This window comes from Eubacterium callanderi (genome assembly GCF_900142645.1).
GTDB lineage: Bacteria > Bacillota > Clostridia > Eubacteriales > Eubacteriaceae > Eubacterium > Eubacterium callanderi.
On sequence record NZ_FRBP01000016.1, the window covers coordinates 57,093 to 114,763 of the forward strand.

The following is a 57,671-nucleotide window of genomic DNA, read 5'->3' on the forward strand; positions in this document are numbered from 1 at the left end:
CAGAATCAACTAAAAAAATAATCCAGTAAAACAGGAAATGTGGTGAAGCTATGAATGGATTAGTAAACTGGGCGGCAATTTCAGAATTAAGCCATCCGGCAGGCAAGGCGAGCCCAATGAACAGCGACCCTGCAAAAATGTGGGGCGCGGTTGCGCGTATGTACAATAAAATGGCACAGCTGGAAAGAGAGTACACACAGAATCAGCTGGACGCTTTGATTATTACAAAGGAAGATACAGTATTGGACGTGGGCTGTGGGCCTGGCAGGCTTTCTGTGCCGATTGCCGGTATGGCGAAAAGTGTCACCAGCCTGGATGTGTCCCAGCAAATGCTGGAAAAGTGTCAGGAAAACGCTGCCGCTGCCGGTGTGTCAAATCTGACCACCCGGCTTTTGAATTGGGATGATGTGAAGCCCGGGGAAAATATCGAAAAGCACGATATTGTCATCGCGTCACGGACAACAGCCCTCGCTGATCTCATCAAGCTGAATGCACTGGCAAATAAATATGTCTTTATTCTCTGCTGGGCCAAAAACCCCAGCTTGAAGCATGTGCACGACGCTTTGTTTTACGGTGTGGATGATGCGCTGAGGCCAATACCTCCAATGAACCGTTTGCTTGGATATAATGTGAATTTTAATCTGCTCTACGATATGGGCGTAAACCCTAACGTTAAAATTGTGGCAGATGGCTTTCACTGCGATTACGAAAGCCGGGAAGCAGCCTACAATGATTTGAGAACCCTGCATCCAGTACCGGAAGATCGGGAAAAAGTTTTCAGGAAAAACGTGGATGAGTGGCTTACGGATTTACCGGGAGGCGGCGTCTCTTTCAGGCGTGAGACTGAAACCTACGTCATGTGGTGGAAACCGGGAAAACTGGAGCTTTAAAATTAAATATGCATTCGAGTCTACAGGCCTAAAGGAAGTCCCATGGCTGCGGACCGATGAGTGTAGGGGGAAACGCCTGCGCTTTCCGTATTTGAGAAGAATGCAATTGAGCTGTTTGATACCAAACGGGCATATTCTTAAACGGAGTATGCCCTTTTTTATATATAAAATATAGGGAAAGAAGGAGATGTGAGAAATGAAAAAATTTAAAAAAACCCTATCTGTTTTGCTGGTGCTGGTGCTTCTCAGCTTTGCTGCAGCTGGCTGTTCACAAAACAACGGTGATACAGCGAAGTCAGACAATGCGGACGGAGACCGCACCATTACCGATATGTCAGGCGTTGAGGTGACGGTTCCGGCAGAAGTGAAGTCGGTTATTAACCTCTGGCCGTCCAGCAACCAGATTATGATCACACTGGGAGGGCAGGATAAACAGACTGCCTACATGGCCACCCTGCAGAAGCCAAGCTTTACCTGGATGCAGATCGTTAATCCAGCCATTATGGAAAAACAGACAGTCGGCGGAAATGGCGACGTGACCGCTGAAGAGCTGTTGAACCTGAAACCGGATCTGGTCATTACCTCCAGTGATGAGGACGCCGAAGCTTACCGTGCTGCAGGGCTTAACGCAGCGTGTATGATGTTCAATAATTATGAAGGTTTAAAGGAATCTGTCTTAAAAACCGGTGAAGCGCTGGGAACCAGCGAAAAGGAACGGGCTGACAAGTACGTTGAGTATCTGGAAAAGAACATTAAGCTGGTTCAGGACCGTTTAAAGGACGTAAAAGATGAGGACAAGCCTGTTGTACACTATGTCGATGGACAGAGCGGCACCAGTCCTTACAAAACAACCGGAAACGGTACAATGCAGGAAGAATGGCTGACCATGGCTGGTGGAAAATTATCCACTGATGGGATTCTTCAAGGAATGAGCAAGGAAATTACACCGGAGCAGTTTTTGAGCATTAATCCGGATGTGATCATTGTTGGCGGAACTGGACAGGCAGACGCCTATGATGCCTTGATGAGCGACGCTTCACTGGCAAACCTGAAGGCGGTTCAGGACGGTAAGGTTTACCGCAACCCGCAGGGAACCTTCCAGTGGGACCGCTTTGGTTCAGAGTCTGCGCTGCAGGTGCTTTGGGTGGCTAAAACCCTATATCCGGATAAATTCGAGGACATTGACATGAAAAAGGAAACCATTTCCTTCTACAAAGATTATTTAGGCTATGATCTTTCAGATGAATATGCGGATGCGATTTTAGCTGGCAAAAATGCCCCGGACGGACGCTAAGCCGGATTAAAGGGCATAAAGAAATAATATGAAAGAATAAACAGTCAAAGCCGCCGATTGCCCGGCGGCTTTTTTGAAAATAAAAGGACAAAACTGTATGGCGAGAGATATAAAAGAAAACAGGGTGAAAAATCCGGAAGACAGGCCGCTTGGACTGGTTTTGACACTGGCGGCGGTTATTGTTATTGTACTTATTTTAACAGCGCTGTGTGTGGGGCGTTATCATGTGCCGGTAATACAGGCTGTCAAAATACTGCTGTCCCAGATATTCCCCATCACCCCAACCTGGGATAAGACAATGTATGATGTTATTATCAACCTGCGGCTGCCGCGTGTACTGGCTGCTGTCCTGGTCGGTGGTTCCCTGGCATTGGCCGGGGCCACCTATCAGGGGATGTTTAAAAACCCTCTGGTATCGCCAGATCTTCTGGGGGTTTCCGCCGGAGCCTGTGTGGGCGCGGCTGTTGCAATCCTGATGAGTCTGGGGAGTGGAATGACACAGGTGCTGGCCTTTGCGGGCGGTCTTTTAACCGTGTTTGTCACCACCTCTATTCCAAAGCTGATGCACCGTAATTCAACCATGATGCTGGTATTGGCCGGTGTGATCGTAGGCGGATTTATGAATTCGATCATTGGCCTCACAAAATACATTGCAGATACGGATACCCAACTGCCTGACATGACCTACTGGCAGCTGGGGAGCATCGCGAAGGTCACCTATCCCACGCTTATGGCCATTGCGCCGATTATGATCATCAGCGGCGCAGTGCTTATTATCATGCGGTGGCGGATTAATATTTTATCTCTCGGGGATAATGAGGCGCGGTCTCTGGGCGTTAACCTGCGCTTTGAGAGAGGGATTGCCATCATCTGCTCTACCGTGCTGACGGCTTCGGCAGTATGTATGAGCGGAACCATTGGATGGATCGGGCTTGTTATGCCTCACCTTGGAAGAATGGTGGTGGGCAGTAACAATGTGCGGCTGCTGCCGGTCACCACACTGCTCAGCGCCGCATTTCTGATCATCATTGATACCCTGGCCCGGACGCTTACCGGTGGGGAGCTTCCCCTTGGTATTTTAACCGGCTTTATCGGAGCGCCCTTCTTTACCTGGGTATTGATCAAGCAAAGGATGAGTGCGTGATATGGCCTTACTGGAAGTGAAAAAAGCTGGCTTCTCCTATCCAACTAGGGAAAATGTTTTTACCGATATTTCATTCACACTGGAAAAGGGAGAGATTTTTACCATCCTTGGCCCAAATGGAGCGGGTAAGTCAACGCTCCTTAATTCCCTTGCAAACTTGACGCCTCTGACAACCGGGGAGATATTGGTGGACGGTGCTCGTCTGGATAAAATGAGCTCCAGAGAAACGGCCTTTAAAATTGCCTATGTGCCTCAGACCACGGAGATAACCTACGGCTACTCTGTGCGGGACTACATCGCCATGGGAAGGGCCGCGCATGTGGGAATGCTGGTGACACCAAAGAAAAAAGATTACGAAATTGTAGATGAAACCATTTCGCTGCTCGGCATTGAACACCTCGCGCACCGTCTCTGCACTCAGATCAGCGGTGGTGAAAAGCAGCAGGCATGTATTGCCAGAGCCATCGTTCAGCAGCCGGAAATTATTCTTTTTGATGAACCGACCTCCGCGCTGGATTACGGCAATCAATTAAACATTATGCGGCTCATCAAAAAACTGTGTGGCCGGGATTACGCAGTTATCATGACTACCCATAACCCGGACCAGCCGATTTTGCTTGAGGGGAAGGCAGGCATCCTGGACCGGGACGGGCACATGTTAACAGGCACAGTAAGCGATATATTAAGTGAAAAAACGCTGAGTGCCGTATACCGCACGGCCCTGCACCTGGTCTATGTGGAGGAGGCAGAGCGGATGGCATGCATTGCGGCCAAGATTTAAGGGTTTTGACAAGAAACGGCCCGGATGTTATAATTTAGAAAAATGATTGAAAGAGGTGTGTTGATGTCGGCTTTGTCTGTTTACAGGGTTCTCAACTAAATACAGTTGAAAGGGTACAGTGATGATGGGGGCAAACCCCTTTGTTTCGTTGACCTTTTTAGAAACATACCAGACAGACGGCTTCAACTTATCGAATCATGGCGGTGCAGCGGCTTTTGCGGTTGTACGGTTTTATATTTGATTTATACTGCCCGCAGGAGCGTTCTGCATCTTTAGAGGTGTGGTGTGTTGGCCGCGGGCTTTTTGTGTTCAAATTTACGACGAAAGGGAAAGTTTATGAAGTACGCTTCGGATCGTTGTGCTTAGCAGGGGTTATCGCATGACATCAGAATAATGAGTTGTGTATAGCCCTTGCTTAATCCTAAAAAATAAATTAGGAGGAGCATAATGAGCTATATCAAGGCAGGCGACGTGCTGCCAAAAGAACTTGTTGACAAAATTCAGGATTATATTGACGGAGAATACATATATGTGCCCCGTAAAGAGACAAACAGAAAAGGCTGGGGGCAGAATACCAATCGAAAACAGGAAACGCTTTTGAGAAACCGGGAAAATTACCAGCAGTATACGGAGGGGGTGTCCGCCGCCCGTCTTTCGGAGATTTATTTCCTGTCTCCCAAAAGTATACATAAAATTATTGCAAAATGTAAGCTGGAAAACCAGTGATAAGAGTGCCGCAGCTAAAAGTCCTGCGGCGCTTTTTTATTTCAGAAAAATAAAGGCGGTTGTTGTGCCAATTTAAGAGCATGTATAATGTTTTTGCAGAAAAGGGGCAATTCCTGAAAAAAGATTGGAGAAAAACAAATGAAAAAGAAAAAAATAAAAGAAAACATTTCGATACAGGATGCAGAGAGAGAAATGATAAAGGCAACCGTTGTAAAAATAATGAATAAGCAGGCGCAGGTCCGGGCTGGGGACAAGCTGTTGACCTGTCTGCTGCCACAGACGATGGTTTCAAAGAAAAATGCGCTGGTGGTTGGAGACCGTGTGGCAATAAGCTCTGTGGATAACGATACGTATAGATTATCTGAAGTGCTGCCAAGAGAAACAGAGGTTTTCAGGGGAAGCGGGCGTTTGCCGGGAGAAAGGATAATAATAGCTGCCAATGTGCACTATCTTTTGGCCGTTGCGACAGCCGAGTATTTCAGGCATCAGGCAGGTTATCTGGAATCTGCTGTTATTGCAGCCAGACGGGCAGGGGTTAAAATCATTATTTTGATCAGCAAATTGGATCTGGTCGGTAAAAGAGAAAAGGAACTGCTCGAGAAAAAAATAAACCTTTACCGGAAAACCGCAGACCTGGTCTTTGCCGGGTCAGGACAGGCTGAGATAGAAGCCATGATAGAGGAAGTGTCAAATAAAACAGGGGTGGTCGTGGGCGACCGGTCTTGCGGTAAATCGACCCTGATCCATAAAATTCTGAGCAGGCTCTCGGAGGAAGTGAAAACCCCGATAAAATTTCCAAGCACGCACAGCAGCCAGATGATGTATGGCCCTCAAAATACCTGCCTTATTGATACCCCGGGCTTTCGTGATTTTGCGCTGCAGGCCGTTGCAGAGAATGAAAAAAATACCACCTTTCCAGAAATTGCCCGGCTGGTCCATCATTGCGCGTTCAGCAGCTGTACGCATACACATGAGGAAGGCTGTGCGGTGCTGCAGGCTCTTCGGGAGGAGTCTGTTGAAAGAGAACGGTACGATGCCTATCAAAGTATGGGAGAGAAACCGTCTAAGCTGCAGCAGAAGCCAGACTACAGGCGAACAGCCTGCACAGAAAGCTTTGTGTGTAAGGTGTGCGGTGCTCACGTTGCACCCGAAGGAGCTGGCAGTGAGCACAGGAACCATTGCCCCAAATGCCTGTCAAGCCTCCATGTCGATAAAAAGCCCGGGGACCGCGCCTCCTTATGTCATGGTGTTATGGAGCCAGTGAGCGTCTGGGTCCGGAAAAACGGAGAGTGGGCGGTTATTCACAGGTGCCGTCTGTGTGGTGCGCTCAGTTCAAATCGCATCGCGGCAGATGACAATCCGGCGCTGCTCATGTCCATTGCGGTTAAGCCGCTGGCGAGTACACCCTTTCCCCTCAATAAGCTGGAAGAAGTGTTTGGCGGAAAGTGTGAGCCTTAAGAACACTCAGAAAGCGTTTCGTCCTGTTGCTTTGGGGTATCTAGAAAGAAAAAACGAAAGCAGGTGTCATAATGATGCATCATATAGAAATTTTTGATCCGGATATCCAGTGTTATGCCGGCGAGTGTGAGCCCATGGGCAATAAAGAATACATGCGGATCACCACCATGGTAGAGAATCTGAAAATAGCGGGAAAAGACATTATCCGTTACAACCCTATGCAGGAGCCCTCACTCTATAAGGAGATGCCTGAGATCCGGCAGCTTATGGATGAGAAGGGAATAGAAGCTCTGCCGGCAGTAATGCTGGACGGAAAAATTGTCAAGAGCGGCGAGTATCCATCCAACAAAGAGCTGCTGGACTGGTCGGGATTAAGCCAGGAAGAACTGGTAAAAACCATCATGCAAAAGAAAATGTCAAATTGTAAATGCGGCAATGATCTGGATTGCTGCTGTTAAATAAAGGTTTCTGAGAGGATCGGCAAAGCTTGCCGGTCCTCTTTTCTTAATAAAAAGCTTAAAAATTTAATGTCGGTTTCCAAAAAATTTTACACCATGACGGGTTAAAAGAAAAAGCACCAGATTACGTCTTGGAAGAGCATGACCAGTTAAAATCGTTAAAATATAGACAATTTAAGAGGGTCGAAAAGGCTTGACAATCGGTTACACTGCAACTATACTAGTCTTAACTGGTCATGACCACTAATGATGACCGAGGGGGAATTACTTGTGGATAAAATCGAATTAATTGAGAGAAAGGCGTTTAATATCCGAAATGATATTGTAAAAACCATTATTGAGAATGGTGATGGTCATGCCGGACCGTCCCTGTCCTGTACGGACATTCTGGCGACACTGTACTTTGGAGTGATGAAAGTCGATGTTAACAAACCCAAATGGGAAAAAAGAGACCGACTTATCCTGAGCGCGGGACATAAATGCCTGGCGCTGTACGGGACGCTGATTGAAAAGGGATTTGAGAGTGAACGGGTACTGCATAGCTATAACCATTTGGGGACAATCGTGCCGGGGCATCCGGATATGAAAAAGTTCCGGGGTGTGGACTTCAGCTCCGGCGCTCTGGGGCATGGGCTGCCAATTGGCTGCGGTATGGCTCTGGACGCAAAGCTTAAAGACCACGACAGCCGTGTGTTTGTCCTCATGGGCGACGGCGAGCAGGGAGAAGGCTCTAACTGGGAAGCCGCAATGTTTGCAGCCCACCATAAACTTGACAATCTGGTTGCCATTATCGACCGGAACGGTCTTCAGATTAACGGTACAACAAAAGAGGTGCTCAACAGCGCAGATCTTGCGGAAAAATATAAAAGCTTTGGATGGGCGGTAGAGATTGTGGACGGCCATGATGTGGCGGCAATGCTGAAGGTTTTTGAACAGACGCCTGCTCAGGCAGGAAAGCCAACGATGGTTATTGCCAATACTGTCAAGAGCAAGGGAATGTCCTTTGCAGAAAATAACGTGAAGTATCACCACTGGAATCCTGGAAAGGATTCTGAGGAGGCCAGACAGGCATTGGAAGATTTACGCAGCTATCAGGAAGCAAAGGGGTGGTCATAATGGCAGGAATAAAGTTAAACCCAAGAGATGTCTTTGGCGAAGTGCTTCTGGAAATTGGAAAAACAGATGAACGCGTTATGGCGGTATCCTGTGATTCCGGCGCGGGCTCCGGCATGAATTCTTTTAAAGAGGCGCTGCCCTTACAGTATTTAGAGGTTGGGATCAGCGAGCAGGACGCCATCGGCATTTGTGCCGGTCTGGCGGAATCCGGCAGAGTGCCGGTGGTATCAGCCATCGCTCCCTTTATCAGTATGCGGTGCTTTGAACAGATACGAAATGATGTGGGCTACGCGAACATGAACGTAAAGATCATTGGCTCAAGCAGCGGTCTGTCCCATTCTAATCTGGGCTCTACACACCAGGCGCTGGAGGATATGGCAATTTTAAAAACAGTGCCGAATATGGTGATTTTTAATCCCGGCGACGGCTATGAGGTAGAAATGTCGCTCAGAAAGGCTGTGGCCTGCAAAGGGCCTGTTTATATCCGGATGCCGCGAAACGCCATGGAAATGCCTGTGAATCTGGAAAAGCGCAGCTTTGAAATCGGCAAGGGAGAGAATCTTCTGGACACTGGCGATGACGTGGTCATTCTGGTTACAGGGACACTGAGCGTTGACGCGCTGGAAGCAGGACAGCGGCTGGCAGAAAAGGGCTATAGAGTCAAGGTGCTTAATTTTACAACCGTTAAGCCACTGGACAAAAAGCTGATCCGCGACGCTTATAAAAACTGCCGGCTTATGTGCACAGTCGAGGAGCACATAACCACCGGCGGCTTTGGGAGCAGTGTGCTGGAGCTTCTTTCAGATATGCCGCACCACGCACCGGTTCACGTACTGGGCATTGAGGCCGGGTCCACTCAGACGGGGCCATACCGTGAACTTTTAGATTATTATGGTTTAAGCGCTGATAAGCTGACAGAGACCATTGAAACTTACATTCATAATTTAGCATAAGGAGAGAGACATGGAGATTAAATGCAGTTTAAACACATTCAAGAAAACAGACGTCACATTCATTGACAGCGAGAAGGCGTACATCAGCAGAGTGGCCGACCAGCCAATGGCGTTTGAGACCTTTCAGGCCTTAAAGCCATACGTGAAATCCATTGGTGTGACCGATGGATTTAAAAAGGTCATTGACACCTTTGACGTATCAGAAGGCCAGACCCCGGCAGGCTTCCGGGTAGAATACGAGCTGGAGGAGGACGGGGCCCTCAGGGCAGACCTGGTAAGAGATATCAGCTATGACAAAAATGGGGTGAAACGCCCGACCAACGTCCTGTTTTCAGCAGACAGCGCCAATCCTTACGAAGTAGCGCCCATCAAAAATATTCTTGCCAATCTGACCTGTAACCCTGGGATCATCTATGATCTGTTCATCAATAATCCAAAAGCAAATGTCGGCAGCCAGTTTAAAACAAGAGACGAGGTTATGGCAGAAATCGGCAGGATTCTGGGCCCTGGAGCAGACATCAGCGTTGAGCTGAACGACCCCTTTGGCAAATCGGACGCAGAGATTCTGGAAGAAGCCGCTAAATTTAAAGAGATGCTGTCCGAATACCGCGTCGTCATCAAGGTACCGCACACCGGACCAGTCAGCAAGGAAACCGTTGACCAGCTCCTTACAGGCGACAAGAAATTTTCAATCCCCTGCGACGCACCTGGTACAGCCGAAGCGCTGAGAGGCCACAACATCGCATTGATGCTTCAGGAAAATGGCTACCGGGTCAATTTTACTTTAATGTTTGAGCCCTACCAGACAGCACTTGCGCTGCAGGCAAAGCCTTATTTTATCAACAGCTTTGTCCGCCACCGCTTCATGCAGTCCGAAATCATGAAAAAAGGCCTTGCGGCTTACGATGCAACACGCGACCCCAGATATCTGGAAGACATAAAAAAAATGTTCATCGAAAAAGACTACCTGTGCAAAGGCCAGGAAATGGATCTGCTGAGCGTCAAGCAGGCAGCCGAGGATCTGCTTAAGTACCGGCACTTTGAAGACCATGAAGGATCTGACGGCCTGGACAGTGTAAGACATAACCTGAGATGGTTTAAAAACACCAACCTGGACGATTCAAGACTGATTATCTGCAGTATGGAAGGGCCGCTCAATTACCCGGATATCGACAAGCTTTTAGTCGAGGACGAATTCAGTGATCTGGTCAACCGTGTAGTTATCACCGCAGAGCCAAACTATCTGGCACGTTTTACCTCCTGCAACCAAGTAATCAGCTATCAGCGCCGGTTTATGAACGCGGCCAACGGCGCAAAATAAAATCAGAATAAGAAATGAGGTCATGAAATGAGTTATGTAAACATGGAAAAAATATTGAAGGATGCCAGAAAAGGCGGGTACGCTGTCGGCGCCTTCAACATTGTCAATCAAATGACAGCAAAGGCGGCGGTGGAAGCGGCAGAAGAGCTGAGTTGCCCGATCATTCTTCAGACCTCGGTTAAAACCGTCAAGCAATTTGGAATTGAAGAAATGATGCAGTTTTTAAAACCGATTGTGGAAAATGCAAAGGTAGATGTGGCGGTGCATCTTGACCATTCGACCGATGTGGATTTTACAATCGCCTGTATTGACGGCGGATGGAGCTCTGTTATGTACGACGGCTCAAAACTGCCGCTGCCAGAAAATATTGGGAACACCAAAAAAATTGTGGAAGCCGCCCACGCAAAAGATGTTACCGTCGAAGGTGAGCTTGGAGCTATCGTGGGCGTGGAAGACGATATTGTGGTCGATGAAGACCAGAGTGCTCTGGCAAATCCGGAGGACTGTAAGGTTTATCTGGAAGAGACAAAAATTGATGCCTTTGCCCCGGCCATCGGTACAGCCCACGGTGTATATAAAGGCGAGGTTAAAATTGATTACGACCTTTTTGAAAACATCAACAGCTTTTCGCCCTGCCCGTTGGTACTGCATGGCGGTACCGGTCTGAGTACAGGCACCTTTAAACGGCTGATCAGTTTGGGTGCGGCAAAAGTCAATATTTCAACAGCGATCAAGATTGCCTACTGCGGCGGTATGAGAGACTATACAAAGCTGCGGCCTGATGAAAATGACCCACTGAAGCTGGATGCCTTTGTAAAAGATAAGGTCAAAGAAGTGGTTAGAAATCACATCACACTGTTCAGTTTATTGGAAGATTAGGAAGTGAGCATATGGATTACAAACCAAATTATCTCTGTGATCTGCACAGCCACACAACCCGCTCAGACGGAAATGATACCCCAAAGGAATTTCTGGATACCGCGGCAGCCCTGGGGATGAAGGTCGTAGCCATTACAGACCATGATGTGCTGCCGCCGGAGAAGATTGAAGTAGGCGGGCTCATGGTTGATGTGGAACGCTATGCCCAGAAGAAAGGCATGAAGGTTTTAAAGGGAATTGAGTTTTCCTGTGAAACAGAGGTAGAGGATGTGCATCTGGTAGCCTTTGGCTGTGATTACTCTAGCCCTGAAATCCTGGCCATGAACCGGATTATTGTTCAAAGTAAAATTGATTCCTACAGGAGGCTGACTGAACTGCTGACAGAGAAGGGCTTTCCCATCAGATGGGAGGAAGTGCTCAATTACAATGATATCCCGAGAAAGCCAGAGGATGTGCAGAAGAAAATCATCTTTAACCTTATGGCCGAGAAAGGCTATACTGAAACCTGGAGTGACGCCAAGCTGATGATCCGCAACACACCGGAATACAGTGTGAAACGTGAAAAGCCAGACCCCCTGACCATTATTGATATTGTACACCGCGCGGAAGGAATCGTCATATTGGCGCACCCCTATCTCATTGACGAGAGGGTTAAAACAAAGGCCCTGGAATGTTCGAGAGCTGAATATATTGACCGCCTGATCAAGGGCGGGCTGGACGGCATTGAGGCCTCCTATACCTATGACAAAACAACCTATAATGGCTCGCTGACAAAGGAAGAAATCATAGAGCAGGTACGCAGAGACTACACTGACAAGGTTGCGATCATTTCCGGAGGCTCAGACTACCACGCAGATTATAAAAAGTCCAGCAAAAAAGTCCGGAACATTGGCGAATGCGGCATTACGCCAGAGTATTTTTACAGCAATGAGCTGTTGTCCAGACTGTAGGTGAAAAAATGGGAAAACATTATGATTTGATTATTTTTGATCTGGATGGGACGTTGGTAGATTCTGCAGCGGATATTGTGGCGACTGTTAAGTATATTATTGAGAAATATGGATTTGAGCCAAAATCAGACACTTTTATACGGAGCTGCATTGGCGGCGGAGCACGCAATGTTCTTCTAAAGAGTCTTGGAGAGGATAAAGAAGCGTTAATCGACAGTGAGATTTTGCCGCTGTTTAAAAAATATTACGAAGAAAACTGTGCCGTGTACACCAGCCTGTATCCCGGCGTTAAGGAAATATTGGACCATTACCAGAAAATGGGCAGGCCAATGGCTCTGGCGACCTATAAGATCAGAAGCGCTACAGAAAAAATTATGAAAGCCCTGGCGTTTGAACAGTATTTTGACTATCTGGTAACCGCAGATGATGTTGAAAACCCAAAACCTCACCCGGAATGTATTCAAAAAATACTGGCACACTACCAGATGCAGCCAGAACAGGCAGTGCTGGTGGGGGACACAAAAACAGATTTTATGACAGGCTACAACGCAGGTGTGGATGTATGTGCGGTAACCTATGGATACGGCAGCAGTGAAGTGCTGAAGGATCTGGGACCGGCCTATATGGTGGATGCAATGAGTGAAATAAAGGAACTGCTCCTTTAAAAAAGAGAATATAGGAGGAAGACGATGGTTGATTTATCAAAAATGGATAAGTGGTCATTAGGAAAGTGTTTTGACCATTCGGTACTGCCCAAGGACACAACAGAAGCGGATATTCGCAGAGGCTGTCAGGAAGCAAAGGCTTATAACTGCGCGGCTTTCTATTCAGCATCACCTTATTGGACACCTGTGGTAAAGGAAGAGCTCGAAGGAACAGACATCCATATCGCCACAGGCTTGGATTTTCCCTTTGGCGCGTCAACGGTAAAAATGAAGGGACTCGAGACCGAAGAGGCTGTCCGACTCGGGTGTACGGCGCTGGACATGGTCATGAATATCGGCGCCCTCAAAGACAAGAATTACAAGGAAGTGAAGGCAGGTCTGGATGCTTTTGTAAAAGCGGCTGAAGGCAACCTGACGAAATGCATCATGGACGTTAACTTTTTAACCGATGATGAAATTATTGCAGGCTGTAATTTAATTGCAGAAGCGGGGATTGACTATGCGAAAACATCAACAGGACAGTTTGAAGGGCCATCGATGGATCAGTTTTTACTCATGAAAAAAACATTGAAGGATACCGACATTAAGCTGAAGGTTGCCGGTGTTAAATTTCCGAGACCTCAGAATGCCTACGCGTTTTTACTGGCAGGAGCAGATTTAATTGGAACCCGTGCAGCTGTGGCGATTATAGATGCCTTAGACCAGATGCGTGAGATTGGCATTGTACCGCCGCTTCAAAAGTAAAGCAGTGGATTCAACAGATTATACCAGGAGAAAAAAATGATCGATTTAAAAAAGTTAACCAAGTGGGATGCCGGAAAGCTCTTTGATTATGCCATTCTGCCAAAAGATACCGATGAAGAAGCCATCCGTAATGGGTGCCGTGAGGCAAAGGCTTATAACTGCGCGGCTTTCTATTCGTCTTCACCCTACTGGACACCCATTGTGGTAGAAGAATTAGGAGATACGGACGTTAACATTGCGACAGGGATCAGTTTTCCCTTCGGTTCACAGCCTTCGGCTGTAAAAGCCATGGAAACAGAAATGGCTGTGAAGGCAGGCTGTACATGTCTGGATATGGTCATCAACATAGGAGCTTTAAAAGACAAAAAATATGATGTTGTCAAACAGGAGCTTGTTGATTTTAAAAATGCGGCTCAGGGACGTATGACAAAAGGAATTCTAGACGTTGCGTTTCTCACAGATGATGAGATAAAGGCTGGATGCGAGCTGATTAAGGAAGTTGGTCTTGATTATGCAAAATCAGCGACAGGACAGTTTGAGGGGCCGACGATGGAGCAGGTTTTGATTATGAAAGAAACAATCGCGGATTCCAATGTTAAGCTGAAGGTTTCTGGCGTTAAGTTTCCAAGACCTCAGAATGCATGGGCCTTTATTATGGCAGGGGCAGAGCTGATTGGAACACGGTCTGCGCCGGAAATTATTGATTCGATGGATCAGATGCGGGAAATTGGGTTACTGCCGCCTTATGAAGGATAAGACAGCTGATAAGCCAGGATATAAATTAAAGGATAAACAGGACAAGGAGTAAAAAAATGATTGATTTTTCAAAAATGACAAAAAAAGATGTTGGTAAATGTTTTGACTATTTCATTGGCCCAAAAGACACAACAGAAGCGATTATCCGGGAAGAGTGTAAAACAGCCATTGAATACAATGTAAAAGCCTTCTGCTTCTCTTCTTCAATTTGGTCATCGGTGGTTGCAGAAGAATTAAAGGGAACCGATATTTTGGTCGGAGCAGGGATTGGATTTCCGTTTGGACAGCAGACCAGCGCAGTTAAATGCTTTGAAACAGAAGAAGCTGTAAGAATGGGAGCAACGGTATTGGATAATGTCATGAACGTTGGCCTGATGAAAGACAAAAAATACGACCAGATTCTCCAGGAATTTAAAGATTATAAAAAAGCAGCAGGCCCGGCGATCACAAAAATGATTCTGGAAGTATGTATGCTGACAGATGAAGAAATTCGTATTGGCTGTGAGCTAATTGCAGAAGCAGGCTTGGACTGGGCTAAATCATCAACAGGACAGTGGGAAGGTCCGACGATGGAGCAGGTACGCATTATGGCTAAAACGCTTGAAGGAAGTGATACAAAGGTAAAAGTATCGGGTGTTAAGTTTCCGAGAGCACAGAACGCTTACTGTTTCTTGATGGGCGGAGCAGAGTTGATTGGTACCCGCCAGGCGCCGCAGATCATTGATTCTTTGGATATGATGCGCGAAATTGGCGTTGTTCCAAAATATAAAGGATAAAAATAATTACAAAATAAAGGAGTAAAAAAATGGTTGATTTATCGAAAATGACAAAACATGACATGGGGAAGCTGATTGATTTTTCTGTTTTGGGCAAAGACTCAACAGAAAAAGATATTCGCAAGGGATGCAGGACTGCCATTGAGTACAACTGCAAGGCTTTCTGTTTTTCATCCTCTTACTGGACACCGGTCGTTGCCGAAGAGTTAAAGGGGACAGATCTGCTGGTCGGTGCGGGAATAGGTTTTCCTTTTGGTCAGCAGAGCAGCGCTGTAAAATGCTTTGAAACAGAAGAAGCCGTCCGTATGGGGGCGACTGTTCTGGATAACTGCATGAATGTTGGCGATTTAAAAGAGGGCAAATACGACAAGGTTTTACAGGAATTCAAGGACTATAAAAAAGCAGCGGGTCCGGCTATGACTAAAATGATCATTGAAACCTGTATGTTAACCAAAGAAGAAATTGTAACCGCTACCAAGCTGGTGGCTGAAGCGGGCATCGACTGGGTTAAGACCTCAACAGGGCAATATGCAGGACCAAGTGTCTCAGACGTTATCCTGATGGTAGAAGCCCTCGAAGGCTCTGACACGAAGGTAAAGGTTGCCGGGGTTAAGGCGCCGCGTCCGCAGAATGCGTTTGCTTTTATTTTAGCCGGAGCAGAATTGATCGGAACTCAGGGCGGCAAGGAAATTTTAGACGGTGTTGATGATTTACGGAAAATTGGATTAATTCCCGCATACCAGGGATAAAACAAAAACATACTGCCAAAAATCAGAGTTGGGGGACTTTGATCAGAGATTTAATATTAAAAACTAAAACTAAGTTATAGAGGAGAAATAAAATGGGAAAATATTTAGTTGGTATGGACGCCGGAACGACCGGCTGTAAAGTATGCGTTTTTGACCTTGAAGGAAACCTTATTGGGAGCGATTACCGTGAATACCCATGTTATTACCCGCATGAAGGCTGGGTAGAGCAAATTCCGGAGGACATGACACCGGCATTGTTCAAAACCTGTAAAGAAGCCATCCGTAAGGCGCAGGTAGATCCAAAGGATATCATAGCTGTGGGGCTTTCTTCCCAGGGGTCTGTTATCGGTCTTTTAGATGAAGATGGCGAACTGATCCGGCCATTTGTAGGCTGGCAGGATCTTCGAGGCAGCGAGGGAGAAATAAAATGGATTACGGATCAGATTCCAAGAGAAGAATATTATCAGCTGACCGGCGATCCGCTGGGAATGTGCTTTAGTATTGCGAAGCTGGTATGGCTTAAACATCATGAGCCGGAAAACTGGAATAAAACAGCCATGTTCTCCACACATCAGGACTATTTTCTTAAGCAGCTCGGCGCAGACGGATATTATACAGACTTTTCATCTGCAAGCCGCGAGGGTATGATGGATATCAACAATAAATGCTGGTCGAAGCGTATGCATGATATGTTGGGAATTCCGCTGGAAAAAAGAGCTGAGCTGGTAGACGAACCGGGAAAAGTCGTCGGACATATTCCAAAAGATGTCGCTGAGCTCACCGGATTGGCAGAAGGAACACCAATCTGCGTTGGCGCACATGACCAGAATTGTAACACCTTCGGTTCAGGCGGTGTGGATGACGGAACGGCAGTTGTGGTAATGGGTACCTTCGGCTCATGCTTTATCGTGAGTGATGAACCGATTCGTGATCCAAAGGGAAGACTGGTCGTTAAAGGGAATCATGGGGTTGGCAATTATACCATCGAGGCCTTTTCAAATACGTCCGCTTCAAGCTACCGCTGGTATCGGGATACCTTCTGTGACATTGAAAAATTCTCGGCTGAGCTGGTCAAAACAGATCCTTATGAACTCATCAATGCACAGATCGCAGATGTCCCGCCAGGAGCAAATGGCATAACCTTCTTACCATACCTGCAGGGGGCGTCAGGCTCTAAAATCAACGATAAGGCACGCGGTGTTTTCATCGGAATGTCCCTTGGAACGAAAAAAGCCGATATGGCAAGAGCGGTAATGGAAGGCATCAGCTTTGAGGTATATGATATTATCAACGCCGAACTGGAAGCTGGAATTAAAATTAACTCCATTCGCCTGACAGGCGGCGCCGCAAAATCTCCGATGTGGTGTCAGATGCTGGCTGACATTTTTAAACTGCCGATCCAGCTGCTGAGTGCAGGTGAAACAGGCTGCTTAGGAGCAGCTCTGTACGCTGGTATTGGCGTGGGCGCTTATGAAAACTGCCGGGACGCAGCTGAAAAAGCAGTTAAACTGACTGAAGTTTTTGAGCCTGATCCAGAAAAATTTGCAGCTTACGATAAAGCTTATCAGCGCTTTATCAACGTTTATAACGCCTTGGACAACCGTATATTCTAATAAAAAAACATATACGTACTGGCCAGGTTAATGCTGGCCAGTATTTTATTTTGGAGGAAAAAATGGATATGCAAAAAAGCGGTTTTAATATTTATGAAAGGCATGATTTTGACTGTGAATGTGGGAGGCATCATAAGATGCCGATTGGAGAAGTTGTGATCGCTTCGGGTGCCGCCAGAAAACTGCCTTATTATGTCAAAGCGCTTGAGCTTGGTAAAAAAGGCATACTCGTAACAGACGAGGTGATTTTTGAGTCCATTGGCAGAGAGATCTATGCATACTGGCAGGAGCAGGGTCTGAAGATTGAATGTTATGTGCTCAAAGGCCGTATCCGTCCAGATGAGTACACCGTTGGAAATGTTATCTGCAATACGCCTTTTGACGCTGATTACATCGTATCATTGGGGGGCGGAACAGTCACGGATGTCGTCCGTTATGCGGCAACACGCCTGAATTTAGAATGTGTTTCGATCCCGTCGGCTATGACGATGGACGGCTTTTTTACAAACATGTCCATTATCATTGTCGATGGGCTTCAGGTGACATATTATCTCAATTATCCCAGCCTGATTTTGGCCGATTCCGATATCATTGCAAAAGCGCCGAGCGTTATGAACGCTGCCGGTGTGGGCGAGGTGATCTCTAAAATAAGCGCAGGTATGGACTGGTATGCAGGAAAATTGATCAAGGATATTTATTATTGTGACCGGGTAGAGGCAATGATGGGCGAATGTATTTCCGAGGGAACTGCGGATGAGACAATAGAGGGCATTGTGCCAGGAGAGAAAAAAGCCATTGAAAATTTAACAGACGCATTGTATAAAAGCGCGGTGGCAATGGCGTGGTATGATTCATCACCCTGCGGCTCCGGCGCTGAGCACCAGCTGAACCATTTCTGGATTAAATGTCAGGATGAAAAAGGTGTGCCGCAATCAATGCATGGCCAGGAGGTCGGTGTTGGGGCTGTGATCAACACCATGATTTGGGAAGAAATTATGGACATTGATTTCGAGCGCTTCGATGTTGAAAAGGCCGTTGAAAAAATCTGGGACAGAACTGAGTGGGAGAAGGAAATCCGGGCGGTTTATGGTGAAGGCGCAGAAAGCATTCTGGAATTACAGGCAGAAAACCACTCCTTTGACAAAGCAGCGAGACAAAACGAAATAGAAAAGATTATCAAACATCATGAAGCCCTGGCCAGACGGTTTGAGGCAATGCCAACCTCCGAAGCTCTTATTGAAAAATTAAAGAAAGTGGGCGGCCCATGGCACCCAAAACAGTTACAGATTGATGAGGATGAGCTGGTGAAGAGTCTGTACTTTGCAAAGGAAACGCGCAGCGGCCGTTACAATGCACTGTGGATGGCCGAGGCCCTTGGCATTATGGAAGATGTTGCGAGTAAAATAATAAAAAAACTGGAATTCTAAGGCCATTCCGGTTTGAATTGGAGCCATAAGAAAGTTTGCGTTATAACAAAGTGGTTTACGATATTGAAAAAGCGTTTAAGATTATGGTATGATATAGACACACACTTTCAGGAGGATTAAAGATGAATAGTATTGAAAGAAATAATCCAAAGCCACTTTATGTTCAGCTGGAAGAGCTGATCCGAAATAATATAGATACCGGCATTTGGAAACCACAAAATGCAATCCCCTCTGAAAGCGAGCTGAGCAAAGAGTATGACCTGAGCCGTATGACCATTCGGACGGCTTGTCAGAATTTGGTTCAGGAAGGCGTGCTCTACCGTGTTCCGGGGAAGGGTACCTTTGTATCAGAGCCTAAGATTATGACAGAGTCTTTAGCTTACATGGGCTTTCGGGAGCAGCTTGAGCGTATGGGGTACGAAACGACAACAAAACTGTTGGATTCTGCCATTATTCAGGCTTCTGGCAGTGTATCGAGAAAGCTGCGTATTCCAGAGGCTGCGCCGGTTATGCTGATTGAGCGTCTGCGTTATCTTAAGGGAAAACCGATCAGTCTGCATTATTCTTATATCCCGGTACAATTATGCGAGGGCATCGAGAAGCATGACCTTGTCGATGAGCAGTTATGTGTTATCCTTGAGAAAGAATACCAGCTTTTACCTACGCGTATACAGGAAACGCTGGAATCGGTCAAGGCGTCTAAAAAAGAATCCCAGCTTTTCCGTGTGGAAGAGAGCTATCCGCTGCTGATTCTTGAGGATATTCTTTTTGCGCAGGATGATACGCCCTATGAGTATTCGAAGGTTGTCTTTCGCGGAGATAAAATCAAATTAAAATATGAGTTTCATAATTTATAAACGAGGTGAGACCAGCAGCTTCAAAAGCCTTATAAAACCTGGATATTGTTAAAATCGCAGGTCCTTTGGGCTTGAGCTGCTGGTCTTTTCATTTTGAATAGCGTTAACCGACTGATAAACGTAAGCAATTAATATCAGGAGGAAACAAAATGTCAGATGATTGTAAAATGAAAAAGGAGTATGTAGCGTTTTTAAAAGCATTGATTGAAATACCTTCTCTTTCCGGAGAAGAAGGCGAAGCAGCAGTATTTATTCAGAATGCTTTAGATCAGATTGGTGTCATACCTAAAGTCGATGAAGCCGGCAATGTCTACGGAGTAATCAATTGTGGAGAGGGGCCAGTCGTCCTGCTGAACGGACATCTTGATGTGGTGCCAGAAGGAAGTCTGGAGGCGTGGAAACCCTACAGCCCTTTTAAGGCAGCTGTGGAAAGCGACGTTCTGATCGGAAGAGGCGCCAGTGACTTGAAAGCAGGGCTGGCAGCGCAGTTTTTTGCATTTAAGCGGATTAAGCAGGCCTTGGATGCAGGTGCTTCTTTAAAGGGGAAGGTTATTTTTTCGGCGGTCGTACATGAAGAGGCAGCGGAAATGCTGGGAATGCAGTACCTCATTGATCATACCCTTGAAGGTGAAAAGATCGATCTGTGTGTTCTGTGTGAGCCGAGTTCAGGAAGAGTGGCGCTGGGGCATCGTGGAAAGGTGGAGCTTGTCGTTAAAACAATGGGAAAGACGGCTCATTCCTCTCAGCCAAAGCAGGGCATCAACGCCCTTGAAAAAATGCTGCCTGTTATGCAGTATATTTTCGAGGAGATGCCAAAAACTCTTAAGGGACACCCTGTTTTGGGGGATAACTCTGTTACAATAACCGACTGTATTGTTCGGCCGGGAGCACAGAGCATTATTCCTGACGAATGTGAAATATCCATTGACCGGCGTTATTCGCCGGATGAAACATTGGAGGACGTGGTGTGTCAGCTTAAGGCTGTGCTTGATGATTTTGCAGAAAAGGACCCGGAATTTCAGGCAGAGGTGCATCCGCGGACTTACTGTGAGAAAACTTATACAGGCTACACCTGTGAAGTTAATAAATATCATCCGCCCTGGGCGACAGACCAGCAGATACCTGTTGTAAAAAAGGCCCTGGATGCATTGGAGAACGCAGGTCAAAAGCCTGAATGCTTTTACTGGAAATTTGGGACAGATGGTGGATATACCGCAGGACTGCGGGGAATTCCGACCATTGGATATTCTCATGCCGAAGAGAAATGGGCACACCAGCCCAAAGAGCAGGTTAAAATTTCACAGATGATGAAGACCATCGAGGGAACAGAGGCAATACTTGCCGCTATCCTTGACTTGAAAGAGAAATAACAGGATAGAACTCAAAAAGACCAGCCATGCAGCTGGTCTTTTTTACGGAGTGTAGTCAATTCCGGCCTTTCTTGCCTGGGAATGCTGGTCCTTTCGCTTGATTTGGTAGAGTTTATGGTCTTTTATGAGGCGGGCGCCGGTCTGCTGGAAATGAAAGGCGACCCTGGCGTCAACACACTGCCTGTGCAGGCTCAGGATCCAGTCGTAATGGCAGACACGCGCATTGAGTCCGGATTCGCCGCCGACGGTTACCTGGCATACCCAGGAATGATCGAGCCAGGGAGTGAGGTCGATGGGACCAAGCAGAGGGGAGCACACAATGCTTTTATAGCGGATGGGCGCCTCTTTAAAAAGCGGCAGCCGATAGTCGGTCATGGCCTGATTTTCGACAGTACAGCAGATATGGACATTGGGATAACCGTCGCCCCAGTCCTCTGGAATACACTCATAAAAGCGGTGGATACGCTTTGTGATAAACATGAAGCTTAAGTCGGAGCGCTCACGCATCATGGCCCACACCTCAGGCCGCCAGGCGTCTGCGGCATCCAGAAAAAAGTCGGAGGTAAAGCAGGTATAGACCAATTCGCCTGGCGGGATTTTAAAACTTCCATCGCGTTTTTTCTTCAGCAGCAGGTCAAAGCAGGAATTTTTAGAGACCTGATGGCTGTCGCGGTCGTATTTTTCATCCATGCGGTAGACATAACAGTTCTGGCACCCGGTGCTGATCTTTTGACAGCCATGCCAGGGATTCCAGGTGATCGACATAGGACCCTCCTTCTAAAATAATAAAGGCGTTCCGTTTTGGAACGCCATAGCGTGTCAAAAAACTTGAGAGACGAAGCCTTTTACCTAAGGAAGAAAAAGGCGTCCTGTGGACACTGACTTTACATGGATAGCTTTTCCGCTAAAGTGGAGGCTTGATCTCACCAGTGTCCGGCTGTTCCGGTATTTCGGCTCGATTCCTGGTCGTTATTCGCAGCGCCTGGACCTTTTTTCTTATCTGGATAAAAGGCGCAGTCTCGGGCTGTACCACTTCTATGACAGTCTGAGGCGTTCCGTTTTGGAACGCCTCAGGTGCTTTAAGCGCCTTAACCGCATTAATAGACAATAACAGGGGTACCGTCCTCGATGCCGTTATAGATGGCCTGAGCCGCTGCGTAAGGTGTGTTGACACAGCCGTGTGAGCCGCTGTTTACATAAATGCTGCCGCCGAAATCCGTGCGCCAGGAGGCGTCATGAATTCCGATATCGCCGCCATAGGGCATCCAGAAGGTAACGGGTGAGGCATAGCCCTCGCCCTTTAAGGTAACATTCATTGCCTTGTAGTCAAGGTCGTAAACACCGCTTGGGGTGGCAAAGCCGCCGCTCAGGCTTCCTGTGACAACAGGAGTGCCAACGACCAGACCGCCGTTTTTATAAAACCACATGTATTGTCCGCCAAGGCTGATTTCAACATAGGTGTTGCCATAGTCTGGAGAGTTATGGCTTGCGGCTGTCTTCGCGTAAACCGGTTCACGCGTTACAGGCTGTCCGGCCTGGATAATTGGAATGAGTGCAGCGACCTCTTCATCCTGGTCGATCAGCCAGCCATAATCGCCGCCGGCAATGCTGACGCTGCCGCCGCCGCTTGTCCGGAAGCTTCGCGTGATGCCGTAGGTATCGTATTTATCCGATAGATTGGCCACATAGGTGGTCATAAGATCCTGATTAAACTGGACGTCCATATTGCCGTCCACAGCCAGCCAGGTATTAATGGTATTTTTATCAAGTACCTCTGTTGCGTCGCCAAAGGTATAGGTAACTGTTGCGTTCAGATATTTGTTCATGGTATCCATGGCCGCCTTAACCTTGGAAGAATCCTTGGTAAAGGAAGGCGTTTTATAGCAGCCGGCCGATTCCAGATCCAGCTCGGTATCACCGGATAAAATAGCGTTTTTTACGGCTTCCTTGAGCTTGGCAGGGTCCAGCTCATTGCCGTTGACCTCTGGCTCAATCACGTAGCCTGTACCGTTAAATTTAGGATAAGCATTGGCAACTTTGACGACCTCCGCCCCCGACACAGCCTGAAGCTGGTTCAGCGCATTGGTAAGCTGAGCGTCATCATAGCTGAAGGTCGCTTCCAGGTCCTGATGTCCTGAGGGCACCAGAGACATCGGCCAGGCAAAAGCATTCTGATCATTTAACATCTGGGAAATTTTACCGTCAGAAATATAGCGCATATTCACCTGGTCTGCAGCGATCGTTTCGGTTTTTCCGCCGCGTTCCTTCAGTGTCAATGTGTGTGTCGCTGCGTTCTGCTGCATTTCTTCGTCAACCTGAGCGGCGGTTTTGCCAGTGACATTGAAGCCGTTCATGGTCGTGTTAAAGTAGAACCGTGTGCTGAAATAAAAGCTTAAGGCGAGATAAACGGCCAGAATAATGCCAATGCCGACACCAATACCAATCCAGATTTTTTTATGGCTTTTCTTTTCTTTAGAATCCGGTGGCTCCCCGCCGTCAAGGGAATCATTGGCAGTGCTGTCATCATCAAAGGTGAGAACCTCGCCGGCCGCATCGTCATCATTTTCAGTTCCGCCCTCTGGCGGCTCAGGCGGATCAATGATGGTTTCCTCCTGGGCCTCCGGCGCAGCAGGTTCATCAATGATGACCTCATCTTCCGGAGGGACGGGACGCTCAAAAAGAGAGGCGTTTTCAATCGCCTGCTCTTCGGGGGTACGCTCCTCGCGCTGATCTTGTAAATTCTTTTCATCCATAAGATTAAATCCTCTTTTTTTGCAGTATATAATTGATTTTATCATTTTTTTGAGCAAAGGTAAATCTTTAATTTGTGAATATTAAGCCCTTCTATGAACTTTAAGAATCGTTTTATGGTCAGGGCCGGGTTGACAGCGTTACTTGACGAAACGTATAATAAAATCAGGTTTGTAATTCAGAATACTGTATATTTGGAGGGAAAGAACCATGCTGGAATTTTTTATAAAGCCTGTAACGGCTGACGGTGGTGTAAGCTATATGCCGACAGGTGCAGGATATGCGGTGCTGATCGGTCTGATGGCAATTGTGCTGGTCATCGCATCGCTTGTTGCCGGGAAAAACGAACGCCGCCAGATCAGCACCAGGCATCTGACCTTTTGTGCCGCTGCCATTGCTCTGGCGGTGGTCACATCGAATATTAAGATTTTTCATTTGCCCACCGGCGGTTCTGTAACACTGTTTAGTATGCTTTTTATCACGCTGACAGGTTATTGGTACGGTCCCAAGACAGGGGTTCTGGCGGCAATCGCCTATGGCATTCTGCAGATGGTGATCGACCCTTATATTCTATATCCTCTGCAGGTGCTTGTCGATTATGTACTTGCCTTTGGCGCGCTTGGCCTATCTGGATTTTTCAGCCAGTCAAAGAACGGGCTCATAAAGGGCTACCTGGCTGGAATCTGTGGCCGCTACGTATTTGCTGTGCTGTCCGGCTGGCTGTTTTTTGGCTCCATGGCCTGGGAAGGCTGGGGGGCACTGCCCTATTCAATGGTATATAATGCTGTCTATATTTTCTCGGAGGGCGCACTGACAATGATTTTACTGGCGGTTCCATCGGTATCGAAGGGGCTGGCCCGTGTTCGCCGGATTGCGGAAATTTAATCCTTTGTATAAGATAGGTCTGGTTCCTGACCATCAGCATTACACTTAATGAGCGCGGAATGTGAGGGGATTTTACTGGGAAAACATCTCGGCAGTTGGTGCGGTAGTACAGGCACTAGTACAGGCACTAGGACAGGCAGTAGTGGGGGCGGTGGTGCGCCATTCATAAACAAGACTAAACAAGACGAAAAGAGACAAGAGAATGGATAAACTGGAGAATAAAATGAAAATGTTTTTTGCCGGAGTTGTTTAGTCTATTATATAAACAGAAGATAACTTTCAAAAAATAAAACACGCTTGCACGGCGTGTTTTATTTTTGTTTATTTATTTGTACAAAACAAGGTCTACAGCTCAGCCTCTTCCTTGCCGAGCTTTTTCCGTTCAACCAAGCGGCCCATAAAGAAAGCCAGAATACCGACGCCGATACCAGTCTGGAGACAGAAGATCAAGGATTCCACTTCACCAGGAAGCTCACCGTTGATCATGGTTTCAAGCACAGGCGTAAACCAGGGCTCATATTCGCCGCCCTGAATCTCTTCAATCATTGTGCTGCCTGCGTCGTCAGAGCCGCCGAATTCAGCGCCCTGGAGGGCAAATAGCGGTACGACAACCAGTAAAGCGACAATTACGAGAAGAACAATCACTAATTTTTTGTTTTTACTCATTTTACACTTCCTCCGATGCTAAAAAACCAATGGACTTGAGTTCCGGGCTTGCATACGTTTCTAAAGCGATAACGATAATAACCGTTAAAATCCCTTCAATAATAGCAAGCGGCAGCTGGGTCGGCGCAAAAACCCCCAGGAATTTTACCGCAGAAGCGGCTACACCACCCTGTTCAGACGGGTAAGCCATCGCCAGCTGAATACTGGTAATACAATAAGTGAACAGATCCCCCAGTGCAGCGGCCAGAAAAACGCCAACCTTACGGTTAACCTTCATTTTCTGGCAGAGCTTGTAGATACCAAAAGAGACAAAGGGACCGGCAATTGCCATTGAAAAAGTGTTTGCGCCCAGCGTTGTCAATCCGCCGTGGGCCAGCAGAATGGCCTGAAATAATAAAACGATAATGCCAAGAATACTGACAGCGCTCGGTCCAAACAAGATGGCGCCAAGGCCTGTACCTGTCATGTGGGAGCAGCTGCCTGTTACAGATGGGATCTTCAGTGATGAAATAACAAAAATAAAAGCGCCTGCCATGGCCAATAACGTAATGGATCTCCTGTTGCCGGTCAGGGTTTTTTTAATCGAGAAAAAACCAGCAGCTAAAAATGGAATACAGATAACACCCCATGCAATACAGTACCCCACAGGAAGGTAGCCCTCCATAATGTGCATTGCGTTTGCGGCGGGTACAATCCCGAATACAAGCGCCCACGCGCCAAGCAGTGTGACAATCCTTCTTTGATTCTTTGTCATTTTTACCTCCTCGAAAAATGAATTTTACCGGGCTACGATTCAAGCAGGCTGCGCAGCAGCACGAAAAAAACCGCTTATCGGGCAGATAAGCGGTGAAAGTACGAAATAATGAATCCTGAAACCTTTTAATTTCGTCCAGACACTCAGCTATCTCCTCGTAACCAAATGTAATACAGTTTTAATGATCAGCATCCTGACTCGACTTGCGTCTCACAGTGGCGGGACCGTTTGGGATTTACACCCAATTATGCTTTAACCATCGCTTATGATGGAAACCATTAAAGTGTGCCGGAGAACCGACTACGCTTTTAATTATAACACCTTATGTCATAATGTCAATGGATAAAGTTGAATTTTTTTAAAAAAGAATAGATTAAGCTATACACATACCCCCTATATGTATTTTGTATTTGGATTAAAAGCATAAGAAAAAAATATGAATATCTTTAAAATATTTTCGTTTATTTGACAAAATCGTAAAAACAGACTACAATAGGTTCTGATGTTGGGTTTTATAGCTTTTAAAATATAATTGGTGCATTAGAATAAGCTCGATTATTAAAGTGGTGATTTAAAAGACGAAAGCACTTTGTTGAAACTGCGGCAGATTGGTCGTGCGGATATTGTAAAAACTTATATAAGGCCTGCTGCCGTTAAAATAAAAGCGGTGTACTGGAAAGCCTGATAAAAGATGTGATTTTGGAGAGAATAATGAGTGAGCGTACAAAAAGAGTCGAGACTTTTTCAAAAAAAGAACTGACAAAGACAAACATAAAACGTGTCGATATCCCGGAAGGTTTTGAGCGGATTGGTGTTAACGCCTTTAAAAATATGACAAAGCTGAAGGAAGTCAGAATTGCAGAATCGGTTAGGGAAATATGCGGCCACGCCTTTGAGGGCTGCACAATGCTTTCAGCCGTCAGTATGCCATCAGAGCTTAAGCTGCTGGGAGAAGCCGCCTTTATGGAGTGCCGCAGATTACAATCGCTCGAGATTCCCGAGGGCATACACGTCATAAAAGACCGAACATTTAAATTCTGCCGAGGGCTGGAGCATATAACACTGCCTAAACAGCTCACTCGGATTGGGGAAAACGCCTTTTACAATTGCGATAAGCTGGCATATATTGAGCTTCCGGACGGCATTGAAAAGCTGCCGTTTAGAACCTTTTATATGTGCAAAAACCTGGAATCCATCCGGTTTTCGCAAAATTTGAAGTATATCGGCAAGGAAGCCTTTGTAAACTGCAGCTTCCAGCAGCTCCAGCTGCCGGAGGGCCTGGAGGTTATTGATGAATCCGGCTTCTTGAAATGCAAGAAGCTCACAGTGCTAAAGCTGCCAGAAAGTGTAAAAATCATTGGAAAATGGGCGTTTCATGGATGCCCTAATTTAAAAACAGTTGAAATAAGACACGACCCCGATGAAGTGGGCGAGTGGATCTTTAACCGAAATGATGTAACCGTACATTGTTTTGAGGGCTCCAAGATCGACCGTTATTGTAAGCTATACGATTATAAAGTCCGCTATTTCCAGTAAAAATCCTCAGTAATTCTTGATGTGTATCGGGATAGGCTGCCGCAGATTTTATAAGATAAGTCTAAAATAATAATAGCCTTTTGATGATAAATCAAACCCTTCAGCGGATATCTTCAAAAAATAAAAAACGCTGGAAAAGCCCTTGAAATGGTACTTTTAGCAACTGTATTAAAAAAAACTCAAAAATAGAGGTTGCAAAAAATAAATTATAATGCTAGAATAAGCATTGTAAACGAGATGACAACAAATTGTATCAATTGTAGCTATTCTTTAAAAGAACGACTCGTTTGTGAAATTTAATAATAACTGTAATGAATTGCCGCATGATAATCATTCTGATTATCTGCAGCTAGGGTGTTTTTGAGAGTTTATCAAGATGCCTGAGGGAAGTAGGTGTGAATCCTAGTACAGAGCCGCTATCGTGATGCTTGCCGGAAACCACTGGTAAAGACGAGTCGGAAACCTGTTTGTTACAGTCTTGATGGAATTAATCCTCGTCACTAGGGTTATTCATCGAAAATATAGACGCTCTACGGCTATTCTGGGGCTTCTATCACAGATATTCATAATCAAAATTATTGTACGAATCAAAACATCCATTGTTTTGGTGGTGTATGGTTTTATTTGAGTTGAATTTCTATGATAGGAGCCCCTTTTTGTATACAAAATTTTGAGAAGGAACAGAGAGGAGGCCGTATCATGGCAAAAACAAAAACCATTACCATCGAGTGTCCAAAGTGCCGCGAAGCCTTTGAGATTAAAGGATATGATACCATAAACGCCAGTCTGGACGAGGCGCTGAAGGAAAAGCTCATTAAAACAGAGCTGTTTCGCCACACCTGTCCAGCGTGCGGTGAGGATATTTCAGCGCCCTACTCGCTCAAGTATCAGGACATGGAAAAAGAGTACATGGTGATTCTGGATATGGGCGACATTGATACAGCGGCCATGGCGGAGGAGGTCTTAGAGATGTTTCCAAATTACCGGATTCGCATTGTGAAGGATGTGATGGACCTTCTGGAAAAGATTCATATTTTTGAGTCCAACCTGAATGATAAGATCATCACCTATCTGGATCATAAAATATACGAGGACGTATCCGCAAAGCTGAGGGCTGAAAACTCGCCCATCGCTCTTGATAAGGTGCTGTTTGGAAGCTTTGAGTTCCAGAAGAAAAAAGTGGTGTTCGGGGCGCTCAACAACGCCGGGAAGCAGATTTTTATAGACACCCCCTTTGCCGACTACAAAGCCCTGGCCAACTCGCCGAGACTGGCCCCCTGCTTTAAGGAAAAAGAGGGTGAGTACGCGATTGATAAAGCCTGGGCGGAAGCGCTGGCGTAGCAGGGATTACAATGCTTGTTCCAGAGTGGAGCACAGCAGAAAGATAAATAGTAATATTTCAAAAATATTATGCTGTGAAAATGGGAAAGGAGTGAGCTTTATCGAAGAAGGCAAAAGTGTGAAGGAGGTGCCTGCCCGCCGTTAAAAGGGCAGGAAAAAGGACCGCTGGAAGGCCTAATTTCCAAACGGTCCCGTGGAGTCTGATAATTCCATATAGACTTCATAATTATATCTCATTTACGGCCCTTGGGCAATCCTTTTAAGGAAAGCCCGGTTCAAAAACAAAAAATAAATTTTAAAGGAGATTAAATTATGGCATTTGCAAAATCAGCAAAAAGAGGTTTAGCACTTTTAGGTTCAGCAGCAATGATGGTAGGATTCGCAGCTCCGACATTCGCAGCACAGGTACAGACCGCAGACGCGGGCACCAAAACGGTCTATGTACAGGTAGACAGAAGAGTGTTTGGTGCTTCCAATCCAGAATTGATCGGGCCAGTTAAAGTAACCAATGTTCCTTCAGACGCCAAAATCATTGATATCTTAAAGGTAGCCAGCAACTATGACGCGGCTCCGACAGACGCAAAACCAATCCAGTACTCTGCTTCTACATGGGGTACCTATATTTCCGCGTTCAGAGATACCGCTACGCCTGCTTTTGACCAGGCAGCTTATAAGGCAGCCAATGGTTATACCGACGCGATTTTTGACGCTTCCATGATCTATCCAAGCCTGAGCGACAACTACCTGGCAGGCTCTGAATACTCCGGCGTTTCCGGCTGGATGTTCTCAGTAAACGAAGCGACTACCTACGGCACTAACCAGTACTACAACGCGGACACCACCGCTGCCAACATTCCAGATAACGGCGTTATCCATTTTGAATACTCCATCAACATGGGCGCAGACATTGGCATGAACGCAGTAGACCTGCCGACCATTATCAAAGAAGGCGACTACGGTCCGGAATACGATTGGGTGAATGGTTTACAGCATTTTAACAACGGCACAAAATTCTATACTTTAACAAGTATTAGAGAAGCAGCCGATGCTGGCACTCCTATCGTGTGGCCATCAGCCAACTAAGTATTCCATAACATTTAATCTGAAATAAAAACAGGTATAAGCGATGGACGGTTCCGTCTCCCGCTTATACCCTTTTACAGCAATAGTAGAGTAGAGGGAAAGAATATGCGAAAAAAGGTAATCAGTTTACTCTTAACACTCAGCATCATTCTCGGTGGGCTTCTGCCAGGCATGGCCTTGGCGGAGACGGGCAGTACATGGAACCCGTCAGGGGATGTCTATAAAATCAGTACAGCGGACGATCTGGTGAATTTCCTGAATGGCCTTGAGAAGAATGGTGGTTACAGAGATAAAACCATCCAATTAGAAACAGATATCAACATTGATGACAGCGCCGTCGTTTACGACAGTATGGCGGCTTCTTATAAATTCTGCGGTACCTTCGACGGTCAGGGGCACACCATCTCCTGTACCGAGGACAAGACCACAGGGCTTTTTCAGTCGATGGGGGACACCGGACAGGCTGGCGTCATCAGAAATCTTCGCTTAAGCTGGAGCATTAAGGACGCTGCTGCCAGAAAAGCTTATGGACTGCTGTGCAATACGGTGTATGGCGGTGAAAGCGTCATTGAGAACTGCTTTGTTGAAGGAAAAATAGCAGTTACCGGTGCAAGCTGTAATGCGGGCGGCCTGATCGGGACGCTTGACAGAAATATCAAGGGTCAGCCAACCGTCAAGAACTGTCTTGTGGAGGCAGAAGTCAGCACAACCCTTAATACAGGCGGCCTTAACAGTGTTGGCGCGATTAACGCTGAAAACAGCCTTTTCACGGGAACACTGGAAGGAAAAACTGTGCGCGGGCTCACCCTGGATACCAGTATGGTGACCAATGCTTATTACGACAGTACAAAGGTAACCAATGCGACCTGCAAAGATCCAGGTAAAACCACTGAGGAGCTGATGGTTTTAAAGACCCAGGATAATCTGTATGCAGGCTGGGACGATTCGGTCTGGAGCTTTAAGGAAGGCAGTTACCCGGCCCTCAAGCTTTTTGAAGCCGCTGAGCCCTCGGGCGATACATGGGATCCCAATCCTGCAGATGGCGTCTATAAGCTCAGCACCGCCAGTGATCTGGTGAATTTTATGAATAGTCTTGAAAAAAACGACTATGATGGAAAGCAGGTCATCCTGCTGAAAAATATCGACGCCAGCTCGGCGGAGTTTGAGGTTGCGGCTTCTTCCTATGGGTTCTGCGGTACTTTCGACGGCCAGAGCCATACCATTTCCAGCAGCAGTGAAAAGAACACCGGTCTTTTTAAGGCGCTGGGGAAAACCGGAAAGGCCGGCACTATCAAAAATCTGGGGCTGAACTGGAGCATTAGGGATACAACCCAGTCGAGAGCAGCCTTTGGCCTGCTCTGCAATACCATCTACAGTGGTGACAGCCTCATTGAAAACTGCACCGTGGAAGGTAAGCTGACTGTGACGGGCTCAACCTGTAACGCGGGCGGTCTGATCGGAACGCTTGACAGAAATATCACAGGTCAGCCAACCGTCAAAAACTGTTTGGTAAAAGCCGACGTCGATACAACCTACAGCGTTGGCGGTTTGAACGCAGTCGGCGCGATCAAGGCTGAAAACAGCCTGTTTGTGGGAACCTTAGCTGGAAAGACGATTCGCGGGCTCACCATGAATACCAGCACGGTGACCAGCGCCTATTACGACAGCACAAAGGTGACCGGCGCAGCTTATACAGACCCGGGTAAAACCAGCGAGGAGCTGATGGTTTTAAAAACCAAGAACAACCTGTACAGGGACTGGGACGATTCGGTCTGGTTCTTTAAGGAAGGGGACTACCCCAGCCTGAACCAGTTCGGCTCGGCTGACGGCCTTCTCTCACTTGTAACCAAAGCCAAAGAAATCAGCAACAACGGCGGGCTCTACACGGATGAAAGCTTTACCGCCCTTCAGGCAGCCATAAAAGGGGCCGAAGATTTTACAGCGGCGGGCGATACCTACAAGCAGACCGAGGTGGCGGCACAGACCGAGGCGCTCCAGTCGGCAATGGACGGCTTGAAGTACAACGTTGACCAGCAGATGCTCAAGGACAAGGTAAACGAATATAAAGGCCTTACTTTGAACAAGGATCAGTATGAAGAAGGAGCGGTCGATGCCTTTAACAGCGCCCTCACAAAGGCGGAGGAAACAGCCAATAAGCCAAATCCTTCGGGTGAGGAGATCGCGGAAGCCTACAAAGCGCTCATAGACGCCAAGGATACCCTCGACGCCAAGGAGTATGCGGGAGAGAAAGATAAACAAACCCTGACAGAGACCATCGCGGCTTCTGAAGCCAGCCACCCACAGGTGGATTATACGGCGGACAGTTATAAGGCCTACGCCAGCGCTCTGGAGTCAGCCCAAAAAACAGCGGCCAAGAATCCTTTATTTAAAAAAGAAGCGGATGAAGCCCTGAAGAGCCTCCAAACAGCCGAGAGCACACTGGCCCTGGCGCCAGTCAGCAAAAAAGCTCTGGACAGCGCCATCAGCAATGCGGAAGCTCTGGACAGCAGCCTCTACACAGCCACAAGCTACAATGCCTTTAAGGAAAAGATAGCTGAGGCCAAGGCAGTGTCCGAAGACCCGGCGGTAGACCGCCAGTCCGTAGTCAACGCCCAGGTCGAGGCGCTGAACACAGCGCGGGAGGCACTGGTGCTCGCGGCGGATATCACCGATCTGAAGAATCAGATTGAACGCTCCGCTTATTTTCTGGCACGGCCATACACCGATGAAAGTCTGAACCACTATAAAGCCATGCTGGAAGCCGCAGAGGCCTACAATAACCAGGACGTTCCGGCAGCCAGCCAGGCCCAGGTAAACCAGGCGGCGGCCGACCTGCTTAACGCCAGCGTCCAGCTGGTCACCACGGACCCGGCCAACACCTTCCACGCCGAAAGGGGCGAGTTTGTTATCAGTACCCTGGACGATCTCAACGCTTTCCGCATGTATCTGAATTACTACGCCTTTGACGGTGAGACCGTTGTGCTCAACAATGATATCAACGCCGCGGGTGACGGACTGCTAACCTTGGAAGTGCTCGAAGATAGCTCCGGAAGCGAGTATAATAACCGTGCTTTTACCGGTACCTTTGACGGCCAGGGGCACAGTATCCTGAATTTTCATGATAACCATGTGGGCCTGTTCTATCAGCTGGGACTCCGGGATTATTCTGATGAATACGGAGGAAAACCGGCAGTCGTCAGGAATCTTCATCTCAATGTGAATGTTGATAACATTCCGAAATATTATGACGGGTCAAATCAGAGGTATCGTTACGCGCCGTTGGCCTCAGACTTATACAGCCAGGAGACCTTGGTGGAAAACTGCTGGATTGACGGGCAGATAAAAAATGAGGACGGTTCTGTATATGCTGTCGTCGCTAAAACTTTTATGGGACAGTACCGCAACTGTCTGATTGCCCCCAACATAACAGCAAAGGGTGCGTATGTCTTTTTAGGCTCGAACGAGGGGCTGACAGTTGAAAACTGTCTGGTCAATGGAGCGATTCAAGCAGATCGGATTCTGGGGATATTTGAAGCGTCTTATTCACATGAAAACGTCAAAATAAATAACAGCTTTTATAACTCGGATATCATCGGAGCCTCTGAGGGAAAAGACGCCCAATATGCCAAAGCTGGTGAGGAGCTGAAAAAAGCAGCCACCTTTGCCGAATGGCCAAAGGAAACCTGGAAGATTGTGGACGGCGAGTTCCCAATGCTGCGGGCCTTTACCGACCAGGCGGATACCAGCGCGCTGAGCGCCAAGCTGGACGAAGCTAAAGGCAAAACAGAAGCCAGCTACACACCGGCGAGCTTTGAGGCGCTTCAGACAGCCATCGCCTCCGCCGAGGCGGTGCTGGACGACCTGGACGCTACCCAGGAAGCTGTTGACGATCAGGTACAGGCCCTTCAGACAGCCCTTGACGGGCTCATTGAAGTGCCGGACAAAGCCGGACTGCAGGCTCTGATCACCCAGGCAGAGGCCAGATTGTTGGAGGAAGGCTACACGGCCTCCAGCTATACCGGCCTGCGGACCGCTCTGGAAGCAGCCTCGGCTGTCAATGAAAATCCTGAGGCCAGCAAGACAATGGTGGAAGAACAGCAGACCCTGCTCAACACGGCTTTAGAAGGAATGAAGGAAGCCGCGGACATTACCGTGCTTCAGGCTGAAATCAAAAAAGCGGACAGCTTTGTTCAGAAAAAGGACAGCTACAGCGCAGATTCCTACGCGGCCTTTAAGGCAGCTCTGGAAGCCGCTGGCGAGTTGAACAGCGCGGATACCGAAAAGGATCAGCAAAAAGAAGTCGATCAGGCTGTAGAAAACCTGAAGGCAGCCGAAGCGCGTCTGGTTTTTGTGGGAGACCTGAACCAGCTGCTGGAAGAATACAGCGGCTTAAAGGCGTCGGACTACACCACAGCCGCCTGGACCGAATTTGAGGCGGTGATGGCCAAAGCGTCTGAAACTGCCGCCAAAGGAGACATAACCCAGGAAGAAACCAACAGCACGGCCAATGCCTTAATCGCAGCCAAGGCAGCCCTTGACATGAATAAACTGGGCGATAGGGAGCTTCTGGAAACAGCGGTGAAAGAAGCGAGAGAAGCGGTTAATCCTGAAAATAAGGACAGCTATAAACCAACGACCTACGCGCCCTATGAGGCGGCCTTGGCTGAAGCGGAGACTCTTTTAAAGAAGAACGAGCTGACAGAGACGGAGGTGTCTGAAGCCATCGAAAAGCTGAACACAGCCAGGGACAACGTCGAGCTCAGAGCAGATACCAAAAACCTGCAGGTGCTGTATGACCAGGCAAAGGACAAGGATGAAAAAGCCTATACCGAAGCTACTTACGCCAGCCTGGCACAGGCCATTAAAGCGGCCGAGACAGCGCTTGCAAACCCAGATACCAGCCAGGAAATGGTCGCATCTGCGGAGTCGGCCTTAAGCAAAGCTCTGACAGGCCTGAGGATGCCTGTCAAGGAAACTTTTGACGGTTATGAGGTAATTACGGAGGTTCCGGACGGCACGAAGCTGACAGTAAAAAAAGCCGGAGACATCGGAGCGGTGCAGAACACGATAGCCCAGAAGTACGAAAATGGTACTTTGGCAGCCTTGTTCCACATCACAGCAGAACCGGCCCTGCCCGACGGTATGAAGCTTAAAATCACGCTTAAGATACCGAAAGAAGCCCAGGGTTACGACCGCTATGTTATTTACCACAAGCCTGCAGACAAACGGGAAGAATACCTTGAAAACGTGTCTTTCGACAAAGATCAGAATACATTGACCTTTGAGAGCACCCTGTCGGATTTTGGAATTGTGGGTCTTAAAAATACCCAGGGCGGCGGCCAGCCAGTCAATCCGGATAACACCGGAAACGGCGGCCAGTCCCAGAATTCTGTCAACAGCGCAGGTACTGGAGCCACCGCAGGAGGAACAAAAAACACCAATACCGGTATCGCCGCAGACAACACAGGGGTTTACCTTGCTGTGGGACTGCTGGCGCTGGCAGCCGCAGGCGGCATTGCAGTCAGCAGAAAGCGGATTGGTAAAAAATAAAATAACAAGTTGACCAGAAAGCAGACTTCTGCTTTCGTGTGTACCAAAAGGACACCTAAATCAGGTGTTCTTTTGGTACGTGTAACAGAGATGCTTATCTTTATAAAAGGTTTGAGTACGAAAGGAACATTAATAATGGAAGGTTTAAGGAAAACCAAGCCCGCAAAATGGCTGTGCTTTTTTCTGGCGCTGCTGCTGACACTGACCTGTTTTACCCCCTTTGCCAGGGCAGAGGAAAACACCAGTCAGGAAGCTGGAAACACCGTGCTGGCAGACACTGCACAGCCGGAAGCACAGGCAGTGTCTGAGGAAAAGGGGACGCCGTCCTTAAAGCAGGACGCCGAGGGCAACTACCTTATCGGGTCTGTCGAGGATCTGAATACGCTGAGGGCGGATATTGTCAAGGATATTGAGTATGAAAACGAACACCTGCTGCTGACAGCCGATATTGACGCCGGGAACCTGACCCCTTATCCAGAGCTGCCCCCAACCGATGAGCCCTACACTACAAGCGAAGGTCTCTTCGGCTATATTTTCAGAGGGAAGCTCAACGGTATGGGGCATAAGATTTATAACTTTAAAGACAGCGGCTCCGGCCTGTTTGATGTTCTGGCGCCAGGCGCACAGATTGGTAATCTGACCGTTGAAGCCAATGTGAATTTTACAAAGGACACAAAAAAACTCCGGTCTTCTACTTACGGTGTTATTGCCAACATGATGCCGGGCGCCTGGATACAGCGCTGCGCGACCACGGGTTCTGTCACCATCCAGAGTGATTATCAGGGATATGTAGGCTTTAGTGGAATGGTTGGTTTCGCTAATCCTCCCAAGGAAGCGAACGTCTCCAACAGCAGTGAGTACAAAGGTACTATTGAGGATTCTTATTCCACCGTTGTTTTTACCAACAACACCCAGTCATCAGCCAGTTTTTATGGAATGGGCCCAGGGGTGCAAGTCCTCAAAAACTGTTTCTTTGCCGGGAGCTTTAAGGGCAAGGTTAATAAGGAAATCTCTCAGCCGCTGGCGCGGATGTCGACTGCAAACGAAAATATGGAGAGCTGTTATTTTGACAGCCTAAAGATCAGCACACTGCCTGCAAATGCGCAGGGTGAAAAGGTACCTACCTATAAGATGCGGAGTCAGGAAACCTTTAAAGGCTGGGACTTTGGACAAATCTGGAAAATGGGCGACGATCACCCAGTACTGAACACGGGCTATACCATTTTGAAGGACAAGGTGATCCTGGATACAGAGGTGGTGCTGGAGCCTCGCGTCTACAGCGAAGCCCTTGGCGGTGATTCCACCTTAACCCGTGTGCAGGATATCAAAATAAAGACCGATCTGGGCGGTAATCCACATCAGGTTACCATTGATTATGAGGAGACCCCAGACACCAAAAACACCTTCTATGTTGGTATGATGGGCGATCATGCGCGGGGCCTGGCCCAGTTTGACAAGGTCGAGGTAAAGTATACCGAAAATGATGAGGCAGAGTACTATTTGCCTTCGGATTTTTATAAATACGCTGACCGCAAGCAGGCAGAGGCCTGGGGAAGCTTCACCCAGGATGGGACCGTCCTGTCCGACGATCAAAAACAGGAGCTTATTGACCAGGCTAAAAAGGCCTGCGATTTGATTTTTGACTACAAGCTGGGCAGTACTCCCGATGCGGCGACTGTGGCCAGCGACTCATGGCTTGTTTTTTCTGCGGCGCGTTGTAATTATAAGGTGCCAGATGGCTTCTGGGACCAGGTATACAAGCAGTATGAAGCCCGCTACGCGGCCTATAAGGCGCAGGGACAGGTGGATGGCTTCGACACCTCCGATACCGCGAAAGATGTTCTGGCCATCAGTGCCATTGGATATGATCCCAGAAATGTCGGCGGCTATGACTTGCTGGACGTCATCATTAACCACAGCGGCGACAGGGATTACTTTGCCAGCCAGACAGCTGCGTTCGCCATGTATTCCAACGATTTTGATGAAAGCCAGTACGGCTATAGCATGGCGGACTATGTAAAATCAAAGGTCACGCCCATTGAGGTGGATGCGGACGGCGTAAAGGTTGAAAAAGACCAGGCAGCTGATATGTGGACAATGGCCTGGCAGCCTCTTATGTTTTTCTATGATCCCAACGCACAGGAGGGCAGCGAATGGTATGACCTTAAGCTTTTTGTGGAAGATGGCTTAAACCAGATATCGGCAGCACAGACCTATATGGGTAACTGCTGGGGAGGATACATCAACTCAGCGGATTCTACCGGCAAGCCAAAGTATGATATTACCAACACCTGGACAAACGCCCAGGTTCAGATCAGTGTTGGGCTGGCCGGGATCGACCCCTTTGACGCCCGGTTTGTCAAAAACGGAAATACGTTGATCACACGTGCTGTTTCTTTCTTTGAAGGGGGCCAGGTCGGAGGTGATGTAAAAGGCGGCGAATCCGCCCAGGTAGCACGTGGTTTAAATTCCATTATACGAGCCTATGAACAAAACCCTCATAATTTGTTTGACTGCCGCGACGTTGAAGACTCTACGGTTCAGATTAATAACGCCATTGGCGCTCTGCCGGAGGCGGCAGCCATAACCGAAGAAAAACGCCAGGATTTTGACCAGTGCTGGGAACAGTACAACAAGCTGAACGATACGCAAAAATCGAATATTTCAAATACGAACAAAGAAAAACTGCAGGCCATCTATGAAAAATTCTATCCAGATGAAAATCTTGAGAGTGCTTTGGAGCTTGCGAAGACAGAATTAAGTAAGAGCAATGTGTCTGAAATCTATACTCAGGACAGTATTAACAATCTGAAAGCGGCAGTTGAAGCAGCTGAGAAGGTTCAGAAAGATACCCAGGCGACTTCTGAGCAGAAAGCCGAGCAGGCCAGTAAGCTGAGAAAGGCAGTGGAAGCGTTGGTCACCACGGAAGCGGAGGATATGAAAAAGGTTGAGACTGCCATTGACCAGATCAAACCCTTCACAACCCTTGAAGGCCGTAAGCCGGTAGATACAGCGAAGGACCTTTATGATAAGCTGAAATACGACGAGTCTCGTGAAAGAATTAAAAACAGAGATACGCTCTTGTCCAACGTTACAGCGGTTGAGGGCCTGGAAGCGGCGGGAGACAGTCTTAAAGCAGCTATTGCAGCGGCCAAGGAACAGCTTGCTCAAACAGATAAGTATCTGGCATCCAGCATAGAAGCTGCCAGACAGTATATTACCATCGCAGAGAAAGTAGACGTACAAACATCCACAGTTCAGGAGCTTGCAAATGCTCAGATTACTTTGGAGCGTTATGTGAACGATACCCTCAAAGAACAGCCGGATAAAACGGAGCTGAACAACAAGATCGCAGAGATCACAGAAAAGATGAAGGCTCTCGATGAGAAAGATTATTCTGCGGAAAAGTGGAAAACGCTGGAGGATGCGCTGAGTACGGCAAAAGACGTGGCTGAAAGCAACGATGCTGACGGCGGCGCGGTTACAAGCGCCATTGAAGGGCTGGACAACGCATTTAATGGATTGGAAGAAGATGTGATGCTCGGAGATGTTACAGGAGATGGAAAAATCAATGGACTGGATGTTACATGGGTTATGCAGTACAATGTTGGATCCCGGGCTTTAGATGAAAAGGCTATGAAGGCCGCGGATGTTAATAATGATGGGAAAGTAAATGCTTTAGATGTTACTTGGATTATGCAACATAACGTAGGCTTAAGAACATTTTGAAAGGTGAAAGAATAATGAAAAAACGAAAATTCAGCAAACTAACAGCGATTTTCCTCAGTTTTTGTCTTGTTATGGCTTGTATCTCGCCGGTTTTTGCGGAAGAGAACACCCCCAAAAGAGTAGTTTCCTTAAATATGCAAGGCGGAAACAACGAACAAAAAATCGAGCAAGGGAAAGAGTTTACACTGACCTTGAATTGTGCAGAATCATTTGGTGTTATGAATGCCCAGGTGGTTTACGATAGCAGTAAGGTTGAGTGCGTATCATACGAAACGCCTATAAAGACCGGCAGTAATATGGTTAACGATAACAAAAATATTTCTGCTGTCATGGTTAATATAAGTCAATTGGGTTCTGACATTGTGGCACCTGATACCGTCATCATGTCTATGGTATTTAAAGCAAAAGAAGATGTTACTGGGAAAGTGAACTTTGAAGCTAAAGTCACAGATATGTATTTACTAGATGGCAACCTTGACGGAACTGAAGTAATACCAACAGTTACGAACAATGTAGGAGAGATACTGATCACGGCTCCGCCAACAGACATCACCGAGCTGACCAGCAAAATCGCCGAAGCGGAAGCCGTTGACAGCAGCCTGTACACCGCGGCAAGCTATCAAAACCTGGAAGCAGCCATTGCGGCGGCAAAGGAAATAACCACAGAAAATACAAAAGACGAAGTTGCGGCGCAGGTTAAGGCGCTGGATGATGCCATAAAGCAGCTGGTTAAAGCGGTTGACAAAACGGCTTTAAAAGCAGTCGTCGATGAAGCCAAAACCTACGATGAAGCCCTGTACACACCGGACAGCTACGCGGCCCTGACCAAAGCGGTCGCCGACGCCCAGAGCGTGTTGGACGCGGATCTCGCGGATAACGCGGAAAACCAGAAAACCGTGGCGGACTCGGCTCAGGCGGTTAAGACCGCCATTGCGGCCCTGAGCGCCAAGGGTGACCAGGCGGCGCTGGCGGCCAGCATCCAGGCGGCAGAAGCAGCGCTTGCGCGCGAAGATGTCACCTATATGGACGAAACCAAGGCAAATGTGCAGACAGCCCTGAATGCGGCAAAAGCACTGGTCGGCCAGGAAAATGCCACAGATGCTGAGGTTTCCGCAGCGGTTAAAAACCTGAATGACGCGGTCGCCAAGCTGGTGATTGCAGCAGACGAAAACGCCTTTAACGCAGCGGTTGCGCAGGTGCGCGAAGCCTTCAAGGAAGAAGCTTACACCACCAGCAGCTGGAAAGCGGTAGCGGAAGCCCTCAAAAATGCGGATGCCATGGCAGGTCGGCTGGCAGAAGGCCAGGTGCCGGCAGCAGAAGCGGACAAGGTATTGACCGACTTGCAGAATGCGACAAAGGGTTTAATGGAAAAGGCAACAAAAACCGAAGACCTGACCAAAGCGGTTGAAACAGCTAAAAAATTAGATGAAAGTCATTACACCGCGGACAGCTTTGCCGTTGTAAAGGAAGCCTTAGCCGCAGCCGAAAAGGTTGCCGGAAACCTGAATGACAGCACACAGCAGCAGGTAGATACAGTGGCCACGAATTTGAATGCCGCCGTCTCTAAGCTGGTGACCATCGCCACGGATGAAAAGACTGGTGTAACAGTTAACGGTTTACCAGCAGGTGAAAAGATTATTGTAACGGACAAGATGGCAGATAAAGAAGCATTATCAGAAGCACAAAAAGCAATTGACAGCGCTTCTGAGTTCTCAGATGCTAAGAAAGCGGATATTTTATTCCTTGCAGACATTAAGCCTGAGGTGATTGAAAATGCAGATGGCACCTTTACATTGACAATTCCTCTCACTGAAAAACAGATGGGTTATGATTTGTATTATATTGGTCATAAGGATGAAGAAACCGGTATGTTTATTTGGACTGCTGTAACACCAAAGGATAATAAGCTTACCCTTCAGGTTAAGAGCTTTTCTGAATTTGCGGTGGTTGGTATGATGAAACCGGAAGAACAAAATCCGGGGACTAATCCAAGCGGTGATAATAAGGCTGACACTGTGAATAATGCGACAGGTACGAATGCTTCTGGAAACAACGCGAATACAGGCATTGTTCAGGACGGCAACAGTAGCGTGGCGGTAGCAGTTGGTTTCCTTATTTTGGCAATAGCGGGGCTAATTGCTTACAGGAAAAGATTTAATGCATAGCAAATAAATAAAGGGTGTAAGCCCCTGCTTCCTGGTAACAGGGAGCAGTAACGAATACCCTTACTATAAAGAATTGTTGTATGAGGAGAGAAAATGGAAAACATAAAAAGGAATATATTTAAAGCTTTTACAATTGGATGCATCGTATTAATACTGTCGTGTTTTGTAAATACGGCCACCGTAAAAGCGGACGCGCCGGTTGGAACAGTAACAGTAAGTGTTGAGCGTTTTACTCTGGGGCAAGGATATTTTATTGAGCCGGAGGAAGTTCCGATCTATGCGGGGGATACAGGGGCAGATTTATTGGACCGTGTTTTGGGCGGACCAGATGCTTACGAGACAAAAGAAAATTCCTCATATGGTTTTTACCTGGCAGTTATAAAAAATGCAGATGCTGGTGTCTTGGATATACCTATGTATATTCAGGAAATGAGTGGTTACCGGGTAACAAATGAGCAAAATGACGGCAATAAACATTACCCAGGGCTTGGAGAATTCTCTTATTCTGAAAAATCTGGTTGGATGTACATGGTAAATAATACATTTCCACAACAGGGAATGGGATATTATATTCCAAAGGATGGCGACGTTGTCCGATATCAATTTACGCTCTGGGGAACAGGGAAAGATGTGGGTGATAAATATGATGGCAGTGGAATATTTATTGCAAACAGAGATGCGTTAACGAAGTACATTGCAGAGTTTAACGGACGGGCAGATAAAGATGTGCTTTTATCTATCCAACACATTCAGGATGCTTATGATAATGCTATGAAGATTATCCAGGATTTAACATTGGATCAATCAAGCGTAGACAGTGCTCTTGCGTATTTAAAAACAGCTGTAGATGCACGGAATTTACAGGGAATTAGACTGAACCAGGAAAAAATGAATCTCCAATATGAAACGGAGGGAGAACTTCAGGTGATCTATGATCCTGAAGATTGCAGGGTAGAACAAGGGGTAGTATGGAGCAGTAGTGATGAAAGCATAGTATATGTTGATGGAGGAATTGTGTATGCTACTGGCGTCGGCACCGCCACCATCACCGCCACCCTCGGCGATTTCACCGCCAGCTGTGAGGTCACTGTAAGTGAAGAGAGCGCCGAAAAGCCGCTGCAGAGCATCAGCCTGAATCAATCTGAAGTAAGCCTGGGCAAGGGTAAGACCACTGCGCTCAAGGTCAGCTATAGCCCGGCAGATACGACGGATGACAAAACCGTTACCTGGCGTTCGGACAACGAACAGGTGGCGGCAGTGGACGGAAATGGCCGTATTACAGCGGTGGCCAAGGGTAAGGCTGTGATCACGGCGCAGGTGGGCAGCTTTACCGCGGACTGCCGGGTTACTGTCACAGAGGACGACCCGGTCGATCCGCCGGACATTACCGATGAGGACATTGCCGCGGCCAAGGAAGTGGTTCGGCTGGCGGCGATTCTGAACACCAATGCCAGCCCGTCTCTGGATGAGGTTAAAGTGGTTGAGAATGCCTATAATAACCTGACAAGCGCGCAGCAGTCGCTTTTAACACCAGAACAGGATGCCAATATACAGGTCGCCATTAACAGCGGCTACAGCAAGGTGCTGTCTCGGGTGGTGGCGATATGCGAGCCTGCGGCAGATGCGGTTCAGGCCGTCATCGACAGCGGTGGAAAACCCGACGACCAAAGTCTTTTTGATCTGGTTCAAGCCGAAAAAGCGCTGAATGCCATAGGCGATTACGATGGCTTCTTGACCAAGGATCAGGAAATCTATGATCAGGTTGAAAAGAAAATGAAAAAGGTGACGGGTGCCTTAACGGTGACCAACGCATCGGATAACGGCGTTACCGTTAAAGGGCGTTCCCTGACCCTGCCCTGGACCGTGCAGGTGGTGGCGCAGGCGGTTGAGGTCACAGCAGAGCAGCGGGCTGCCCTCGAGGCGGACGCCCGGTATCTGGAGCCGGCCGTTGAGAGCCAGTATGAAATCAGGCTGAGGGACTTTGCCGCTGCCGAAAGCGCGGACGCCATACCGGAATATGATACCCAGGGCAAGAGCTTTAAAATCACGATGCCCTCCGGCGGTTACACGGCGCCGGGGCTTGGCGAGCACGGCCAGCTGACCCTCCTGCATAACGGCGAGCGCATCGGTTTTGTAGATGAAAAGGGGAATGCTCTGGTCACCTACGATGCTCAGAATAAGCGCTTCAGCTTTTCGACAGACGCTTTTTCGACCTTTACAGTGGTATCCGACAGCCGCATTGCCATTGAAAGCTTTATACTGAGTGATACAGAAAAAACGCTTTTACTGGATATTGCAAATCCCAGCTTTGAACTGAGCGTGTTGAGCTTTAAGCCCTATGATACAACGGATAAAAACAGACTGACCTATACCTCCTCAGACCCGTCCGTGGCCAGTGTGGACGATAAGGGCATTGTCACCGGGCATGTTAAGGGGACAGCAGTGATTACCGCTGAGGTGTGCGGCATTAAAAACCAGTGTACGGTGACGGTAAAGATGAACCGCTATGTGGATTTTGAGAGCTACTGGCCAACCTTCAGGAAGAACAACAGCAACATGGCCATTGTGGACGCCAGCCTGCCAAACGCGGGAAACAACCTGACCGAAAAGTGGATAAACAGCGACATCAACACAGGGGGCAAGCAGATGACTGCCGGCACCCCGCTGGTGGTGGACAACTATATTTTTGTCGCTACCCAGAACAACAAGCTCTACAAGCTGGATAAAAACACCGGCGCTATTGTCAAAGAGGCAAAGCTCGCGAAAAAAGTCGAGTTTTTCTCCTATGCCACCTACGGCGACGGCATGATCTTCGTGCCAGAGGAAGAGGGTACCATTGAGGCCTTTAACGCCGATACCCTGGATTCGCTCTGGCGCACCGAAAGCTTTGGCGGGCAGAGCAACTGCCAGGTTACCTATGCCGATGGTTTTATCTACTCAGGTACCTGGAGCGGCTCGACGAACAAGGGAACCTTTTTCTGTATAGACACCACGAGTAACGGCGAGATTTACCAGACTAATGGTATCCGGCGTGCGCGGTGGGTTTCGGACGATGACGGCGGCTATTACTGGAGCGGCGCCACGGTGGTTGGCGACGCGGTAATCTTCGGCGGGGACTCAGGCGTGGTGCAGTCCCGTAACAAATCGACGGGGGCGCTCATTGACCGGTACGCCACTGGCGGCGTTATCCGTTCGTGTATCGCCTATGACGCCGGAACCAGCGCCCTTTATTTTACAGCGGGCGGCGGCGCCACCGCCAATGGGATCACTGGCGGCGGGAAGGTCTTTAAGCTCGGTGTTACCAGTGACGGGCACTACACAGGAGCTAAAGTTGCCGAACTTCCGGCAGCGTCAACCACATCGCCGGTGGTTTACAATGGCCGTGTGTATGTCACCACTCAGAAGGCGAATGGCTCGGGCCATGAGGAGGATTATAACAAGGCCACGGTCATTGACCAGGGCAATACGGAAAATGGAAAGCTGGCGGTTCTGGACGCGGGTTCTCTCAGCATGATCTATCAGACAGATATCGGCGGCCCGTCCAAGGCCTCACCACTGCTTACAACAGCTTATACGGCTGACGGCCAGCAGACAGTTTACCTCTATATCACGGTAAACAACCACGACGGCGCCATTGTCCGGGTAAAGGACTGGGCAGGTAATACCACGCCGCAGGCCGAGGTGATCTACCGCGCCCCGGGTGATGAGCAGGAATATACCACCACCAGTCTCAACTGTGACGCGGACGGAACCATCTATTACCGGAATGACCGGGGGCACCTCATGGCCCTGACCGGCACCTCGGAGCCTGTCAGAGAGGCGGCGCCTGTTGAAGGGCGTTTGGGAATGCAGAAAGGCAGTAAAGCAGGCAGCGACGGTATGACCGCCAGAGCCTCTGGAAAGACGGCCAGTAAGGCTGAGGATGAATTTAAGCCCTGGGATTTTGACGGGGCCATGCTGCCATACAGCAGAAGTGTGTCCAAAACGCCGTCGGGTAAGGAGCAGCTGAAAAAGGCCGCGGTTGTCCTGGGATGTACGGCGGCTGCCATGGCGGCACTGTATATTACCGGATGCGCGCTCTGGCCGAAGCTGGTTAAGAAGCCATGATGGATAAAGCAGCTGCGGATATCCGCACACAAACGGCAAAAAGAAAACGGACCCTTGTCTCAGCGATGATCATCTTTCTGCTGATCCCCCTGACCATCTGGTTTGGCATCCGGTTTCTGGATGACCGGAGATACCTGTTTATCAGTCTGCTGATTATTCTCTACACAGCCATTCCCTTTGTCATGCGGTTTGAGGGGCGCCGGCCCGACGCGCGGGAGATTGTTGTGATTGCTGTGATGGCTGCTATTGCGGCCTGCGGGAATCTGGCGTTTTTCATGCTGGGACCATTTCAGGCGGGAACAGCGCTGGTGATCATTGCAGGAATATGCCTGGGGCCTGAGGAAGGCTTTTTGACAGGAGCTATGGCAAGGCTGGTCATCAATATGTTTGCCAGTCAGGGACCTTGGACGCCCTGGCAGATGTTTTGCTGGGGGCTTCTGGGCTTTCTCGGCGGGCTCTGCTTTAACAGGGATCAGGAGTTCTCAAAAAAGGAAGTCGATTTTAAGGTGGTCATGGGGCCGCTCATCTGTATCGTGGTATCGCTGGCGCTGGGCTTTGGCATCTGGATTGTCTCAGACGCCCAGGGGCCCTTTGTGGGCTGGTGGCTTTACGGCTTTGGGGCCATTGGCCTGCTGGCCGGGGTGCTGCTCCAGCGCCGCCGCCTGCCCGTGGACCGGCTGACGCTGGCGGTCTTTGGCTTTCTGGCCACCTTTATCATCTACGGCGGTATCATGAACATCGCCGCGCTGGTCATGTCATCCAGTGTTTCCGGCTCTGGCGTGGGCCTTGACTGGGGCTCCATGAAGCTGCTCTATATTTCCGGCGCGCCCTACGACGCGGTACATGGTCTGGGCACCGCCTTCTTTGGAGCGCTGCTTGGGCCGGTGATGATTGAGAAGCTGGAGCGGGTAAAGATTAAATTCGGCCTGTATCATTAAAGGCCGAAAACAATAAAAGAAAGGGAGAAAAAATGAAAAGAGGTATTCAGAAAAAGGGTGTTTTATTATTGGCAATGCTTTTGCTGGCCGTGCTCACGCTGGCAGGGTGCAAGGACCCCATCAGCGGGCTGACAGAGGGCGGCTCTGATGAAGAGGTAGTTCAGCTGGCAGATACAAACCCGCTGCCGGAAAATGGCGTTGTGACAGCCGCGCAGTTCCGCTCCATCCAGGGGCAGGACAAGGTGGTGACCTTTGATGGCAGCACCATGAGCGGAATCCAGTACAGCTGGAGCTTTAACGGCAAGGATATTCACAATCCGGAGGATCAGAACCTCAAGGTCGATTTTACGACAGAGGGGAATACACTCAACAATGTCAAGGCAGCGGCCGGCGATGCCGCCTATGGCCTCGGCATCACCCTGACGGGCAACAAGGGGCTCATCACCGTGCCGCAGCTCACCATTACGCTGCCGGAAAAATGGGATGCAGATTCGGCTGTTTTCTGCAAGCTGAACAACGGGCAGCCGGCAAAAATGAGTAATGTGACCTTTGACAACAGCGCAGAAACCACAAAGATGACAGTGAACATCGTGGAAACTGGCGGGGATTATTATATCGTAGCCGGGAAAACCATCGCGCCGGTTCCCACAACGACGGCTGGAAATCCTGACGGAACAACACCGGGTGACAGCGGAAATACTGGTTCTGGAAGCTCAAGCGGCAGCAGCTGTACCATTTCCATCAGCTGTTCGACCATTCTTAACAACATGGGCAATCTAAAAAGCGGTAAAGAAAGCTTTGTGCCTTCAGATGGTTGGATTTTAAAACCAACGACGGTTCAGTTTAATGAGGGAGAAAGTGTCCATGATGTGCTGCAGCGGGTATGCCGTGACAAGGGGATTCATATGGAATCCAGCTTTACGCCGGCTTATAATTCGGCCTACGTGGAAGGTATCAATCAGCTCTATGAGTTTGACTGCGGCGAGCTCTCTGGCTGGATGTATAACGTCAACGGCTGGTTCCCGAACTATGGGTGCAGCCAGTATACCGTCGAAAACGGCGATGTGATCAATTGGGTTTATACCTGTGATCTTGGCCGTGACGTTGGCGATAACAGCATGTGGTAAAACCATAAAACAGGTGACGGAGGGGACAGTCTGCCCCTCTGTCGCCAGCTTTTAGCTGAGCGCTTTTTTAAGGGCTTCTTTGCAAACTTTTAAAAAGGCGCTTAGAGGAGCTTTCGCATACAACGGCTCTTTTAAGTGTCTTGTCATCCCTATCTTTTCTATGTTGGGTGAAGCGGTGAAATCGTACGGGCAGCATTCGGGCGCGCGCCTGCACCGCTTCATTCAGAAACCATCGTTCTTAATTATTACACAAATAAGAACAAAGGATGTGATGGCACGCGGCGGAAGCTGGCCACCTCTGCTTCCGCCAAGGATTATCTTATAACAATCGAGGGGAGATCGATATGGAAGATTCTTTTTCCGGTTATCATCCGGTCATTAATTTCGGTTATTTTGTCGCGGTGCTTCTTTTTAGCATGTTTATCCTTCACCCAGTGTTTTTACTGATATCGCTCTTTGCGGCCTTTGTCTATTCAGGCATCCTGAAGGGATGGCTTAAAGCGCTGAAGTCCGCCTTGCTCTGCCTGCCGGTGATCATCATCGTGATGCTGATCAACCCCCTGTTTAACCACTATGGCGTTACGATTCTTTTCTATCTTAACAACGGCAACCCCATCACGATGGAATCCATTGTCTACGGGATATTCATGGGCATAACGCTGATTACGGTTTTCATCTGGTTTTCCTGCTACAGCAAGGTGATGACCTCGGATAAGTTTATCTTTTTATTCGGGCGCATCATTCCCGCCCTGTCCCTGATCCTTTCGATGGTACTGCGCTTTGTGCCGAAGTTTATCGCGGAGATCAAGGTGATCAGCAATGGACAGAAATGTATCGGGCGGGATCTGAGCAATGGGAGTATCTTTGAGCGGGCCCGGCACGGGGTGACTATTTTGTCAATCATGATTACTTGGGCGCTGGAAAACGCCATCGAGACAGCAGACAGCATGAAGGCGCGGGGATATGGGCTTAAGGGCAGAACTGCTTTCTCCATTTACCGCTTTGACCGCCGCGACGCAGTGGCTTCTGTCGTTATGCTGGCCGTCCTGGCCTGTGTGATTGCCGGGGTGTATCACGGCTTTGCCTTTGCGCAGTATAACCCGCAGATTAAGATGTCCGGGCTTCAGCCATTGTCACTGGGCAGCTTTTTTACCTATCTGTTTTATTTTATCTTTTGTATGATGCCGGTCATTATCGACGGTGTGGCTGAGTTCAAGTGGTGGTGGCTTAAGAGACGCATTCCTGAAGCAGAGGCGCGGCACGAAGGAGTTGAGGTTATTTGATCCGGCAGACAGTGGAGATTGGCTTTGGGCGGAGCTCGCCCCGGGCTGTTTTGCAGAGAAGCTATGTGCTCAACAACCATTTGAGTGGTGAGGTCGTTATTCCAAAAGGCTTTACGGATATTGAGGTATCGGCCTTTAAAGACATGAAAAATATTACAAGGATTGTCCTGCCCAAAACGCTTTTACATATTGATGAGCGGGCCTTCTGGGGTTGTGAGAGACTTGAGGAGATTATGCTGCCCGATGGGGTGGAGTCCATTGGAGATGAAGCCTTTTACGGCTGTAAGTCGTTGGAATATGTACGGCTTCCCTCTGGACTCAGGATTATTTCAAAGGAGCTGTTTAAAAATTGCCTTAAGCTCAGAACTGTGACAGGTCTCAGATCTGTACGGTGCGTTGAGGATGGCGCGTTCTGGAACTGCCGGTCTCTGGCAGCCATTGAATTTGGCGGGAAAATTGAAGCTATCGGGGTCTACGCCTTTTACCGCTGCGAGAGATTGGAAAAGCTGAGTTTTAAAGGCACGGTGAAGTGCCTGAAGAGCCACTGCTTTGACGGCGCCGGGCTTAGAGAGCTGTTTCTGCCGGAGGGGCTCGAGCAGATCCGGGACGGAGCCTTTCTGCACTGCGGCAGGCTGCGCCGTCTGGTTTTGCCAAAATCCCTTTTGGCCATCGGCAGCTATGCCTTTGCGGGCTGCGCGCATTTAACAAAAATAATATTTCAAGGCGGGGTCCCTGCATTCGGACCGGCCGCTTTCCCTTCAAACGCACGGGTTGTTTGTCGTTGGAATCAGGATTCCCGGCTTCTGATGGAAGCCCGGGGATTTAAATTATGCCGAAAACAGGACGGCTTCGCGCTCTATCTGTACCATTGCCCTGAAACAGCAGTACTCGAATTCGAGACTTACCCCAAGGATACATTTCTCCTGGTCTTTGGCATCCGGGAGATACCGCCAAGAGGCTATTGCGGCCGTGAAAAAATCAGAAAAGTGCTCATCGGCGAGGGCGTGGAGTGCATTGGGCAAAAAGCCTTTGCAGATTGTAAGAGCCTGGGGGAGGTTACTTTTCCCAAAAGTCTGAAAACCGTGAGTGAGGGCGCTTTTAAGGGATGCCCTGTGGAAGAATTGATTATTCCGGAAAATGTGGCGTGTATTGAGCGTTTCAGCTTCCGGGACACAAAGCGCCTGAGACGTGTCGATTTTCTTGGAAAGGCTGAGCTGGACAATCAGGTTTTTGCAGGCAGTGCCGTCAAGGCGCTTTATCTGCACCGCGGCATGGCGCTCAGACCCTTTCTTATGCAGGCGGTCACGCTGCTTTGCCAGCCAGAGGAGGAGGGAATGATCGCTTTTTTCAAAAGCATGGGCTACGCGGTATCCGATGCCGGAGCCTGGAAAGCCTTAAGGCTCACGCACTACCGTCAGGTGGTTAGCGTTCCCCCGCCCGGCGCGCTGGTGGAGCCGTCGGTGCGGCATATCGGAAAGCAGGTTGAAAGCTTTCAGTATGCCGGCCAGAGCCGGCTTCGCAAAATCGTGATCGCAGAGGGAACAGAGACAATCGGGGCGGGCGCGTTCTTTAACTGTGACGCGCTGGAGGAGGTGGTGCTTCCGGACAGCCTGAGGCATCTGGAGCACAGCTGCTTTGCGAACTGCCGGAGCCTGGAAAGAATCCGGCTGCCAGAGGGGCTCACTGTTCTGCCGGCCCGGGCTTTCCGGGACTGCAGGCGCTTAAAGGCAGTGGACCTGCCGAAAACTATCAGACTCATTGACCAGGGGTGCTTTCAAAATTGTGAACGGTTGGAGCAGGTCAACTGGCCCGGCGGGCTTTTGAGGATCAACGAATATGCCTTTTACGGCTGCCAGGCGCTGGCTTCGTTCTGTCTGCCGCAATGTGTGTCAATTATTGAAAAAAATGCTTTTACAAACTGTAAGAAGATTAAGTATGTAAAGGCTGGTGCCGGCGTCACGTATTTTTCGCCTCAGAGCTTTGCGTCGCGGACGGTTCTGGAGTGCCCGGAAAATTCCGTCACTCTGAAAATGGCCCGTGAAGCGGGGCTAAAGACCAAGGTATCAGCACTGTACAAAAAATAAAGGAGGCTTGAGCAGCAGAGCTGCTTAAAAAGATATGGCAGAAGTAGAAATAAGGGATTTGATGTTCACCTATCCGGAGATGGAGAATCCGGCGCTTTGCAGCATCAATTTGGAGATAAATGACGGGGATTTTGTCGTTTTGTGCGGCAAGAGCGGCTGTGGCAAAAGTACGCTGCTGCGGCATTTTAAAACAGTGCTCACGCCCCACGGAACACGGACAGGGGAGATTCTTTTTAAAGGGCGCGCGCTTTCTGAGGTGGATATCCGGACACAGAGCTCGGAAATTGGTTTTGTGCTGCAAAATCCAGACAATCAGATTGTGACGGATAAGGTGTGGCATGAGCTGGCCTTTGGGCTTGAGAGCCTGGGCTATGACACGCCGACTATTCGCTTGAGAGTGGCGGAAATGGCCTCTTATTTTGGGATTCAGGCATGGTTCCGGCGGAATGTGAACGAGCTGTCCGGCGGGCAGAAGCAGCTGTTAAACCTGGCGGCCATCATGGCCATGCACCCGTCGCTGCTGATTCTGGACGAGCCTACCTCGCAGCTTGACCCCATTGCGGCTTCTGATTTTTTGGAAACTGTCAAAAAGATTAACCGTGACCTGGGCACTACTATTATCATGACAGAGCACCGGCTTGAGGATATTTTTCCAGCCGCGGATAAGGTCATTGTCATGGACCAGGGTTCGGTTATCGCTCAGGGGCTTCCGCGGGAAATCGGAAAAGAACTGCGGGGTATGGGGCATGATATGTTTTTGTCCATGCCTGCGCCCATGCAGATTTATGCTGGAATCGATAATGAAATGCCCTGCCCGCTGACTGTGCGGGAGGGAAGGCAGTGGCTGTCGGAGCTGTTTGAGGGAAAGCCTGTCGAGAAAAAGAGTATTCCCATTGAGGCAGACCATTTTAAAGAAGCGGAGACCGTTGTCGAGCTGAGAGATGTCTGGTTCCGGTATGATAAAAATCTTCCCGATGTGGTACGCGACCTGTCACTGGAGATCAAGCGGGGCCAGCTGTATGCCCTGGTAGGCGGCAACGGCACCGGCAAAACCACCACCCTGTCCTTGATCTCAGGTATTAACCGGCCATACCGGGGAAAGGTAAAGCTTGAAGGGAGGGAAGTTCGAAAATATTCGGATAAGGAGCTGTTTCATGGCTTTCTGGGCGTTCTGCCCCAGAATCCCCAGAGCCTTTTTGTCAAAAAGACAGTGGAGCTGGACCTGTTTGAGGCCATTGGCGGTACCAATGAGCGCAGGCGCTCCGAATTTGACAGCGACATGGACAAACGCACAGCGGTTGAGGGAATGGCGGAACTGATGCACATCGGACATCTTATGCAGCAGCATCCTTATGATCTCTCTGGCGGTGAGCAGCAAAGACTGGCCCTTGCGAAAATTATGCTGTTAAAACCGCGTATTCTTTTGATGGATGAGCCGACAAAGGGGCTGGACAACCACTTTAAGCGGGAGCTGGCCGAAATTCTCAAGCGCCTCCAGGAGCATGGGGTGACCATCGTGATGGTTTCCCACGATGTGGAATTCTGCGCCCAATACGCCGACACCTGCGGCCTGTTCTTTGAGGGCAGTATTGTGACCGCCAACACCCCGAGAGCCTTTTTTTCGGGAAACAGCTTTTATACGACCTCGGCCAACCGCTTGTCCCGGCATTTGTTTGACAATGCCATTACCGTGAAGGATGTGATCACATGCTGCCAAATGAATCTTTAGACCGGTTTCTGGATGATTTTCTGGAGGGCGGCAAGCCAAAAGAAAAGTATGAGGTAAAAAAAAGAGAGGATGCGGCCCCAGTCCGGAGTGACCGCGAGCTCTGGGTGCCGCCAGCCGATGGCAGCCTGGTGGAAAAGCCAGAGAGCAGGAAGCTGTCAAAACGGACATGGGCGGCGCTGCTGATGATCTTTGTGCTCATTCCCCTCACGATTTTTATCGGTATCCGCATCGGGGACCGCAAGTATTTCTTTATCAGTATGATGATCATGGTTTATTCCATGGTGCCCTTTGTGATGGTATTTGAGGGCCGGAGGCCCCAGGCCCGGGAGCTGGTCATATTGGCACTTTTAGCGGCCATTGCGGTGGCGGGGCGCGCGGCGTTTTTTATGCTGCCGCAGTTTAAGCCTGTCATCGCCGTCGTTATTGTGGCAGGGGTATGTTTTGGCGCCGAATCCGGATTTTTGGTGGGGGCAGTGTCCATGTTTGCCTCCAATTTTTTTCTGACACAGGGCCCCTGGACCCCCTGGCAGATGTTTGCCACGGGCATCATCGGGTTTCTGGCAGGGCTTTTGTTTAAAAAAGGAAGATTAACGATGAAAAAGGGGCCCCTCTGCCTCTTTGGGTTTATGTCCACTTTCTTTATCTACGGCTTTTTAATGGATACGGCCAGTGTGCTTATGTACCAGAGTGAGGTGACCTGGTGGTCGGCGCTGCCCTTATATTTTTCAGGTGCGCCCTTTAATCTGATTTACGCCTGCTCAACGGTCATTTTCCTGTTTTTTGGAGCCAGGCCATTGATTGAAAAGCTGGAACGGATCAAGGTAAAATACGGCCTGATCGAGAACGGATCAGCCGGTAAATCTTAAAAAAATATCCCCATGCCTGTGTCAGGCGCTTTCATGGCCGCTGTACGGTGTTGGAGACAGCGCAGCGGCATAAAAAATATACATTACACAGAGGAAGGAAATGAAATGGCAGAAAACATCAAAAGCACAAACCAAAGGGAGCGCAGTGCCCGACAGCGGCCCCCTGAGCCGAACAGCCAAAACCGGGGCGTCTACACAACGGCCATTGCCAGGCAGAATAAGGTCAGGCATCTGGTCATTGGCGGTGAGTACCGCACCATCGGGTCAAAGGCCTGCATGAATATCACAAAAATCCACCGGCTGGAGCTTGCGCCCTCGGTGATGTCCATCGGAGAAAACGCATTCCGGGGCTGTACACAGCTGGTGGCGGTCAAGATGCCGGGCAGTGTGCGGGAAATCGGCGAGGCAGCCTTTATGGAGTGCCGCAAGCTGCGTGAGATCAATCTTCCCAAAAAGCTGCGGGTAATCCGGCCAAGAACCTTTAAGCTGTGCCGGGCCCTCAAGACCATTGAGCTGCCAGAAGCCCTTGAGGAAATTGGCGAGAACGCTTTTATCGACTGCGACAGCCTCCAGACGGTGGTCATTCCCAGGCAGATCGAGATGATCGCCTTCCGCACCTTTTATGGCTGCAAGCAGCTGCAGCAGGTCACCCTGCCGCCAGAGCTGAAAATCATCGGCCGGGAAGCCTTTGTCGGCTGTTGCTTTCAATCCCTGGCCCTGCCAGAGGGGCTGGTGACCATCGGGGACAGCGCGTTTTTAAAGTGCAAGTTTCTCGAGAGCATCCATATTCCCGAAAGCGTCAGGCGCATTGAGAAGTGGGCCTTTCACGGCTGCCCGCGGCTGAAAAAGGTGGTGCTGCTCCATGATCCCGAGGTCATGGGCGACTGGCTTTTTAACAGAGGCAACACGGTGGTACACTGCAAAAGAAACTCAAAGGTTGACGACTACTGCAAAGAATTTCAATATAAAACCGAGTATGTAGACTGACCGGTAAAAAGAATCACAATTGACAAAGGAGACGTATTTTGGCAGCTTTAAATCAGATTTTCGACCCATCCAGGCGTGATGTAAAAAGGCTTCAGAAAACAGCGGACAGGATCCTGGCCCTGGAGGACGCAATGGCCGCGCTCAGCGACAGCGCCCTCAGAGATAAGACCGCGTTGTTCCGGAAAAGGCTTAAGGACGGAGAGCCGCTGGATCATTTGACCGCCGAGGCCTTTGCGGTGGTCAGGGAGGCGGCGTACAGGGCCATCGGCCTGAAGCCTTTTCCGGTTCAGCTCATCGGCGGGCTCGTCCTGCACGAGGGCAATATTGCCGAGATGAAAACCGGTGAGGGCAAAACCCTGGTGGCGGCCCTGCCCACCTACCTCAATGCCCTGGAGGGCAAGGGCGTTTTCGTGGTGACCGTCAACGATTATCTGGCCAGGCGGGACCGGGAGCTCATGGGGAAGATCCACGAGTTTCTGGGCCTGCGGGTCGGCCTTGTCGTCAGCGGGCAGACGCCGGAGGAAAAGAAAGCCGCCTATGCGGCTGATGTGGTCTACGGAACAAACAATGAGTTCGGCTTTGACTATCTGCGGGACAACATGGCACTCAGCCTCGACAGCCAGGTTCAGCGGAGCCTCCATTATGCCATCATCGACGAGGTGGACAGCGTGCTCATCGACGAGGCCCGGACGCCCCTTATTATCGCGGGGCCGGGCGGCCCCGAGAGCAAACTCTACCGCCTGGCCAACCGCTTTGTCAAGCTGCTGGGGCCAGAGGATTACGAGAAGGACGAAAAGCTGAAAGCCGTCCAGCTGACCGAGAAAGGAATCCAGCGGGCAGAGATGTTCTTCAGCGTGGACAACCTTGCCGATATTGTCAACATGGAGCTTTTTCACTGTATTAACAAGGCGCTTTACGCCCATAAGCTGATGCAGCGGGACAGGGATTATATCGTGGCCGGCGGGGAAGTGGTGATTGTGGACGCGTTTACAGGCCGCACCATGCCGGGCCGCCGGTTCTCAGACGGGCTGCATCAGGCCATCGAGGCCAAGGAAAATGTCCCGGTCAACGCCGAGACACAGACCATTGCCACCGTCACCTTTCAGAACTACTTCCGTATGTTTGATAAGCTCGCGGGCATGACCGGCACAGCCAAAACAGAGGAGGACGAGTTCTCCTCTATTTACAATCTGAACGTGGTCACCATCCCCACCAATAAGCCCATGATCCGGACCGATCATGAGGACGCGGTTTACGCGACCGAGGCGGCGAAATTTGAGGCAGTGACCCGGGACGTCCTTAAGCGTCATGAAAAGGGCCAGCCGGTTCTCATCGGCACCGTGTCCATCGAAAAGTCCGAGGCCCTCAGCGGCTATCTTCAGAGAGAAGGGATTGAGCACACCGTGCTCAATGCCAAATACCATGAGCAGGAGGCTGAGATCATCTCAAAGGCCGGCCAGGCCGGCGCGGTCACCATCTCGACCAACATGGCCGGCCGCGGCACAGACATTGGCCTGGGCGAAGGGGTTCAGGCGCTGGGAGGCTTATACGTGATCGGGACAGAAAGACATGAGAGCCGCCGCATCGACAATCAGCTGAGAGGGCGTTCGGGCCGTCAGGGTGATCCGGGAGAGTCCCGCTTTTATTTATCCCTGGAGGACCCGCTGCTGAGGATCTTCGGCGATGAGCGGATGAAAAAGCTCAGCGAGGTCATCGACCTTCAGGAGGGCGAGGCCATCACCAGCAAAATCCTGACAAAGGGCATTGAAAACGCCCAGAAAAAAATGGAAAGCAAGAATTTTGACGACCGTAAAAACGTTCTGAAATATGACAATGTGATGAACCGGCAGCGTGAGATCATCTACAAGCAGCGCCAGCAGGTTCTGGACGGCGAGAATATACACGACCAGATCCTCGCCATGGGGCAGCGTATCTTCGCCTCAGTGCTGGACATCTTCATGAGCGATCCCATCGCTGACCACTGGGATATCCAGGGACTGAAGGAGGCCCTGGGCAAATCCTTTTTTCCAGAGACCGATTTTAAGTTTGTCGATACGCTAAAGAGCCGGGAGGCGCTGGAGCAGGCTCTCGGCAGTCTTTTCAGCAGCCATCTTGAAAAACTTTCGGCCAAAATCGGCCGGGAAACACGGGACGCCCTTGAGAGAGAGGTGCTTTTAAAAGCCGTGGACATGGCCTGGATGGACCATATCGACAACATGGACCAGCTAAAGCAGGGAATCGGCCTCAGAAGCTACGGGCAGAACGACCCCGTAAAGGAATATACCAAAGAAGGCTTTGCCATGTTCGACGAAATGGTTCAGGAAATCCAGGAAAACACCATCAGGACGCTGCTGCGCTGCCAGGCGGACAGCTAGCGCCAAAAGGCCCTCAAGCGTGTTACAGAACGCTTGAAAGCCTTTTTTACGCACGACAGAAAAGGATTGCATTATTGATTGAAAACGGTTATAATTGTACTGAAAGAAGAAAATTATTCCCCGAACAGTTGGCGCGGTTCATAGGGAAACAGGACAATTAAATAAAAAACAGGGACAATTGTTGTCACCCTGAATAAAAAACACTGAAGGCTCATTGGAGCTTTTGGTGTTTTTTTGTTTGGTCTTATGGAGAGGAGTCCAGGATGAAAAAGAGAATTACGGCAAAGGCACTGGCAAAGTACATCGCGAAGCACCCCGGGGATTTTGAGGAGGTCGATACCGGATACCGGAGCAGGAACGGCGAAAAGCCTGTGAAAGAGTGGATTTATCACGGCCATAAAAAGCATGTCTGCATTCACTGCGGCGGTAAGCTTGCGGAAAAAACCCTTTCCATAAAGGAAAAAGACGGCCGGCTTAAAATCGTCAATGGCTTTTATAAGGAGGTCGAAACCGGGGACGGAACCCTCTATCTTTTCTGGGTATGCAGCAAAACCTGCCTGGAATGTGACCGTAACCAGCGGGTGTTCCCCTTTTTTATCCTGCGCTGGATGCGCGTGCTCCTATACACCGTGGCCGAAGTGCTGCATACCCTTTTTACCAGAGAGGAGCTGCGCAGCCCGGGCCGGCTGCTGCCCAGACGTGGCCGCCCCTGGCACGAGGTGCCCTTTTATGGCGAATACTCCACAGTTTACCGGTGGCGGAAGCGCTATTTTGAAAATCTATATTGT

The 57,671-nt window shown here is 48.9% G+C and carries 42 protein-coding genes and 2 riboswitches (1 of these 44 only partly in view); of the genes, 38 read left to right on the plus strand and 4 right to left on the minus strand.

Features of this window, described 5'->3' with window-relative positions:
- The first annotated feature begins 50 nt into the window (after positions 1 to 50).
- From BUC22_RS18920 to BUC22_RS19020, 21 genes are all read left to right on the plus strand, one after another.
- Positions 51 to 890, plus strand: coding sequence for a class I SAM-dependent methyltransferase (locus BUC22_RS18920; RefSeq protein ID WP_073383439.1), 840 nt, complete (start codon positions 51 to 53; stop codon positions 888 to 890).
- Positions 891 to 1,008: riboswitch (molybdenum cofactor riboswitch) on the plus strand.
- A gap of 78 nt (positions 1,009 to 1,086) precedes the next feature.
- Positions 1,087 to 2,184: an ABC transporter substrate-binding protein gene (locus tag BUC22_RS18925; protein WP_013382190.1), complete on the plus strand. Its 1,098-nt coding sequence runs from the start codon at positions 1,087 to 1,089 to the stop codon at positions 2,182 to 2,184.
- Between the two features lie 97 nt (positions 2,185 to 2,281).
- A complete protein-coding gene (locus tag BUC22_RS18930) occupies positions 2,282 to 3,328 on the plus strand; it encodes a FecCD family ABC transporter permease (RefSeq protein WP_013382189.1) in 1,047 nt (348 codons plus the stop codon).
- 1 nt (position 3,329) lies between these two features.
- On the plus strand, positions 3,330 to 4,109 hold the full coding sequence (locus BUC22_RS18935; protein WP_013382188.1) for an ABC transporter ATP-binding protein: 780 nt from the start codon (positions 3,330 to 3,332) through the stop codon (positions 4,107 to 4,109).
- Between the two features lie 447 nt (positions 4,110 to 4,556).
- The gene (locus tag BUC22_RS18940; protein WP_073383441.1) at positions 4,557 to 4,835 is read left to right on the plus strand and encodes a CD3324 family protein; all 279 of its coding nucleotides are present in this window, start codon (positions 4,557 to 4,559) and stop codon (positions 4,833 to 4,835) included.
- Positions 4,836 to 4,973: 138 nt separating this feature from the next.
- Positions 4,974 to 6,293 (plus strand): ribosome small subunit-dependent GTPase A, encoded by a 1,320-nt coding sequence (rsgA, locus tag BUC22_RS18945; protein WP_083591188.1) that lies wholly within the window; start codon positions 4,974 to 4,976, stop codon positions 6,291 to 6,293.
- 71 nt (positions 6,294 to 6,364) lie between these two features.
- Positions 6,365 to 6,751, plus strand: coding sequence for an arsenic metallochaperone ArsD family protein (locus BUC22_RS18950; protein ID WP_013382184.1), 387 nt, complete (start codon positions 6,365 to 6,367; stop codon positions 6,749 to 6,751).
- Positions 6,752 to 7,021: 270 nt separating this feature from the next.
- The gene (locus BUC22_RS18955; protein WP_227929955.1) at positions 7,022 to 7,867 is read left to right on the plus strand and encodes a transketolase; all 846 of its coding nucleotides are present in this window, start codon (positions 7,022 to 7,024) and stop codon (positions 7,865 to 7,867) included.
- Positions 7,867 to 8,820 carry a transketolase family protein gene (locus BUC22_RS18960; RefSeq protein ID WP_073383446.1) on the plus strand — a complete coding sequence of 318 codons (954 nt, stop codon included), beginning with the start codon at positions 7,867 to 7,869 and terminating at the stop codon, positions 8,818 to 8,820. Before BUC22_RS18955 ends, BUC22_RS18960 begins: the two co-directional genes overlap by 1 nt.
- Positions 8,821 to 8,830: 10 nt before the next feature.
- Positions 8,831 to 10,141 (plus strand): transaldolase family protein, encoded by a 1,311-nt coding sequence (locus tag BUC22_RS18965; protein WP_073383449.1) that lies wholly within the window; start codon positions 8,831 to 8,833, stop codon positions 10,139 to 10,141.
- 27 nt (positions 10,142 to 10,168) lie between these two features.
- Positions 10,169 to 11,020, plus strand: coding sequence for a class II fructose-bisphosphate aldolase (locus tag BUC22_RS18970; RefSeq protein ID WP_073383451.1), 852 nt, complete (start codon positions 10,169 to 10,171; stop codon positions 11,018 to 11,020).
- An 11-nt stretch (positions 11,021 to 11,031) separates the two neighbouring features.
- A complete protein-coding gene (locus BUC22_RS18975; protein WP_073383454.1) occupies positions 11,032 to 11,970 on the plus strand; it encodes a PHP domain-containing protein in 939 nt (312 codons plus the stop codon).
- Positions 11,971 to 11,978: 8 nt separating this feature from the next.
- On the plus strand, positions 11,979 to 12,635 hold the full coding sequence (locus tag BUC22_RS18980; RefSeq protein WP_073383456.1) for an HAD family hydrolase: 657 nt from the start codon (positions 11,979 to 11,981) through the stop codon (positions 12,633 to 12,635).
- Between the two features lie 24 nt (positions 12,636 to 12,659).
- Positions 12,660 to 13,379, plus strand: coding sequence for a deoxyribose-phosphate aldolase (gene deoC / locus BUC22_RS18985; protein WP_013382177.1), 720 nt, complete (start codon positions 12,660 to 12,662; stop codon positions 13,377 to 13,379).
- Between the two features lie 36 nt (positions 13,380 to 13,415).
- Positions 13,416 to 14,135 (plus strand): deoxyribose-phosphate aldolase, encoded by a 720-nt coding sequence (deoC, locus tag BUC22_RS18990; RefSeq protein WP_013382176.1) that lies wholly within the window; start codon positions 13,416 to 13,418, stop codon positions 14,133 to 14,135.
- Positions 14,136 to 14,191: 56 nt separating this feature from the next.
- Positions 14,192 to 14,911 (plus strand): deoxyribose-phosphate aldolase, encoded by a 720-nt coding sequence (deoC, locus tag BUC22_RS18995; RefSeq protein ID WP_013382175.1) that lies wholly within the window; start codon positions 14,192 to 14,194, stop codon positions 14,909 to 14,911.
- Positions 14,912 to 14,940: 29 nt separating this feature from the next.
- The gene (deoC, locus tag BUC22_RS19000; protein WP_073383459.1) at positions 14,941 to 15,660 is read left to right on the plus strand and encodes a deoxyribose-phosphate aldolase; all 720 of its coding nucleotides are present in this window, start codon (positions 14,941 to 14,943) and stop codon (positions 15,658 to 15,660) included.
- 92 nt (positions 15,661 to 15,752) lie between these two features.
- Positions 15,753 to 17,273: a xylulokinase gene (locus BUC22_RS19005; RefSeq protein WP_073383461.1), complete on the plus strand. Its 1,521-nt coding sequence runs from the start codon at positions 15,753 to 15,755 to the stop codon at positions 17,271 to 17,273.
- 62 nt (positions 17,274 to 17,335) lie between these two features.
- On the plus strand, positions 17,336 to 18,700 hold the full coding sequence (locus BUC22_RS19010) for a sn-glycerol-1-phosphate dehydrogenase (protein ID WP_073383464.1): 1,365 nt from the start codon (positions 17,336 to 17,338) through the stop codon (positions 18,698 to 18,700).
- A 122-nt stretch (positions 18,701 to 18,822) separates the two neighbouring features.
- Positions 18,823 to 19,557 carry a GntR family transcriptional regulator gene (locus BUC22_RS19015; RefSeq protein ID WP_073383467.1) on the plus strand — a complete coding sequence of 245 codons (735 nt, stop codon included), beginning with the start codon at positions 18,823 to 18,825 and terminating at the stop codon, positions 19,555 to 19,557.
- 149 nt (positions 19,558 to 19,706) lie between these two features.
- Positions 19,707 to 20,927: a M20 family metallopeptidase gene (locus BUC22_RS19020; RefSeq protein ID WP_073383469.1), complete on the plus strand. Its 1,221-nt coding sequence runs from the start codon at positions 19,707 to 19,709 to the stop codon at positions 20,925 to 20,927.
- 42 nt (positions 20,928 to 20,969) lie between these two features.
- Here BUC22_RS19020 and BUC22_RS19025 read toward each other — a convergent pair whose 3' ends face one another.
- Positions 20,970 to 21,692 (minus strand): DUF5131 family protein, encoded by a 723-nt coding sequence (locus BUC22_RS19025; RefSeq protein ID WP_073383472.1) that lies wholly within the window; start codon positions 21,690 to 21,692, stop codon positions 20,970 to 20,972.
- Positions 21,693 to 22,024: 332 nt separating this feature from the next.
- Positions 22,025 to 23,680, minus strand: coding sequence for a L,D-transpeptidase family protein (locus BUC22_RS19035; RefSeq protein WP_159435644.1), 1,656 nt, complete (start codon positions 23,678 to 23,680; stop codon positions 22,025 to 22,027).
- Positions 23,681 to 23,888: 208 nt separating this feature from the next.
- Between BUC22_RS19035 and BUC22_RS19040 the strand changes: the two genes are divergently transcribed.
- Complete coding sequence (locus tag BUC22_RS19040; protein ID WP_090414960.1) at positions 23,889 to 24,563, plus strand: energy-coupled thiamine transporter ThiT; 675 nt, start codon at positions 23,889 to 23,891, stop codon at positions 24,561 to 24,563.
- A 345-nt stretch (positions 24,564 to 24,908) separates the two neighbouring features.
- On the opposite strand, the gene BUC22_RS19045 is transcribed toward BUC22_RS19040, so the two are convergent.
- Positions 24,909 to 25,229: an energy-coupling factor ABC transporter substrate-binding protein gene (locus BUC22_RS19045; RefSeq protein WP_013382165.1), complete on the minus strand. Its 321-nt coding sequence runs from the start codon at positions 25,227 to 25,229 to the stop codon at positions 24,909 to 24,911.
- Between the two features lies 1 nt (position 25,230).
- Complete coding sequence (locus BUC22_RS19050) at positions 25,231 to 25,983, minus strand: energy-coupling factor ABC transporter permease (protein WP_038353672.1); 753 nt, start codon at positions 25,981 to 25,983, stop codon at positions 25,231 to 25,233.
- Positions 25,984 to 26,148: 165 nt separating this feature from the next.
- Positions 26,149 to 26,278, minus strand: a riboswitch (cobalamin riboswitch).
- A gap of 416 nt (positions 26,279 to 26,694) precedes the next feature.
- Between BUC22_RS19050 and BUC22_RS19055 the strand changes: the two genes are divergently transcribed.
- The 16 genes from BUC22_RS19055 to BUC22_RS19130 form a co-directional block, all read left to right on the plus strand.
- Complete coding sequence (locus BUC22_RS19055; RefSeq protein WP_073383478.1) at positions 26,695 to 27,519, plus strand: leucine-rich repeat domain-containing protein; 825 nt, start codon at positions 26,695 to 26,697, stop codon at positions 27,517 to 27,519.
- Between the two features lie 699 nt (positions 27,520 to 28,218).
- On the plus strand, positions 28,219 to 28,860 hold the full coding sequence (locus tag BUC22_RS19060) for a CpXC domain-containing protein (protein ID WP_073383480.1): 642 nt from the start codon (positions 28,219 to 28,221) through the stop codon (positions 28,858 to 28,860).
- Between the two features lie 312 nt (positions 28,861 to 29,172).
- Positions 29,173 to 29,943: a hypothetical protein gene (locus tag BUC22_RS19065; RefSeq protein ID WP_073383483.1), complete on the plus strand. Its 771-nt coding sequence runs from the start codon at positions 29,173 to 29,175 to the stop codon at positions 29,941 to 29,943.
- A 105-nt stretch (positions 29,944 to 30,048) separates the two neighbouring features.
- The gene (locus BUC22_RS19070) at positions 30,049 to 35,493 is read left to right on the plus strand and encodes an AAA family ATPase (RefSeq protein ID WP_073383485.1); all 5,445 of its coding nucleotides are present in this window, start codon (positions 30,049 to 30,051) and stop codon (positions 35,491 to 35,493) included.
- A gap of 135 nt (positions 35,494 to 35,628) precedes the next feature.
- Complete coding sequence (locus BUC22_RS19075) at positions 35,629 to 39,222, plus strand: dockerin type I repeat-containing protein (RefSeq protein ID WP_073383487.1); 3,594 nt, start codon at positions 35,629 to 35,631, stop codon at positions 39,220 to 39,222.
- 14 nt (positions 39,223 to 39,236) lie between these two features.
- Positions 39,237 to 41,387 carry an FIVAR domain-containing protein gene (locus BUC22_RS19080; protein ID WP_073383489.1) on the plus strand — a complete coding sequence of 717 codons (2,151 nt, stop codon included), beginning with the start codon at positions 39,237 to 39,239 and terminating at the stop codon, positions 41,385 to 41,387.
- Between the two features lie 93 nt (positions 41,388 to 41,480).
- The gene (locus tag BUC22_RS19085) at positions 41,481 to 45,494 is read left to right on the plus strand and encodes an Ig-like domain-containing protein (RefSeq protein WP_073383492.1); all 4,014 of its coding nucleotides are present in this window, start codon (positions 41,481 to 41,483) and stop codon (positions 45,492 to 45,494) included.
- A complete protein-coding gene (locus tag BUC22_RS19090; RefSeq protein ID WP_073383495.1) occupies positions 45,491 to 46,432 on the plus strand; it encodes an ECF transporter S component in 942 nt (313 codons plus the stop codon). Before BUC22_RS19085 ends, BUC22_RS19090 begins: the two co-directional genes overlap by 4 nt.
- A 32-nt stretch (positions 46,433 to 46,464) precedes the next feature.
- The gene (locus BUC22_RS19095; RefSeq protein WP_073383497.1) at positions 46,465 to 47,559 is read left to right on the plus strand and encodes a DUF4430 domain-containing protein; all 1,095 of its coding nucleotides are present in this window, start codon (positions 46,465 to 46,467) and stop codon (positions 47,557 to 47,559) included.
- 344 nt (positions 47,560 to 47,903) lie between these two features.
- Positions 47,904 to 48,842: an energy-coupling factor transporter transmembrane component T gene (locus BUC22_RS19100; RefSeq protein WP_073383500.1), complete on the plus strand. Its 939-nt coding sequence runs from the start codon at positions 47,904 to 47,906 to the stop codon at positions 48,840 to 48,842.
- Positions 48,839 to 50,926, plus strand: a complete 2,088-nt coding sequence (locus BUC22_RS19105) for a leucine-rich repeat domain-containing protein (protein WP_073383502.1) — start codon at positions 48,839 to 48,841, stop codon at positions 50,924 to 50,926. Before BUC22_RS19100 ends, BUC22_RS19105 begins: the two co-directional genes overlap by 4 nt.
- 34 nt (positions 50,927 to 50,960) lie before the next feature.
- Positions 50,961 to 52,655 (plus strand): ABC transporter ATP-binding protein, encoded by a 1,695-nt coding sequence (locus tag BUC22_RS19110; RefSeq protein ID WP_013382151.1) that lies wholly within the window; start codon positions 50,961 to 50,963, stop codon positions 52,653 to 52,655.
- Positions 52,634 to 53,521 carry an ECF transporter S component gene (locus BUC22_RS19115; RefSeq protein WP_013382150.1) on the plus strand — a complete coding sequence of 296 codons (888 nt, stop codon included), beginning with the start codon at positions 52,634 to 52,636 and terminating at the stop codon, positions 53,519 to 53,521. Before BUC22_RS19110 ends, BUC22_RS19115 begins: the two co-directional genes overlap by 22 nt.
- Before the next feature lie 105 nt (positions 53,522 to 53,626).
- Positions 53,627 to 54,508: a leucine-rich repeat domain-containing protein gene (locus tag BUC22_RS19120; RefSeq protein WP_227929961.1), complete on the plus strand. Its 882-nt coding sequence runs from the start codon at positions 53,627 to 53,629 to the stop codon at positions 54,506 to 54,508.
- A gap of 38 nt (positions 54,509 to 54,546) precedes the next feature.
- The gene (gene secA / locus BUC22_RS19125; RefSeq protein WP_073383507.1) at positions 54,547 to 56,883 is read left to right on the plus strand and encodes a preprotein translocase subunit SecA; all 2,337 of its coding nucleotides are present in this window, start codon (positions 54,547 to 54,549) and stop codon (positions 56,881 to 56,883) included.
- Between the two features lie 263 nt (positions 56,884 to 57,146).
- Positions 57,147 to 57,671, plus strand: partial view of a hypothetical protein gene (locus BUC22_RS19130; protein WP_073383510.1) — the 5' portion only. 3 nt of this gene lie beyond the right edge of the window; the window shows 525 of its 528 coding nt (coding positions 1-525); its start codon is at positions 57,147 to 57,149; its stop codon lies beyond the right edge, outside the window.

Coding starts and splice junctions, on each gene's coding strand:
- deoC (WP_013382175.1), top strand. CDS start 14,192: ATGATTGATTTTTCAAAAATGACAAAAAAAGATGTTGGTAAATGTTTT.
- deoC (WP_013382176.1), top strand. CDS start 13,416: ATGATCGATTTAAAAAAGTTAACCAAGTGGGATGCCGGAAAGCTCTTT.
- deoC (WP_073383459.1), top strand. CDS start 14,941: ATGGTTGATTTATCGAAAATGACAAAACATGACATGGGGAAGCTGATT.
- BUC22_RS19090 (WP_073383495.1), top strand. CDS start 45,491: ATGATGGATAAAGCAGCTGCGGATATCCGCACACAAACGGCAAAAAGA.
- BUC22_RS19005 (WP_073383461.1), top strand. CDS start 15,753: ATGGGAAAATATTTAGTTGGTATGGACGCCGGAACGACCGGCTGTAAA.
- BUC22_RS19120 (WP_227929961.1), top strand. CDS start 53,627: ATGGCAGAAAACATCAAAAGCACAAACCAAAGGGAGCGCAGTGCCCGA.
- BUC22_RS19075 (WP_073383487.1), top strand. CDS start 35,629: ATGGAAGGTTTAAGGAAAACCAAGCCCGCAAAATGGCTGTGCTTTTTT.
- BUC22_RS19080 (WP_073383489.1), top strand. CDS start 39,237: ATGAAAAAACGAAAATTCAGCAAACTAACAGCGATTTTCCTCAGTTTT.
- rsgA (WP_083591188.1), top strand. CDS start 4,974: ATGAAAAAGAAAAAAATAAAAGAAAACATTTCGATACAGGATGCAGAG.
- BUC22_RS18940 (WP_073383441.1), top strand. CDS start 4,557: ATGAGCTATATCAAGGCAGGCGACGTGCTGCCAAAAGAACTTGTTGAC.
- deoC (WP_013382177.1), top strand. CDS start 12,660: ATGGTTGATTTATCAAAAATGGATAAGTGGTCATTAGGAAAGTGTTTT.
- BUC22_RS18975 (WP_073383454.1), top strand. CDS start 11,032: ATGGATTACAAACCAAATTATCTCTGTGATCTGCACAGCCACACAACC.
- BUC22_RS18950 (WP_013382184.1), top strand. CDS start 6,365: ATGATGCATCATATAGAAATTTTTGATCCGGATATCCAGTGTTATGCC.
- BUC22_RS19060 (WP_073383480.1), top strand. CDS start 28,219: ATGGCAAAAACAAAAACCATTACCATCGAGTGTCCAAAGTGCCGCGAA.
- BUC22_RS18935 (WP_013382188.1), top strand. CDS start 3,330: ATGGCCTTACTGGAAGTGAAAAAAGCTGGCTTCTCCTATCCAACTAGG.
- BUC22_RS18965 (WP_073383449.1), top strand. CDS start 8,831: ATGGAGATTAAATGCAGTTTAAACACATTCAAGAAAACAGACGTCACA.
- BUC22_RS19100 (WP_073383500.1), top strand. CDS start 47,904: ATGGAAGATTCTTTTTCCGGTTATCATCCGGTCATTAATTTCGGTTAT.
- BUC22_RS19010 (WP_073383464.1), top strand. CDS start 17,336: ATGGATATGCAAAAAAGCGGTTTTAATATTTATGAAAGGCATGATTTT.
- BUC22_RS19110 (WP_013382151.1), top strand. CDS start 50,961: ATGGCAGAAGTAGAAATAAGGGATTTGATGTTCACCTATCCGGAGATG.
- BUC22_RS19050 (WP_038353672.1), bottom strand. CDS start 25,983: ATGACAAAGAATCAAAGAAGGATTGTCACACTGCTTGGCGCGTGGGCG.
- BUC22_RS19035 (WP_159435644.1), bottom strand. CDS start 23,680: ATGGATGAAAAGAATTTACAAGATCAGCGCGAGGAGCGTACCCCCGAA.
- BUC22_RS19070 (WP_073383485.1), top strand. CDS start 30,049: ATGCGAAAAAAGGTAATCAGTTTACTCTTAACACTCAGCATCATTCTC.
- BUC22_RS18960 (WP_073383446.1), top strand. CDS start 7,867: ATGGCAGGAATAAAGTTAAACCCAAGAGATGTCTTTGGCGAAGTGCTT.
- BUC22_RS18930 (WP_013382189.1), top strand. CDS start 2,282: ATGGCGAGAGATATAAAAGAAAACAGGGTGAAAAATCCGGAAGACAGG.
- BUC22_RS18925 (WP_013382190.1), top strand. CDS start 1,087: ATGAAAAAATTTAAAAAAACCCTATCTGTTTTGCTGGTGCTGGTGCTT.
- BUC22_RS19115 (WP_013382150.1), top strand. CDS start 52,634: ATGCTGCCAAATGAATCTTTAGACCGGTTTCTGGATGATTTTCTGGAG.
- BUC22_RS19095 (WP_073383497.1), top strand. CDS start 46,465: ATGAAAAGAGGTATTCAGAAAAAGGGTGTTTTATTATTGGCAATGCTT.
- BUC22_RS19045 (WP_013382165.1), bottom strand. CDS start 25,229: ATGAGTAAAAACAAAAAATTAGTGATTGTTCTTCTCGTAATTGTCGCT.
- BUC22_RS19020 (WP_073383469.1), top strand. CDS start 19,707: ATGTCAGATGATTGTAAAATGAAAAAGGAGTATGTAGCGTTTTTAAAA.
- BUC22_RS19065 (WP_073383483.1), top strand. CDS start 29,173: ATGGCATTTGCAAAATCAGCAAAAAGAGGTTTAGCACTTTTAGGTTCA.
- BUC22_RS19015 (WP_073383467.1), top strand. CDS start 18,823: ATGAATAGTATTGAAAGAAATAATCCAAAGCCACTTTATGTTCAGCTG.
- BUC22_RS18920 (WP_073383439.1), top strand. CDS start 51: ATGAATGGATTAGTAAACTGGGCGGCAATTTCAGAATTAAGCCATCCG.
- BUC22_RS18970 (WP_073383451.1), top strand. CDS start 10,169: ATGAGTTATGTAAACATGGAAAAAATATTGAAGGATGCCAGAAAAGGC.
- BUC22_RS19025 (WP_073383472.1), bottom strand. CDS start 21,692: ATGTCGATCACCTGGAATCCCTGGCATGGCTGTCAAAAGATCAGCACC.
- BUC22_RS19085 (WP_073383492.1), top strand. CDS start 41,481: ATGGAAAACATAAAAAGGAATATATTTAAAGCTTTTACAATTGGATGC.
- BUC22_RS19055 (WP_073383478.1), top strand. CDS start 26,695: ATGAGTGAGCGTACAAAAAGAGTCGAGACTTTTTCAAAAAAAGAACTG.
- BUC22_RS18980 (WP_073383456.1), top strand. CDS start 11,979: ATGGGAAAACATTATGATTTGATTATTTTTGATCTGGATGGGACGTTG.
- BUC22_RS19040 (WP_090414960.1), top strand. CDS start 23,889: ATGCTGGAATTTTTTATAAAGCCTGTAACGGCTGACGGTGGTGTAAGC.